This window comes from Sphingopyxis sp., from assembly GCF_050725655.1.
Taxonomy (GTDB): Bacteria; Pseudomonadota; Alphaproteobacteria; order Sphingomonadales; family Sphingomonadaceae; genus Sphingopyxis.
The window spans coordinates 1-55,592 of record NZ_JBOHHT010000004.1 but is presented as its reverse complement, the minus strand read 5'-3'; the positions used below and the strand labels follow the sequence as shown (position 1 = coordinate 55,592).

Sequence of the window (55,592 nt, the reverse complement as noted above, 5' to 3'; positions counted from 1 at the left end):
GGCCTCGCAGTCGGGCGCACCCATGAATTTTTCGCCGCCGATGCGCTCGACGCGACGAGCGCCGCCGCCTTTGCCGCGCTCATCGCGCTGCGTACGCCGGGCAAGGCGCCGCTGATCTGGCTCCGCACGAACGATGCCGGCAAGCGCACCGGCCATATCTATGCACCCGGGATTGCCGAGCTCGGCGGCGACCCCGACCGGCTGCTGCTCGTCGAGACCGCCGATCCCAAGATGCTGCTCGCCTGCGCCAACGATGCGATCCGCTCTGCGGGATCGGCGGCGGTGATCGTCGAAAGCTGGGGGAAATTCCCCTTGCTCGACCTCACTGCGGGGCGGCGCCTCGCGCTCGGCGCGCGCGATGCGGGCACCACGCTGCTGATGCTCCGGCTCAACGCCGCGCCGGCGCCGAGCGTCGCCGAGACGCGCTGGAGTGTCGCCGCCGCCGCCTCGCACGCCCTCGAAGCGAACGCCCCCGGCGCGCCCGCCTTCGACCTCGAATTGCTGCGCTGGCGCGGCGGCTCTGCGCCCGCCCGCTGGCGCCTGGACTGGAACCATGACGAAAAAAGCTTCGGGGACTCGGCGCTATCTGGCGCTCTTCTTCCCCTTCCTGCCCGCCGAGCGATGGCTTCGCACGGCGCCGCGGCCGCCTGACGCCCCGCTCGTCCTCGCCGAGAAGCAACGCGGCGCGATGCGGATTGCGAGCGTCGGTGCGGAGGCGGTCGGGCTGCGCGTCGGCATGCCGCTCGCCGATGCGCGCGCGCAGATTGGCGAACTCGCCGTCGTCCCGCACGATCCGGTCCTCGATCAGGACTGGCTCGACCGGCTCGCGCAGGGCTGCGCGCGCTACTCTCCGCTTGTCGCGCTCGACGCGCCCGACGGGCTGATCCTCGATATCGCGGGCGCCGAACATCTGTACGGCGGCGAGGCGGATCTCGTGAGCGATGTCGAAATGCGCCTGGCGCGGCTCGGCATGACCTTGCGCCACGCGCTCGGCCCCACCGCAAACGCTGCGCGTGCACTCGCGCGCTACCAGACGCGCCCCGCCCCCGACGAGGCGCAGGCGATCCGCCGCCTGCCCGTCGCGGCGCTCGAACTCGAAGCCGAAGCGACGACCGCGCTCGTCCGCGCGGGATTGAAGACGATCGGCGACCTCGCGAGCCGCCCGATGGCGAATATCGCCGCACGCTTCGGCGCCGACGCCGCAATGGCGCTGCGCCGCCTGCTCGGCGATGCCCCCAGCCCGCTCGACCCGCGCATCGCCCCGCCGCCCGTCGTCACCGAACGCCGCTTCGCCGAGCCGCTCGGCAGCACGGCGCACGCAACCAAGATACTCGCCGAACTCGTGGGCGAAGCGATCGAGGAGCTTGGCAAACGCGGCAAGGGCGGGCGCCATTTCCGCGCCACCTTCTTTCGCAGCGATGGCCTCGCGCGCAGCATCGCGATCGAAACCGGGCACCCGACGCGCGACGTGGGCCTCGCCATGCGCCTGTTCGCCGAACGCATGGACAGCCTCGCCGACCCGCTCGACCCCGGTTTCGGCTTCGACATGATCCGCCTTGCCGTGCCGCGGCTCGAAGCGCTCGGCGCGACGCAATTGAATCTCGAGGGCGGCGCGGTCCGCGCTGCGAACGAGGGCGCAGCGATGGACGAGCTCGCCGACCGGCTGACGACGCGCCTCGGCCGCGGCCGGGTTCGGCGGCTCCGCCCCGCCGATACGCATATCCCCGAGCAGGCGCAGCTCGAACTGCCCGCGATCGACGCGCCGGTGCCTTTGCCCTGGCAGGCGCCCGAACCGGGCGAGCCGCCGACGCGCCCCTTCCACCTTTTCGACCCGCCGCAGCCGATCGAGGTGATCGCCGAGGTCCCCGACGGCCCACCACACCATTTCCGCTGGCGCCGCGCGACGCACGCGATCCGCCGTTACGAAGGCCCCGAACGCATCGCCGCCGAATGGTGGCGCCGCCGCGACAATGGCGGGCTGACGCGCGATTATTACCGCGTCGAAGATGCGCAAGGCCGCCGCTTCTGGCTCTTTCGCCACGGCCTCTATGACGAAAAGCCCGACCCGCGCTGGTATATCCACGGAGTCTTCGCATGAGCGACACGCCCTCCCTCGAAACGCCAGCCGAGCCCGGCTTCGCCGAACTGGTCACCGCGACCAACTACAGCTTCCTGCGCGGCGCATCGCATCCCCATGAAATGGTAGCAGAGGCGATCAACCTCGGCATGACCGGCATCGGCATCGCCGACCGCAACAGCGTTGCAGGGGTGGTGCGGGCGCTGACCGGACTGCGGAAGCTACGCGAAGATGCTGCAGAGGAAGGGATCGAGCTACCTCCGCTAAAGCTCGTCGTCGGTGCCCGGCTGGTCTTCGACGACGGCACGCCTGACATCATCGCCTATCCGACCACGCGACATGGGTGGGGCCGACTGACGCGGATGCTGACCATCGGCAATCGACGCACCACAAAGGGCGATTGCGTGATGAAGCTCCAGAATCTGCTGATCCATTGCGAGGATATGGCCCTGATCGCGATGGCGACCGAAAAGGATGAACCGATCCTGCACCGCCTGGCCGAGGTCGCACCGGGCTCGCTATGGCTGGGTGCGACGATGCCAAGAGGCGGCAGCGATCGCCGCCGCCTCTCCCGGCTAAGCGCCTTGGCAGATCGTGTCAGCATTCCGATGCTGGCGACGAACGACGCGCTTTACGCCACACGCAAGCAGCGGCCGCTGCACGATGTCATCACCTGCATTCGCGAGGGCAGCAATCTCAACGATGCCGGCCGCCTGCTGTGCGCCAATGGCGAGCGCCATCTGAAATCGCCGCAGGAAATGCGGCGCCTTTTCCGTACCTGTCCCGAAGCGGTCGACGAAAGCACAAAGATCCTCGATCGCATCGGTTTTTCGCTGCGAGACCTGGAGTATGAATATCCACACGAGCCGGTCCCCGAAGGCTGGGAGCCCCAAAGCTGGCTTGAACATATAGTGATGGAAGCCGCGAACAAGCTTCATCCCGGCGGATTACCCGACCGTTGGCAGGCAGTGCTGAAGGAGGAGCTCTCCCTCATCCGCAAATGCAACTTCGCCTGCTACTTCCTGACTGTCCACGACATTGTGAATCATGCACGCACACGCGACCCGCCCATCCTTTGCCAAGGGCGCGGTTCGGCAGCGAATTCGCTCGTCTGCTATCTGCTCGAGATCACTTCGATCGATCCCATCGCGAACAATCTGCTCTTCACGCGCTTCCTGTCCGAAGAGCGGCGCGAGCCACCCGACATCGACGTCGATTTCGAGCACGAACGGCGCGAGGAGGTGATGCAATATGTCTATCGCCGCTACACGCGGCGGCGCGCGGGCATTGCCGCGACGGTGATTCATTATCGTCCGCGCAGCGCGGTGCGCGAGGTCGGAAAGGCGCTTGGGCTCAGCGAGGACATAACACAGCGGCTAGCCGACACGACCTGGGGCAGCTGGGGCAGCGAGATGCCCATCGAGCGCTTCATCGAAGCGGGCCTCGACCCCCGGCTGGACGATATTGCGCGGCTGCAATGGATCGTCGCGCAGCTGCTCACTTTCCCGCGCCATCTGTCGCAGCATGTCGGTGGTTATGTGCTCACCGAGGACCGCCTCGACGAGACGGTGCCCATCCACAATGCCGCGATGGAAGACCGCACCTTCATCGAATGGGACAAGGACGACATCGACGAACTCGCCTTGATGAAAGTCGATGTGCTCGCGCTCGGGATGCTGACCTGCATCCGTAAATGTTTCGATCTGATGCGGCTGCACGATCTGGGCGATCACGATCTCAAATCGCTCCCGGAAGAAGACAAGGCTGTCTATGACATGCTGTGCGAGGGGGATAGCATCGGGGTTTTCCAGGTCGAGAGCCGTGCGCAGATCAACATGCTGCCGAGGCTGCGCCCGCGTGAGTTCTATGATCTTGTCATTCAGGTCGCGATCGTTCGGCCGGGCCCGATCGAAGGGGACATGGTTCACCCATATCTGAAGCGTCGTGCTGGCGAGGAAGCGGTGGACTATCCTTCTCCTGCGCCGCCGCACGATCCCAAGGAACTTTACAATCTGCTTCGCAGGACATGCGGCGTCCCGCTATTCCAGGAACAGGCGATGAAACTCGCCATTGTTGCCGCTGAATTCACCCCTGATGAAGCCAATGGTCTGCGCCGTGCAATGGCGACCTTTCGCAATGCCGGGACGATCCACCAATATAAGGAGAAGATGATCGGCGGCATGGTTCGCCGCGGCTATGAACCCGACTTCGCCGCGCGCTGCTTCAAACAGATCGAGGGCTTCGGCAGCTATGGCTTTCCCGAAAGCCATGCCCAGTCTTTCGCCAAGCTCGTCTATGTGTCCTCTTGGCTGAAATGCCACCATCCCGCGGTTTTCGCCTGCGGGATCCTCAATTCGCAGCCGATGGGTTTCTACGCCCCCGCGCAGCTCGTTCGCGATGCGCGCGAGCATGGGGTCGAGGTGCGCGAGGTCGATGTGAACGACAGCTTTTGGGACAATAGCCTCGAACGGCGCGACGACGGTAGCCTCGCGCTCAGGCTCGGTTTCAGGCAGGTCGACGGGTTTCGCGAGGAATGGGCGAAAGAGATTGTCGATGCGCGAACCACCCCCTTCGCCTCGGTCGAAGAACTGGCGCGCCGAGCAAACCTGCCGTCGCGCGCGCTGCGCCTGCTCGCCGAGGCCGATGCGTGCCGTTCGATGGGGCTCGAACGGCGGCCGGCGTTATGGGATGCACGGCGCGTCCGGCAGGGTGTGCTGCCGCTGTTCGGCGCGGCCGAGGCGAACGAGCTCGGCGCCGAGGAGGATGCGCAGCTGCCACCGACGCCGATGGTCGAACATGTGCTCACCGATTATCAGACGACGCGGCTGTCGCTGAAAGGCCATCCGATGGCATTCCTGCGGGGCGATTTCGCGCGCGAAGGCGTGCTGGGTGCGGCAGAGGTCGCAGCAGCGAAGAACGGCTCGATCGTCCGGACCGCGGGCGTCGTGCTGATCCGCCAGCGCCCCGGCAAGGGCAATGCGATCTTCATCACGCTCGAGGATGAGGGCGGGATCGTCAACATCCTGCTGTGGGCGCGCCATTTCGAACGCTATCGCCGCGCCGTCATGGCGTCGCGGCTGATGCTCGCCGAGGGCGAGGTGCAGCGGAGCAAGGAAGGCGTGATCCACCTGATGGCGACGCGGATCGTCGACCGGACCGCGATGCTCGATACGCTGGGGAGCGACCGGCGCTTCGACCCCGACGTCTGCCGGGCCGACGAGGTCAGGCATCCGCAGCTACCGCGCGGCTATGCGGCAAAGCATGGCCACCCACGCGACGTCCGCATCCTGCCCAAGTCGCGGGATTTTCATTGAGCGGCATGTTTTCCGGCTAACGCCGGAAGCGCCACCGGCCCGCTCCCCCACCGCGCGAGGCGACGCGCCTTCGCAAAAAGATGATGCCCCGGCTGTGGGGGCCGGGGCATCGGATCAGGCTATCTAAGGGACCAACCGAATATAGCCTGAAATTTGTTCGCGAAGTTTAGCCGCGGAGCAGGTTCATCACGCCCTGCGAGCTCTGGTTCGCCTGGGCGAGCATCGCGGTCGATGCCTGTGCCAGGATGCCGGCGGCGGCGAGGTTCGTCGATTCGACCGAGAAATCGGCGTCTTCGATGCGCGACTTCGCTTCGTCCAGATTGGTGACGCGCGACGTCAAATTATCGACAGCCGAGGTCAGGCGGTTCTGCTGCGCACCGAGATTGGCGCGTTCGCTGGCGACATTATCGATCGCCGTGTCAAGCACTGCCAGCGCAGCCGTGGCCCCGGCCTCCGTAGCGACGGTGATTGCACCGACGCCGGTAAGAGCCGTGCCGGCCGTGCCGAGGTTCGCGATGGTGATGTTCACGACCTCGGTAGCGTTGATGCCGGTCTGGATATTGAAACCGGTTGCGGCGCTGCCATCCAGCAGGGCGTTGCCATTGAACGTGGTCTGACCGACGACGTCGCCGATCTGCGCGACCAGCGCGGTGACTTCCTTCTGCACCAGCACGCGATCGGGATCGCTGAGCGTGCCGGTCGATGCCTGCATCGACAGGTCGCGCATACGGATGAGGATGTCCGAGATGCTGCCGGCGGCGCTGTCGGCGGTCTGGGCCAGCGAAATACCGTCGTTGGCATTGCGGATCGCCTGGGTGAAGCCGCGCGACGCAGCGTTCATGCGGGTCGCAATGGCGAGGCCAGCCGCGTCGTCCTTGGCGCTGTTGATGCGCTTGCCGCTCGACAGGCGTTCCATCGCCTTCGACTGCATTTGGTTGGCAACGCGCGAGTTGTTCTGGGCGCGAAGCGCGCTCACATTGGTGTTGATGACAGTCATCTTTGTTCCTTTCCGGCCTCGATGGCCATTCCCGTGATGTGAGGGCTCGAGGAGCGGTCACGAAAGCAGTAACGGCGGGCGGCGGCGGCGCTTAAGCCCGCCTGTCAAAAAAATGCCGAAATGGCCTGAGAGCCCGAAACAATTCGGGCCAATGAACTGAAAACAAGCCATTAATCTTTTTGGCACGCGCTTTGCATTGTTCTTTGCGTGCGGCACATCGCCGCCATCAGGACGGATGGAAAGCAATGAGCACGATTGACCCGAGCCGGCTGCTGCAGATGCGCAGTTCGATCCTCAATCAGAACCAGGCGTTGCAGCGCGCCGCGGGCCGCGGCGGTATCGGCGGGGCCGAAGGCGGCGCAGGAGGAACCCCCGATTTCGGCGCCGCGATCAACAACGCGCTGCAACAGGTCAACGCGCAGCAGTCGAAGGCGAGCCAGATCACCGAAGCCTATGAACGCGGCGACACGCACGACATCGTCAGCGTGATGATCGAGCGCCAGAAAGCCTCGCTCGGCTTCGAAACCACCCTGCAAGTCCGCAACAAGCTGCTGTCCGCGTACCGCGACATCATGAACATGCCGGTGTAATCCATGGCCGAGACCCAGATCCTTACCCCCGTTGACGACGGTAACGCGAACCGCCTCCCCGCCCCCGTCCTGAGCGGCCGGCTCGCACCGTTGACCCAGTTCATGCGCCAGCCCGCCGTCCAGCGCGCGCTGCCCGCAATCGCAATGACGTCGGCGATCGGCATCGCCGCGCTCGCCTATTTCACGATGCAGACGGCCCCGCAGGCGCAGCTGTTCGCCGGGCTCGACGACACCGACAAGGCGGCGGTCGCCGACGCGCTGCAGACGCAGGGCATCGCGCACAGCATCGACCCGACCACCGGCGCGCTGACGGTCGACGCCGACAAGCTCCATCAGGCGCGCATCGCGCTCGCCGGGCAGGGCCTGCCCAAGGCGGCGCCGAGCGGCGACAGCCTGATCGCGGCGCTGCCCATGGGGTCGAGCCGCGCGATCGAAGGCGAAGCTTTGCGCTCGGCGCGCGAGGCCGACCTGTCGCGCACGATCGAGACGATCGACGCGGTCAAGAGCGCGCGCGTCCATGTCGCCGCCGCCGAACCCAGCCTGTTCGTCCGCGAAGACAAACCCGCCACCGCATCGGTGATGCTGACGCTGCAAAACGGCCGCTCGCTCAGTGACGGTCAGGTGCAGGCGATCCGTTTCCTCGTCGCCTCGTCGATCCCCGGGATGAACGCCGATCAGGTGTCGGTGATCGACCAGCGCGGCGCGCTGCTGTCCGACACCGCATCGGGCAGCGACATGAAGGCGTTCCAGCTGCAGGTGCAGGTCGAAGACCGCTTCCGCCGCGCGCTCGACACCTTGCTCGGCCCGATGCTCGGCGCCGGCAACTATTCCGTCGAGGTCCATGCCGACGTCGACATGTCCGAAAGCCAGGCGACGCGCGAAAGCTTCCCCGAAAACGACCGCGCGCTCACCAGCGAACAGATCACCCGCTCGACCAGCGGCACGAACGCCCCCGCGGTCGGTATCCCCGGCGCGCTGTCGAACCAGCCGCCGCAGGCAACCACCATCACCGCGACCGGTCCGCAAACGGTCCCACCCGGCGCGCCCCCGGCGCCCGGAACCGAGAGCAATGAAAATGCCGCGCGCGCCTATGAAGTCGGCCGCGAGATTTCGGTGACGCACTCGCCGCAAGGCAAGCTGCGCCGCGTCTCGGTCGCCGTCGCATTGAACCAGGGCAAGAAGGCACTGACGCAGGCCGATCTCACCAAGATCGACAATCTGGTGAAGGGCGCGATCGGCTATGACGCAACGCGCGGCGACCTGGTCGCGATCAACCAGCGTCCGTTCGTGCAGGTCGAAGACAGCCCGCCCGCCTTTTATGACCAGGGCTGGTTCCTGCCGCTGGTCAAGCAGGTCGGCGCGATCCTCGCCGCGCTGCTCGCCTTCCTGTTCATCGGCCGCCCGATGATCCGCGCCGCGAAGGAGCGCGCCGCCAAACGCATCGCACAGAATCAGGAACTCGAAGCGTCGCTGCTCGCCGCCACCGACCGCCCGGCGCTCGCCAGCGGTCAGGGCGGCCGCGAAATCACCCTCGAGATGATCGAGCAGGCGCCGAGCTATGAAGCGCGAGCCAACCTCGTCCGCGCCTTCGTCCGTCAGGACTCGGCCCGCGCCGCACTCGTCGTCCGCCATCTGATGCAGGAGGGCGCCCGTGCCTGAGGTTGCTGAATTGGGCAACGCGCCCACCATGCCCGCGATTGAAGGATCGGCCGCCGCCGCGATCCTGCTGATGCTGCTCGACGAAAGCGAAGCCGCAACGATCCTGAAACAGCTCGGCCCCGAAGAAGTCCGCCAGCTGGCGAAAGCGATGTTCGACACCGCCAATGCCAGCGAGCAGCAGATCGGGCAGGCGCTCGACCGCTTCGTGACGCGAAGCCGCGACGTCAGCGCGCTCGCGATCGGCGCCGATACGCGCATCCGCACCGTGATCAACGAAGCCGTCGGCAACGTCCGCGCCGACAATATCCTCGCCGCCGTCGCGCCGCAGCGGAGCGCCGCGTCGCTCGAAATGCTGCGCTGGATGGACGTCGACGCAATCAGCGGGCTGCTCGCCAACGAGCATCCGCAGGTCGGCGCGCTGATCCTCTCGGTGCTTGTCCCCGATGTCGCCGCGCGCGCGATCGAAACGCTCGACGAAGTACTGCAGGCCGATCTGGTGCTGCGCGCCGCGATGCTGACCTCGGTCCCCGCCGCGGCGATCGAGGATCTCGAAGCGGTGCTCGCGAGCGCCAATGTCGATGGCCAGCGCGTCGCCAAGCAGGCGATCGGCGGCCCCAGCGACGTCGCCAAGATCATGAAGAAAATGCCGAAGCAGCTTTCGGAACGCACGCTCCGGTCGCTGAAGAAGCACGACCGCGTGCTCGCCCAGACGATCGAAGAAGAAATGTTCATCTTCGAAAATCTGCGCGACCTCGACAAGAAGAGCCTCAGCAGCGTGCTGCGCTCGGTCGACGCCGCCCAGCTCGCGATCGCGCTCAAGGGTGCCGACGACGAGATGGTCGACATGTGCCTCGCCACGATGTCGCAGCGCGCAGCGGAAACGATCCGTGACGAAATGGCCGAAATGACGATGGTCAAGCGCGCCGACGTCGACGATGCGCAAAAGAGCGTGATGCAGACCGTCCGCCAGATGGCGGCAGCCGGCGAAATCATGATCGCAGGCGGCGGCGACGACTATGTCTGATCGCGCCACCGAAGCAGGCTTTTCGCCCGTCACCCTCGCAGACGCGATGGCGCGCAGCAGCGGCTTTCGCCCGATGTCCTTCGCGCCCGCGACCTACGCGGCGCAGGCGACCGAGCAGGAAAGCCTCGACGACCTGGACCTTGACGATCCGTTCGCGCTCGGCCTCGCCGAAGGCCAACGCCTCGCCGAAGCCGCCTTCGTCGCCGAGCGTCACCAGCTGCTCGCACTGCTCGCCGGTTCCGAAGCGTTGCAGGACGAGCCGAGCGAAGAACTCGCGCAGCTGATCGCCGAGACCGTCGAACGGCTGGTGCGCCAGATCGTCGCCGCCGCGCCGATCGACGCCGCATGGCTGCAGGCGCAGGCCGAAACCGCCGCCGCGATGGTCGCCGACGCCGACAAGGCGCGCACCTTGTGGGTCCATCCCGACGATGCCGTGCTGCTCGCCGATTCCCCGCTGACGCTGGCGATCGAGAGCGATCCTGCGATGGTGCGCGGCACCGTCCGCCTCGAAACATCGACCGGCTGGATCGAACATGGCCGCGCCGTCTATCTCGACGAACTGCGCACCGCGCTGGGCACCGGAGAGGCCGCATGACGCGCCGCCTTGCCATGAGCGCGCAGCAGCTGCTCGACCCCGTCGACCTGACGAACGCATCGCCGCGCCGCATCGGCACGCTTGTTTCGCACGAGGGCATCATGCTCGAAGTGTCGGGTTTCCCGCAGCCGCTCGGCAGCAATGTCCGCATCCGTTCGGCGAACAATGATTATGTCTATGGCGAAGTCGTCGGCTTTCGCGGTCACCGCAGCCTTGTCCTGCCCTTCGACACCAACATGCCGCTCGTCACCGGCGCGCCGGTCGAGCCGCATGGTGCCAGCTCGATGGTCGCGGTCGGCAAGACGTTGCTCGGCCGCATCATGGACGCGCAGGGCAACCCGCTCGACGGCCGCCCGGCGATCAAGTCGCAATTCCAGTGGCCGCTCGCCGGCCGCAAGGTCAATCCGCTGCGCCGCGGCCGCGTCACCCGCCCGCTCAACATGGGCGTTCGCGCAATCAACGGCCTGCTCACCGTCGGCGAAGGCCAGCGCGTCGCGATTATCGCGGGTTCGGGCGTCGGCAAATCGGTGCTGATGGGTCAGATGATCGCGGGCACCGAATGCGACGTCATCGTCGTCGGCCTGATCGGCGAGCGCAGCCGCGAGGTCAGCGATTTCGTCGAAACCAAGCTGCCCCCCGAAGTGCGCAAGAAGTCGGTCGTCGTCGCGGTTCCCGCCGACCATCCGCCGCTGCTTCGCCTGCGCGCCGCGATGCGCGCCACCGCGATCGCCGAAGCCTTTCGCGCCGAGGGCAAGAAGGTATTGCTGTTGATCGACAGCCTGACCCGCGTCGCGCATGCACAGCGCGAGATCGGGCTGACGCTGGGCGAACCGCCGACGATGAAGGGCTATCCGCCTTCGGTCTTCGCGCTCATTCCTTCGCTGTGCGAACGCGCCGGCATCGACCGCCTGACCGGCGGCTCGATCACCGCGCTTTACACCGTGCTCGCCGATGGCGGCGACATCGACGATCCCGTCGTCGACAGCGCGCGCGCGATCGTCGACGGCCATATCATCCTGTCGCGCCAGCTCGCCGAACAGGGCGTCTATCCCGCGATCGACGTCGCGCGGTCGCTGTCGCGCACGATGGTCGATTCGGTCGATCCCGAGCATGCCGCCGCCGCCGCGCGCTTCCGCCAGCTCTGGTCGGTCTATGAAGAGAATCGCGATCTGATGCTGATGGGCGCGTACGTCGCCGGCGCCGATCCGGTGCTCGACACCGCCATCGCGCGCCACGCCGACCAGATCGCCTTCGTGTCTCAGCCCGCCAAGGCGCAGGTCGATTTTCAAAATTCCCGCCAAACCCTGATTGAAGGATATTCCGCATGAACGCCCGCACCGCACGCCGCAAACGCATCATCCGCGTGCGCTCCGTCGAACATCAGATGGCGGAAGCCAATCTGGCACGCGCCAATGGCGAACTCGCGAACCTCGTCGAACTGGCGAAGCGGCTCGAAACGCTGCGCGTCGACCTGGCGATGGCCAAGGGCGCCGTCGCCGGCCGCGCGCTCAACTCGATCGGCGAGCTCGCGATGCGGCTCGACATCGCGCAGGAAAGCCTGACCGCACCGCTGAGCAACGCCAGCCAGCGCCGCGACCAGATGGGCGCGCTGGCGCAGAGCGCGATGGTCAAGGAAGAATCGGCGGTCCGCCTGTACGAACGCAGCCGCAAGTCGGCCGAAGTCGAACAGGAACGCCGCGAAGACGCCAACCGCCCGCACCGCCCGCGCGCCGGCATGCGCCTGCGCCTGATCGAAGGCGGCGCGTCATGATGAGCGCGCCCTCCCTCCCCACGGCGCAGGTCGCGATGCCCGCGGGCTTCGCGACCTTCCTTGCCAACATCGGCCAGCTCTCGGTCGATGGCGGCGAAGGCTCGAGCTTCGACCAGCTGCTCGCCGCCGCGCCAGTGGCCGCCGCGCCGGTGGCTGCCGCGCCGGTGGCTGCCGCGCCGGTTGCAGCTGCTGCCGCGACGACGATCAAGATCGAACAGGCGCTGCCCGCCCCAGCCATCACGCCGACCGCCGATGCCCTGCCCGTCGAAACCGATGCGGCCGTCAAAGCCCCGGTCGTGAAGGCGGAGCCCATCGAAGCCGCCGCCGCGGTGCTCGCCGCGAACCTGCTGATCGCGCTGAACGGCGCTGTCCCCGGCAACGCGCCGGCGACCGGCAAGCCAGTGCCCGCCGAAACCGGAAGCGACGCCGAAACCGGGGGTGCGGAGACAAGCGAAACCGCCACGGCAGCGCCAACCGTCCCGGCCGCCGACTTGGCGGCGGTCGTCGCCGTGATCGTTCCGGCCGCGGCGAAGCCCGCCAAACCGGTCGAAGCCGCTGCGGCTCCAGCCGACAACAGCGCGCCAGCGGCTCCCGTCGCTGCCCGCGCGCGCGATGCCGCGATGCCGATGCCGATCTTCGCTGGCATCGAACCACAGTCGGCCAAGCCCGTCGAAGCCGCCCCGTCGATGACGATCCTCTTTGCGCAACCCGCCACACAGGGCGCGGCGATGCTCGCCGATGCCGCCGCCCCGGTGCCGCTCGCCGAACGCGTGCTCGACATGGACAGCGACGGCGCGTGGATCGACCAGCTCGCGCGCGACATCGCCGCGACCAAATCGGACAGCGGCGACATCAGCTTTCGCCTGATGCCGCGCCACCTCGGCCGCCTCGACGTCGCGATGCAGATGGGCGACGAAGGCATGTCGCTGAAGATGGATACGCATCACGAAGCGACCGCGACGATCGTTACCGCCGCGCAGGGCCGTCTGGTCGAGGACCTCCGCCAGCAGGGCGTGCGCGTCGCCGGCGCCGAAGTAACCTGCACGCCGGGTGAGGCCGGACGCCAGTCGCAGAGCCAAGGCCAGGGTCAGGGCCGCACCGCCGCGCCCGATCCGTCGCATCTCATCGAAACCGCCACCGAACGCGCCGAGCCGCGCGACGAAGACCGCGCCGCCGACCGCCGCGGCCGCTTCGCCTGACCAGAAAGGGTCCCATCATGGCCAAGGATATTGTCGAAGGCGCCCCCAAGAAGAAGGGCAAGTTCAAGAAGCTGCTGTTCATCGGCATCGCCGCGATCGCGCTGATCGGCGCGGGCGCGGGCGCGGGCATCTATTTCGGCGCGCTGTCGGCGCACGAGGCGAAGCCCGAGGATCATTTCCCCAAGCTCGTCCTGCGCAGCGAAGGCGAGCCCGAGCCGGCCGCAGAGAGCGAAGACAAGGAAGCGCCGCCGAAGGTCGGCACGGTGTCGGTCCCGAACGACAAGTTCAAGGTCGACCCCAAGAAATATGAGATCACCTACTACCCGATCGCCGACAGCTTCACGACGAACCTCGCCGACGGGTCGGGGTTCCTGCAGGTCGGTATCAGCCTTTCGACCTTCTACGACGGCAAGGTTATCAACAATATCAAACGGCAGGCCGTGCCAATTCGTTCGGTCGTGCTAATGGTGCTCGCCGAACAGGATCCGGCGTTGCTCTCCACATCACAGGGAAAACAGCGGCTGCAGCGTCAGCTGACGGCCGCGATCAATGATGTGCTGCGCGACAAGGAAGGTTTCGGGGGTGTCGACAATGTTTATTTCACGAGCCTGGTGATTCAGTGACCACCAGTACCAAAACCGTCAAAGCCGTGAAGGCACCGGCCGCACCTGCACCCGCAGTTGCGGCCGCGCCCGCGGATACGAAGGAATCGCTGCTGCTGCGCAAGGCGGCCGACGGCTATGCCTTCCCCGCGCTCGAGGGCGTGGCGAACCAGTTTGCGCGCAGCTTGCGCGACCTGATCCGCGCGCTCGGCGCGCCCGCGGTTCAGGTCGAACGCGCGGGCGCCGAACAGGTGAGCTTCGCCGAGTGGAGCGCATCGGCCGCCCCGGCGATCTTCTGGCGCTATCATGCACCGCCGCTCAAGGGTCCGGTGCTGCTCGCGGGTTCGCGCTCGCTGCTGCTCCAGCTCGTCGACATCTTCTACGGCGGCCGCGGTCAGCTCGCCGCCGAGCGCGAGGAACTGACCGACGCTGAGGATCGTTTCGCCGCCCGCCTCGGCCGCGACATCGGGATGCAGCTTGCCGCCGCATGGCGCGGCAAGCTCGCGATCGAACCCGAACTCGATTGCGTCACCGCCGATCCCGCCAAGCTCGCCGCGGTGCGCGCCGACGATGAATTGTTCGTCCAGCGCTTTACGCTGCGCGGCGCCCCGTTCGAGGGGCGGACGATCATGTGCGCCTATCCGGTCGCCGCGCTGCGCGGGATCGCCGGCGACGAACTGCTTCCCGACATGCAGGGCAATGGCGGCGGCGACCCGGTCTGGGCCAGTGCGCTCGACAAGGCGCTGCGCGACGTGCGCATGCCCGTCCGCTCGGTGCTCGCACGCCAAGAAATCAGCCTCGTCAAGCTGCTCGCGCTCGAAGTCGGCGACATCATTCCGCTGACCATGCCGCGCCATGTGCCGGTGACCGTCGCCGGACGCAGCTTCGCGCTCGGCAGCATCGGCGAGGCCAATGGCAACGCCGCGATCATGATAGACCATATCGAAAAAGGACCCGACAATGACTGACATCAGCGACGCCCCGAAGGTCGCGCGCGCCGACCGGCGCGACAAGAGCATCGCCGCCGCGCCCAATTTCGACCTGCTCGCCGGCGTTTCGCTGCGCGTGTCGGTCGAGGTCGGATCGACCTCGATGACGCTCTCCGAACTGCTCGCGATCGACGAAGGCAGCGTGATCGAGCTCGATCGCGCCGCGACCGACCTGCTCGACATTTATGCGAACGGCACGCTGATCGCGAAGGGCGAGATCGTCAGCATCGACGGCCGCTATGGCATCCAGGTCGCCGAAGTTGTCGCGCCGGCGCGCGGGCTCGAAGGTTTCGAACGGAGAGCCTGATGTTCGAATATATTCTCCGCCTGCTCATCCTGCTGCCGCTCGTCGGCGGCATGGCGTGGGGCAGCCTGTGGCTGTGGAAGCGCGTTCAGATGGGCGTCCCGCTCGTCGGGGGTACCGCCAAGACGCGCGCCGTCGAAATGATCGACGTGCTGCCGCTCGGCCCCGGATCGAAGCTCGCAGTGGTCGAATTCGCGGGACAACGTGTCCTGATTGCGGTTTCGCGCAACGGCATCACGCGGATCGCCGACGACAGCCAGGGCGATTTCCATGCGGACTGATCGCCGCTTCTGGCTGCGCGCTGCGGCGCTCGCCGGCGGTGCCGCGCTGCTCTGCGCCGCACCCGCCGCCTATGCGCAGGCCGCCGACGGGCTGAGCCGCGCGGTTGGCGAGATCGGCGGCGACGGCCGGCCCTTGAGCCTGTCGCTCCAGATCCTCGTCTTGATGAGCCTGTTGACGGTGCTGCCGTCGCTGCTCCTGATGATGACCAGCTTCACGCGCATCATCATCGTGCTGTCGATCCTGCGCCACGCGCTCGGGCTGCAACAGACGCCGCCGAACCAGGTGCTCGTCGGCCTCAGCCTGTTCCTGTCGCTGTTCGTGATGCAGCCGGTGATCAGCGAAGTGAGCCGCGTCGCGATCGCCCCCTATGGCCAGGAACAGATCGACATTGGCGAGGCGGTGTCGCGCTCGGGCGTCGCGCTGCATGGCTTCATGATGAAGCAGACGCGCAAGACCGACCTGATGATGTTCGCCAAGATCGCCAAGGCGCCGACCTATGCGAGCCCGAAGGACGTGCCCTTTTCGATCCTGCTGCCCGCTTTTGTAACCAGCGAACTCAAGACCGCGTTCCAGATCGGCTTCCTGATCTTCCTGCCCTTCCTCGTCATCGACCTGATCGTCGCCTCGGCGCTGATGTCCTTGGGTATGATGATGTTGTCGCCGACGATCATATCGATGCCGTTCAAGCTCTTGCTCTTCGTCCTCGTCGACGGCTGGGCGCTGACGATGGGATCGCTCGCTTCCTCATTTGTAAGTTAGCGGAATGGAAGCCGATTATTTCATCGGGGTCGCGCAACAATCGCTGTGGATCCTTGCGCTCGCGTCGGCGCCGCTGCTGCTGCCGGTGCTCGTCATCGGCGTGCTGCTCGGCATGGTCCAGGCCGCGACCTCGATCAACGAACAGACGCTGACCTTTGTGCCCAAGCTGATCGTCGCCGCGATCTGCCTCGCGATCTTCGGCGGCAGCATCCTCGTGCTGCTCACCGATTTCACCCGCGAAATCTTCGCGCAGATCCCGGCGTTGGTGCGCTAGGCGCACAATGAATCCCGCCGACATCCCGAATATCGAGGCGATGCTCCAGCTGTGGATGCTGGGCATGATCCGTCCCGGCGCCGCGTTCATCGCCGCGCCGGTGTTCGGCGCGACGAGCGTGCCGGTGCAGCTTCGCCTCGTCATCGCGCTCGCGGTCGGGGTGCCCGCGGTCGCGGCATCGGGCATGGCATTGCCGCCCGAGGGGATCGTCTCGGTTCCGGGGCTTTTCCTCATCATCGGCGAGGTCGTGATCGGCCTCGCGATCGGCTTTGTCCTCCAGATGGGCATCGCCGCCGCCTTGCTCGCGGGCGAGGCGATCAGCAACGCGATGGGCCTCGGCTTCGCGTCGATGGTCGATCCCCTGAGCGGCGCATCGAGCTCGGCGATCGGCCAGTTCCTGTCGATGCTCGCGACGGCGCTCTTTCTTGCCGCCGACGGCCATCTCGTGCTGATCGACATCATCGTCGACAGTTACAGCGCGCTTCCGCCCGGCAACGCCTTTCCGTCCTGGGACGCGATCGGCGGGCTGATCCGTTTCGGCAGCCTGATGTTCGCGGCGGGCCTCACCATCGCGATGCCGGTCGGCTTCGTGCTGATCCTCGTCCAGATCATCATGGGTGTCATCGGCCGCTCGGCGCCGGCGCTCAACCTGTTCGCGGTCGGCATTCCCGCGACCCTGCTCGCCGGGATCGTGCTGCTCGGCGTCGCGACGCCCGCGATGGCCGAGGCGATCGCACGCATCCTGTCCGACGCGCTCGACGCCGCGCGCATGGTCGCGGGGATCTGAGCCATGGCGGGCACGACCGAGAAGGACCAGAAAACCGAACAGCCGACGGCGAAGAAGCTGTCGGACTCGGCGCGCGAAGGCGATGTGCTGATGTCGCGTGAACTCGCGACGGCGCTGATGATGCTCGCCGCCGCAGGCTGGATGGTCGCCGCGGGCGGCTGGTTCGTCCAGTCGGCGGGCGACCTCCTCCGCCGCGGATTGACACTGACCGCCGCCGACGTCGCCGATTTCGCGCCCGCCGAGGCGCTGATGCGCAACGGCGCCGAAATCTTGCTGCCGCTCGCGAGCCTGTTCGCGCTCGCGCTGGGCGCCGCGGTCGCCGGTCCTGCGATGCTCGGTTCGTTCGGCTGGCGCGGCAAGGCGCTTCACTTCAAGGGCAACCGGATGAGCCCGATGGCCGGGCTCAAGCGCATGTTCGGAATGCAAGGCGTCACCGAGCTCGGCAAGGCGCTCGCCAAGGTGCTGCTGCTCGGCACCATCGGTTACTGGCTCGTCCTGAAGACCCTGCCGGCGATCATGACGATGGCGTCGACCGATCTGATCGCCGCGATAGGATTGGCCGGAAAGGCAATCGGCCATGCGATGCTGACGCTCGTCGGCGGGCTTGTCGTCATCGCGCTGATCGACGTGCCGGTGCAATGGTTCCAGCGCAACAAGCGGCTGATGATGAGCAAGCAGGAAGTGAAAGAGGAAATGCGCCAGTCCGACGGTGCGCCCGAACTCAAGCAGGCGCAGCGCCAGCGCGCGCACGACATATTGAGCGGTTCGGCGCGCAAGGCGGTGTCCGACGCGACCGTGGTCCTGACCAACCCGACGCATTTCTCGGTCGCGTTGCGTTATCGTCCGGGGGTCGATGCGGCGCCGGTCGTGGTCGCGCGCGGGCGCGGCGATGTCGCGCTGTCGATCCGCGAGCTTGCACGTGGTGCCAATGTCCCGCTCCTCGAATATCCGGCGCTCACGCGTGCCATCTATTTCACCGCGCGCGCCGGGCGCGTAATCCCCGAGGAATTGTTCGTTGCGGTCGCAACGGTGCTCGCCTTCGTCTTTCAGCTCGAACGCGCGGCCGCCGAAGGCACCGTGCCTCCCTCGGTCGACGTGCCGTCCTCGCATCGTTTCGATCCTGACGGACGCCGTCAGGCTTAAACTTGTCCGCGCGCCGCCGTTAAGGGGTTCGAAGGATATTTTGCCATGGTCAGTTCAATCGCCAACAGCCTCGGCTTCGGATCGGGCCTCGACGTCAAACAGCTCGTCACCGACCTGTCGAATGCGTCGCGCGACCCGAAGATTGCGCGCATGGCCTCGCTCACCCAGGCGAACCAGACGCGGATCAGCGCGCTGGGGCAGGCGCGGTCAAACCTCGACGGCTTTGCCAACTCGCTGGGCCAGATGGTCAGCGACGGCACCTTGCGCAGCACGCCGACCGTCTCCGACGAAAGCGTGCTCGGCGCCACCAGCCGCGCCGGCCTGTCGGCCGACAGCTTTGCCGCGACCGTCGTCGTGAACCAGCTCGCGCGCGCGCAGACCAATTATTCGGGCGTCGTCGCCGACCGTACCGCCGCGATCGGCGCGGGCACGATGACGCTGACCGTCGGCGGCGTCGCCAAGACGATCACCATCGGCGCGACGAACAACAGCCTCGACGGGCTGGCCAATGCGATCAACGCGAGCGGCGCCGGCGTGACCGCGTCGATCATCGCCGACGAGGGCGGGCACCGTCTGATCGTCAAAGGTCCGACGGGCGAGGTCGGCGCCTTCACCCTCGCCGCCGACGCCGGTGCCGACCCGGGCCTTGCCGCCTTTTCCACCAGTGGCGGCATGACTGTGGGCCAGACCGCCGCCAACGCCGAATTCACCATCGACGGCGTGGCATTCAGCCGCGCGAGCAACATCGTCGACGATGTGATCCCGGGCATGTCGCTCACGCTGAAAAAGGCGGCGCCCGGACAAGGCGTCGACATCGGCGCGAGCCGCCCGCTCGACATGATCAAGCAGACCGTCGGTGATTTTGTCTCGGTCTATAACCAGCTCAAGAAAAGCCTTGTCGCGGCCTCCAGCATGTCGGGCGCGACGACCTCGCTCCGCGAGATCGAACGCGAACTTTCCAGCCTGGTCAACAAGGTGCTTTCGAGCCACGGCAGCATCAACAAGCTGTCCGACATCGGGATCTCGTCGACGAGGGACGGCCTGCTTTCGGTCGACAACGCCAAGCTCGACAAGGTGCTCGCCAGCGATGCCGGCGCGGTCGAGGCGCTGTTCAATCCGCGGCGCGATGCGACGCACACCGAGACGACCGATCCCGGAATCGCCTTTGCGCTCGACGCGATCCGCGACAAGGCGGTCGGCGCCAATGGCGCGATCGATCGCGTGTCGAAATCGCTCGACGCGAAAAAGGGAAATCTCGCCGATCAGCTCGAGAAGATCGAGGAGCGCGAGAGTGTCTATAAGACGCGGCTCGAGAAGCAATATGGCACGCTCGAAGCCAAGCTCGCGGCGTTCAAGGCGACGCAGACCTATCTCGAACAGCAAATCAAACTCTGGACGAACCAGGGTAACGACTAGGGACCGCCGCCGTGAACGCTACCGCCTCGACCGTCCGGGCGACCGGGCTTTATCGCCGATTGCAGCACGAAAGCCGCGCCGCCGCAGCCGACCCCGTCGAACTCGTCACCATGCTCTACGACGAGCTGGAGACCGCTGTCGGCGTGCTGGGGGCGATGATCCGGCAGGGGCAGCGCGTTTCGGCGACCGAGCCCGCACACCGCGCGCGCGCGATCCTGATCGGCCTCGACGCGGGGCTCGACCGCGACAAGGGCGGCGATGTCGCGACGGCGCTGTCGCGCGTCTATCGCAGCATGCGCCGCAAGCTCGACGATGCCGTGGCAGCGAATAGCGCCGAGGGGCTCTCCGAACTGCTCGAAGGTATTTTGACGATCAGCGCCGCCTGGCGCCAGCTTCGCTGACCAAATCTTTCCAACCCGAGAAACTACGACGGCCCGTCCCTCGAATGAGGAGCGGGCCGTCGCCGTTTGAAATGAGCCCGCTGGTTACCCGGCCGCCCATGGTGGGGACGGGCGGCCGGGTGGTGCGGGAGCGGACCAGAGCTCCCTTTTTCAGCGGGTGCTGAAACTTGTATCGCGGCCGGGTCAGGCGGCCTGCTGATGAACCCCGTATTTGCGCATCTTTTCGATCAGCGTCGTGCGCTTCAGCGTCAGCAGGCGCGCCGCTTCGGAAATGATGCCGTCGGCGAGGTCGAGCGCGACGTAAATCTGTTCGAGTTCGATCGTTTCGATCTCGCGCTTGAGGTCGATCGGGCGGCCCGGCGCCGGCGTCTTGGCCTGCGGCGTCGCCGAAGCGAACGGGATCGCAGCGAATTCTTCCGCGCTGGCCGACACCGCGACGGGGCTGCCGGGGACAGCCCGTCGCGGTGCTAGCGCTGCGGTGGGGTTCAAAAGCATGGCGACATCGTCGAGACCGAGCGTCTCGCCGCCATGGAGAACGCTGGCGCGCTCCACAAAATTGCGCAGTTCACGGACATTGCCCGGCCATGCATGCTGCATCAGCAGCGTCATCGCCGAATCGTCGAAACGGCATTTGGCGTCGGCGGGCATCTGGCGCTGGAAATGGCGGATGAGCGCCGGAATGTCCTCGACGCGGTTGGCAAGGCTGGGGACCTGGAGCACAACCACGCCGAGCCGGAAGAACAGGTCTTCGCGGAATTTGCCATCGGCGATCGCGGCGCCGAGATCCTGGTGGGTAGCCGAAATGACGCGGACGTCGACGGCCTTCACGTCGCTGCTGCCGACGCGGACGATCGTCCGGTCTTCGAGCACGCGGAGCAGTTTGACCTGCATGTCGAAACGCATGTCACCGATTTCGTCGAGGAAGAGCGTGCCGCCCTCGGTCGCTTCGAAATGGCCGATGCGGCGGGCATGGGCGCCGGTGAAGCTGCCCTTTTCATGCCCGAAGAGTTCGGATTCGATAAGCTCGCCGGGGATCGCGCCGCAGTTGATCGCGGAGAAAGCCTTGCCGGCACGGGCGCCTTCGTCGTGGATCGCACGGGCAACGAGTTCCTTGCCCGAGCCCGACGGGCCGCAGAGCATCACCGAGGCGTTCGAGCGCGCCACGCGGCGGATCATCTCGCGCAGCCGGCAAGTCGCCGCGCTCGTGCCGATGATCAGCGCTTCGAGCGCCGTATTGTTGTTCTGCCCCACAGTCATTTCAATCTCCACCGCACCGCCCGCTCGGTGCCCCCTTCGATGGATTCAGGAATTGACGAAATTGGTAAACGAAAGCTTATCGAGCGTTAGCTAACTCATTCAAAACAAAGAGATATTGCCAGATTGGAAGTAATTAGCGCGCAATCGCGTTAACTATCTCCAATATGCTGCCAAACTGGCACTAATTGTCTTCCGTCTAACGCCAGCCGAGCGTGATCGAGATGCGGCGGTTGCGCGGATCGAATCGGTCGGAGGGGACATAGGGCTCGCGATCAGCGACCCCTTCGATTCGCGAAAAGCGGTCCGAGGCAATGCCGCGAAACTCCAGATAGTGACGCGTGACCTCCGCCCGGTCGACCGACAAGCGCCAGTTGTTGGTGCCAGCCTTCGCAGACCAGGGCGCCGCGTCGGTGTGACCGCGCACCATCACCTGGTTCGACACTGCGGCGACCGGTTTCGCGATCTCGCGGAACAGCCGCGCGCCATCGGGGGTCAACTGGCTGGTGCCCATCACGAACATCGACAGATTCGCATCGTCGATAACGTCGATGCGCAGCCCCTCGAGCGTTTCGGTAAAGCGCAGGTTCGGCGCAAGGCGCTTGAGCTCGCCCTTTGCCTGCAATTGATCCATCAGCGTCTGGGCGAGCTTCCTGAACTGCTGTTTGTCGCTCGCGCGCTCGCGCCCCGACGCTTCGCGCGGTCCGCCCGCTGCATCGCGCGGAATCGTCATTGCGCGCGTGCCCGTCTGCGCCGCGCCATGTGGGTATTTGTCCGCCGCGACCAGCGAGTCGCCACCGAACAGGCCCGTCGACCCGGCGGTCTCGGTCTTTGTCTGGACGATCGTCGGCGCGAAATAGTCGGCGAGCGCCTTGCGCTGCGCCTCGTTCGTCGCGCCGAGCAGCCACATCAACAGAAAGAAGGCCATCATCGCGGTGACGAAGTCGGCATAGGCGACCTTCCACGCGCCGCCATGATGGCCGCCGTGCACCTGCTGGATCACCTTCTTGACGATGATCGGCCGCGGCATGTTCGGACGCGCGGCCATCAGCGGCCCCGCATCCCGTCGAACACCTCGGCAAAGCTCGGCTGGTTATGATGGTCGACGCCCGAACGCGCCGCCTCGATGACCAGCGGCTGCGGATGGCCGTGGAGCGAGGCGATGATCAGCTGCTTGACCGTGTGATAGATGGCGGCGTCGCTTTCGATCACCGCTTTGGCGCGCGTCGCGAACGGGCCGACAAGACCATAAGCGAGGAGTACGCCGAGAAAGGTGCCGACGAGCGCCGAGCCGATCATGCCGCCGAGGATCGCCGGCGGCTTGTCGATCGAGCCCATCGTCTTCACGACGCCGAGCACCGCGGCGACGATACCGAGCGCGGGAAGCGCGTCGGCGAGACTCTGCAGACCTTCGGCGGGCTTCATCGAATGATGATGGTGGCTTTTCAGCGCATTATCCATCACCTCTTCGACCGCGTGCGGATCGAGCGTCCCCGACGACACGACGACGAGGCGCAGCGTGTCGCAGATCAGGTGGACGAGCGTATCGTCCTTCAAAAGCTTGGGATATTGCTGAAAGATCGTCGAGTTTTTCGGATCCTCGATGTGCGGCTCGACGGCGACCGGTCCTTCGGTGCGCATCATCTTCATCATCGTCGAGACGAGCAAGATGCAGTCGAGATAATCCTGCTTCTTGTACTTCGGTCCCTTGAACACCTTGGCGAGACCGCCGCCGAGCGCCTTCAGGTCGGCGCCCGAATTGCCGATAATCAACGAGCCGAGTGCCGCCCCGCCGATGATCAGCATCTCGTGCGGCAGCGCATGCATGACCGGACCCAGATTGCCCCCGGTCAGCGCGAAGCCTCCGAACACCAGCAGGATCAGTACGATAATGCCGACAACGGGAAACATGTGCGAGCAACTCCATTCGGGACCCGGCTGTCGAAGCCGGCCCCCCGCAAATTCAGGGACGTCTTGATGATTAACGGCAGCAGCGCCGCAAGATTGAGGGGCGTCAGTTCAAAATATCGAACAAGGTCTGCCGGTTAATCTTGGCAAAGGCGGCCTGCGCGGCCTGGAGCGTCAGATCCATGGCCTTCAGGTCGGCGATCGCGATGTCGAGGTCGGTGTCCTCGACCGTCGAGCGTTCGTCCTTGAACGTGATCCCGCGCAATGCGAGCCCGTCGCCGATGCGTTCGAGCCGTCCGCCCGACAGGCCGATTTCGGCATGTTTGTCGGCGACATGGCTGATCGCGGCGGCAAGCGCCGTGACCGATGCGCCCATCGCCGCCTTGTCGCCCGCCGCAACCGCGGCGGCCGCGTCGCGAATGCCCGTCGACAGGCTGTTTCCGCCAATGACAAAAACATCGGCCGCCGACGGAACGGGCGCGAAGCTAAGATCCGAATCGAAACGCATCACGCGCGCGGTGCCGGTCGCGAACACGGGCTCACCGTTCGAATCGCGCGTCGCGGCAAGCGCGTCGAGCTCGTCGGCGATCGTGCCGAGCTCGGCAGCGATCGTGGCCCGGTCGGCGGGGTTCGTCGTGTCGCTCGACGCCGCGAGCGTCAGCTCGCGCGCGCGCGTCATCAGGCTACTTACCGACTTCATGACACCATCGGCCTGCGACACCAGCGCGTCGGCCGAATTTACGTTGGCCGACCAGGCGGTCATGCTCGCCTGCGTCGTGCCGATCGTCGCAATCCGCCTTGCCGCGACGGGATCGTCGGACATCCGGAGCAATTTCTTTCCGCCCGAAATCTGGATTTGCGTCCGCTCGAGCGCGTCGGCGAGTTTCTGTTGGCGCGCGATTTCACGCGTCATGCGGTTGCCCACGGCGTTGATCATGATCCTGACCCTTCCTTAGAGCGAGCTGAGCAATGTTTGCATGGTTTCGCGCGCGACCTGGATCGTGCGCGCGGCCGCTCCATAGGCTTGCTGGAAGCGCAGCAGCTCGGCGGCTTCGGTGTCGAGATCGACCTGGCTCACCCCATCGCGCGCGGCGGCCGACGCGTCGGCGCGCGTCGCGGCGGCGGCATCCTGCGCGCGCGCCGACGCCACGGCCTGAGCCTGGGTAGCCAGATGGCCCGACCAGCGCGCTTCGGGATCGTTCGCCCCGCGCATCGCGCCGAGCGCGAGCATATTGCCGTTGCTGCCCGACGCGTTCGCCGCCGCCACCTGATCGGGGGTCAGCGGCGCGGCGGTCAGCGTTGCGGCGCTGGTGCCGGTGAACAAGGGCTGGCCCGGATTGCCATTGGCATCGGTGCCCGCCTGCTGCGCGGCGTTGAGCTGGCTTGCGAACTGCGTCGCCATCGTGTCGAGCGCGGCGCGCTGATCGGCGACATGGTTCGCGCCCTCGGCCAGCCCGGCGAGCGAGCCGGTCGAGATCGCGAGCGGCGAACCGCCGACGCTATACGACAGGCGTCCGTCGGGTGCGGCGGTGACCGAGATCGGATTCACCACACCGCCGCCCACGAGCAGGTCGCCCGATCCCGCCGCGCGCAGCGTCACCGCGCCATTATTGTCGAAGGTCGGGCTGACGCCGGCCTGCGACGACAATTTGTCGAGCAGCCGGTCGCGCTCGTCGAGCAAACTCGCCTCGTTGGTCGAGCCCGGCCGCGCCTTGCGCAGACCGACGTTGATCTGTTCGAGCGCATTCAGATTGCTGTTGAACTGGTCGACCGAACTCGCCGCGGCGCCCTCGATCCCATCGCCCATCTTGTCGAGCTGGCCAGCGGCGGTGCGAAAACCCGACGCGACATCGTCGACCGATTGCAGGAACTGCGCGCGCAGCGTCCGGTTCGACGGATCGGCGGTGAGCTGGTCGGCGGTCGTGTAAAGCTTGGTGAGCGCAGTCTTGATGCCGTTGGTCTCATCGCTCAACGCATCCTCGGTCTTGCCGAGCCAGTTCAGTTTCGTCGCCGAATGTTCGGCGCCGCCCGAGGTGATGCGCGAATCCTCGATCAGCCAGCCGTCGACCGAACGGTCGATGCCGCGAATGTCGACGCCGCCGGGATTGGTATTGCCGCGATAAAAGATCGAATTGCCGCCGCCGACGGCTTCCATCATTTCGAGCCGGCGCCGCGCATATCCGGGGGTCTGTGCGTTGGCGATATTGTCGCCAATCGTCGAGAGCGCGCGCGAATAGGCTTTAAGCCCGCTATAACCGATGCCGAGCAGGTCGCTCATTGTACGCCTCCCTTATGCCCGCCGAGCTGGCCGCGGAACTGCCGCTCGACCATGTCGGCGATCCCGAACTGGCGCATCGCGGCGAGGCTGTCGGCGGTGCGCGCGTCGGCCATTTCGCGGAAATTGTCGGTCGCGCTCGATCCGAGAATATCGTCGCCAAGCTTGGCCTGCCGCATCGACGCCATCAGCTGGCGCAGGATCACGGCTTCGAATGCCTCGGCCGCCTTGCGCAGCCCGCCATCGCCGCCGCCAGCCGCAGCGGGCGTCGGAGCGGCGCGAACAGAAGAAATAGGGCTCGTCATATGATCACCAGTTCCGCAGTGAGCGCGCCGGCCTGGCTCAGCGCTTCGAGGATGGCGACGAGGTCGCCCGGGGGAACGCCCATGCGATTGATCGCATCGACGAGTTCGGAAAGCGACGCGGTCGGCTTGACCAGCATCACCGGACGATAGTCCTGCTCGACGCTGATCTCGCTCGATTCTTCGACCGCGGTCTGGCCGCGGCTGAACGGCGCGGGCTGCACGACCATCGGCGATTCCTTGATCGAGACGGTGAGCTTGCCCTGCGTCACCGCGGCGGTGCCGACGCGGACCGCGCCGTTGATGACGACGGTGCCGGTTCGGGCATTGACGATAACCCTGGCCGGAGGCTCGGCGCGCTGAACGCCCAGATTCTCGATCTGCGAGATCAGCCGGATGCGTTCGTCGCCGCCGCCGCCCGCGCGAATGGCGATGCTGGCGCCGTCGAGCATCGACGCCGAGCCGGGCAGCGCGGCATTGATCGCATCGGTGACGCGCTTCGCATTCGTCGCATCGAACTGGTGGAGATTGAAGGTCAGCTGGCTGGTCGTGGTAAAGCCGGTGTCGACCGCGCGCTCGACCGTCGCGCCGCCCGCGATGCGGCCGCTCGAAGGCACATTGACCGTCAGCTTCGATCCGTCGGCGGCATCGACACCGAGGCCGCCGATGACAAGATTACCCTGCACCATCGCATAAATCTGTCCGTCGGCGCCATAAAGCGGCGCGAGCACCAGCGTACCACCGCGCAGGCTTTTCGACTTGCCGATCGCCGACACGGTGACGTCGAGGCGCTGGCCGGGTTTGGCGAACGGCGGCAGTTCGGCGGTGATCATCACCGCCGCCGCATTTTTCAGCGCCGGATTGACCCCGGGCGGCAGCGTCAGGCCAAAACGCGACACCGCGCCCTTCATGCCCAGCGTCGAATAGTCGAGGCTGTCGTCGCCGGTGCCCGCGAGGCCGACGACGATGCCGTAGCCGGTGAGCTGGTTGGCGCGCAGGCCCTGGAACTGGCCCATGTCCTTGATGCGCTCGGCCTGCGCCGGCGCCGCAAAGGCGAAGCTGGCGAGCAGGAGCAGGGTAAGGGTGAACAGGGACGGACGCTGGGTCACTTTATATTCCTCTTCAGAACGGGCTGATGATCGAGAAGAAACGTTGCAGCCAGCCTTGCTTGCTGGCGCGGGCGATCTCGCCCTTGCCGACGTAACGGATGTTCGCGTCGGCGACGCGGGTCGACAGGACGCGGTTGTCGGGGCTGATGTCGATCGCGCGAATGATCCCCGAAATCTGGACGCGTTCGTCGCCGCGATTGAGCGTGAGCAGCTTTTCGCCGCGCACCAGCATCGTGCCGTTGGGATAGATGGCGGCGATCGTCACGCTGACTTCGCCCGACAAGGCATTCGACTGCGACGCGTCGCCCTTGCCCTTGAACTGCTGGCCTCCCCCCATCGCTATATCGCTGGGGTTGAACAGCGACAGCGGGCCGGTGGTCGGCGGCGTCAGGCTGATATTGCCGTCGCGCTGCGTGCCCGCGGCGTTGCTTTTGGTCGCGGCGGTACGCTCGACAAGCTGGATGGTGACGATATCGCCGACCTGTCCCGCGCGGCCGCCCGACGTGAGCGCCACATAGCTGCCCTGAAAGATCGAGCCATTGCCCGGCAACGGCCCCGGAAAGACCGGCGCCGTCGGCGCAAAGATTTCGGGCGGCTGCTTGTCCTTCGCGAGCGCCGAAGCGGGCACAAGCGCAAGAACGAGCAGAACCGCGTTAGAGAGTCTGTGAGGCATTTTTCATCATTTCGTCGGTGGCCGAGATCATCTTGGAATTGACCTCATAGGCGCGCTGCGTCTCGATCATGTCGACAAGCTCCTCGACGACATTGACGTTCGAGCCTTCGAGCATCCCGCCGCGCAGGGTGCCGCGGCCTTCCTCGCCAGCGCCGCCGACCAGCGGTGCGCCCGAGCCCTGCGTTTCGACGAGCATATTGCCCCCGATCGCCTGCAGTCCGGCCGGATTGGCGAAGCGCGCGATCTCGATCCGGCCGAGTTCGAGCGCCGTGCCATCTGCGCCCGTTGCCGACACGGTGCCGTCGGTGCCGATCGACACATTGCTCGCATCCTCGGGAATCTGGATCGCGGGGCTCAGCGGCTTGCCGTCCGAGGTCACGATCGTCCCGTCGGGGGCGCGGCCGAAATTGCCCGCGCGGGTATAGCCGGTGCGCCCGTCGGGCATCTCGATCTGGAAATAGCCGGCGCCGTCGATCGCGACGTCGAGGCCGTTGCCCGTCGTCTGGAAACTGCCCTGCGTGTCCATGCGTGCGGTGCCGTTGAGCGCCACGCCGGTGCCAAGGTTGAGCCCGGTCGCATAGCGATTCTCCGCCGTCGACGGGGCGCCCGCCTGCGTCATCAACTGATAGCTCAGCGTCTCGAAGCTCGCGCGGTCGCGCTTGAAGCCCGTCGTGTTGACGTTGGCGAGGTTGTTGGCGATCACCTGCATCCGGAAGCCTTGGGCATCCAGACCGGTCCGCGCGACGTGCAAGGCACCGATACTCATTTCATAATCTCCTTAACGGGGAAGCTGCATCAGATTGGCGGTCGCGCTGTCCATGTCGCGCACGTCGCTGATCATCTTCAATTGGGTGTCCCAGCTGCGGCTCGCCTCGATCATCTCGACGAGCGCGGCGGTTGCGGTGACGTTCGATCCTTCGATCGAGCGGGTCAGAAGCCGCGCTTCGGGATCGTCGGGCAGGATGCCGCCCCCCTTGACGCGGAACAGGCCGTCGAGCCCCTTGGCGATGTCCGACCCCGTCGGGGTCGCGAGCCGCAGCCGGTCGACCTCCTGCGGATTTTCGGGATCGCCGCCCTGCGGCACGATCCACACGCGGCCTTCCTGGTCGATCGTGATCGCGTCGGCAGGCGGGATCGTCACCGGCCCCTGGCCGCCCTGCACGGGATTGCCGTCGCCGGTGGTGAGCAGCCCGCTCGGCGAAATCTGCAAATCGCCGCGCCGCGTATAGGCTTCTTCGCCATTCTTCGCCTGCACCACAAGCAGCGCATCGCCCTGCATCGCGATGTCGAGGTCGCGGCCCGTCTGGGTGACGGTGCCCGCCTTCATATCGGCACCGAGCACCTCTTCGGACGACATGGCGCGCGCATCGAGCCCGTCGCCGTCGAGCCACAGCGCCTGCGCGCTCGCCATATCGGCGCGGAAGCCCGGCGTCTGGGCGTTCGCCAGATTGTTGGCGATCGCCGTCTGCCGGGACATGCTGCCCCGCATCGCGGCAAGGCTGGTGTAGATAAGGCGGTCCATCGAAATTCTCCCGGCAGGCGGCGGTCAGCGGTATGTCAGCGCATGCCGATGATCGTCTGGGTCAGCTGCGACGCGCCCTCGATCGCCTTGGCATTCGCCTGGAAATTGCGCTGCGCCGCCATCAGCATCACCAGTTCCTCGGTGATATCGACGTTCGACCGTTCGAGCGCGCCCGAGCGGACCGCGCCCATCGGGCCGTTGGTCGCGGCGTCGATCGTCGGCGGGCCGCTTTCGCCCGTCGACTGCCAGTGGGCATCGCCGGTCGGACGGAGGCCCGACATCGTCGGGAAAGTCGCCATCGCAACCTTGCCGAGCTTCTGGTCTTCACCGTTCGCAAAGGTCGCAGTGACGAGGCCGTCGAGGCCGATCGTGACGTTGACGAGACCCGAGGTCGGATCGGTCGGCGCCGCCGTGGGCAGGCGGAGGTCGAACGCGCCGGCGAGCGTGTTGTTGGTTACATTGTCGTTCGCGTCGATCGGCAGCAGCTGCAGCTTCGCACCCGTCGAGTCGATGACATAGCGGTCGGGGGTCGGTTCGAACGAGCCGTTGCGCGTATAGGAGATGGCTTCGCGCGGCGGTTCGCCCTTTACGATGAACATGCCTTCGCCGACGACCGCGAGGTCGAGCGTCTTTTCGCTCGCTTCATACGACCCTTGCGTGAACTGCTGGGTGATGCCGTTAAGGCGCGTGCCCTGGCCCGCGATCATCTTTGTCGACTGCGTCGGCGACGAGGCGAAGATGTCGCCGAACTGCGCCTTGCTGCGCTTGAAGCCGATCGCGCCGGCGTTGGCGATATTGTTCGAGATGACCGACATGTCGGTCTGCGCGCCCTTGAGGCCCGAAAGCGAAGTATAGAATGACATGGACTGATCCTTCCTGAAAGATGGGGAGCTTAGGTGGTGGGCGGCGTCGGCGCGGGCGCCGGCGTTGCCGCCTTGATGTCTTTGAGCAGCTGGGTCTGCGCCGTGAGCTGTTCCGAAATCTTGGAGAGCACCGTGTTCGTCTCGCTGATCCCGGCGAGACTCGAGAATTGCGCCATCTGTGCAACCATCTGCTGGTTATCGACCGGGTTGAACGGATCCTGCTGCGACAGCTGCGCCGTCATCAGGCGCATGAAGTCGCTCTGATCCATCTGCTTGCCGCCCTTGGGCTGGAACACGGGTGGATTGTTGTTGGTGATGCTGTTGACGCTCATTTTACTGTCCCATCCTGAGGGTTTCGTTGATCAGGCCCTTTGCGGTTTCGAGGACCTGGACGTTGTTTTGATACTGGCGGGCGGTCTCGACCATCTCGACCAGCTCGGCGGCGCTATCGACCGCGGCTTCCCAGACGTTGCCGTCTGCATCGGCGAGCGGGTTCGACGGATCGTGCCGCTTCGACGGCTCCATTTTCGAGGTCGTGACCTGGTCGATCTGGACCGTCGCGCGGCCATGATCGTCCATCACGGTGCGAAACACCGGCTTCAGCGAACGGAAGGCACCGGCCTCGCTGCCCGCGACCGTTCCCGCGTTGGCGAGGTTCGATGCGGTGGTATTGAGCCGGACGAGCTGCGCCGACATCGCGCGGCCGCTGATGTCGAAGACCGAGAAATTGCCGTTCATCGTCATTCGCCCTTGATCGCGCGGGTCAGCGTGTTGATGCGCCCGCTGAGGAACGACAGGCTCGAGCGATAGGCGAGCGCGTTTTCGGCATAGGCGGTCTGCTCGGTCGCCATTTCGACGGTATTGCCGTCGAGCGATGCCTGGACGGGGACGCGATAGCTGATCGCGCCTTCGGTCGAGCCGCCCCGCTGCGCAAGGTCGAGCGCCTTGGCGAAATCGATATCACGCGCCTTGTAACCCGGCGTCGCGGAGTTCGCGATGTTCGACGCGAGCATCATCATGCGCTGGCTGCGCAGCTGGAGCGCCGTCGCGTGCAGGCCAAAGAGTTTCTCGGATGCCATCATCAACTTCCTTTCGCCGGGGTCCGGGCCGGATTGGGCACGGACGCGCGGAAAAACACCAAGGCAAGATGCAATGGCCGTGCCAAACCATAATTCCCTATATTTTTCAGTATTTTATGTAAGTTTCGCAGATGCCGCACACGAAGCTCGTCAAAAAACTGACGACGCGGCGCACAGCCCCGCAAAACCGCGCATCAAACCGCGACTGGCACGCTTCCTGCAAATTAACGGGCGACCATTTTGGACCAAAGGAGATGGACCTTGTCCCGTAACACTCTCACGCGCCTCGTCGCATGCGCTGCCGCCGTTTCGCTCGCTGCGCCGATCGCGGCACAGGCGCAGCAAGGCAATGAGGATTGGCAGACGATCGACGTGCTGACCGACATGGTCGCCAATGCCATGGGGCGGAACGCGACCCCGGTCGATCGCCGCATCAAGCTGGCGCGCTGCCCCGAACAGGCGTCGGTGACCGCGCTCGACGCCCAGACGCTCGCGGTTCGCTGCGCCTCGCTCGGCTGGCGTCTGCGCGTGCCCCTCAGCGCTCCTGCGTCCGCCCCTGCCGGTGCGTCGCAGGTCGCGGCCAGCTTCGCGCGCCCCGCGGCAAGTGCGCCCGCCATTCGCCGCGGCGACAATGTCCGCGTGACGATCGAGACCGAAACCTATTCGATCAGCTATGCCGCCGTCGCGACGCAGGACGGCCGCGTCGGCGAGACGATTGCCCTACGTGGTGCCGACGCCAAATCGACGCTCAGCGCCACCGTCACCGGAGCTGGCCGCGCGCGCCTCGACGACTGATTTCACCCTCGCTTACCCATACACTGGCCCGGGCTGTCGGCTTTCCGACGGCGCCGGGCCCTTCTTTTGTTTTTTTTGCGACCGGTCGCCTTAATCGCCCGGAACCGCGTCCGTTAAAGCCTTCGTGAACCGCGTCGTCACTTTTCTGACGGCACCGGATGGAGGCTTTTATGTCGGGTGACAGCAAGATCGGACCAGTCGGCGGCATCGGCCGTGCCGGCCCGCTGCGCAGGGTCGCCAGCGAAGCGGCGACGGCGATGCGCGCTCCGGCACAGCTTCAACCGGCGCAGGACAATTTGCCGACGGCGCAACTGAACCGCCTTGCGACTAGCCTCGCCGACCAGGCACCGCCGGTCGACATCGCGCGCGTCGCATCGCTGCGCACCGCGATCGCGAACGGCAGCTATGGCGTGCATCCCGCGATCATCGCCAGCGCGATGCTCGATTTTCACGGCGGAGCCGAATGATGCAGGCGCAGATGGACGAAATTGAATCGCGACTTGAAATATTGGTCGGCGCACTCGACGGGCATGACGCCGGCGCGATCATCGCGGCGACCGAAAACCTCGCGACCGCCGTGATCCTGTTTCGCGGCGCGAACATTCCCGCGGGCAGCGAACATCGCGCCCGCGCGCTGATCGGCAAGACGCTCGGCCAGCTCGAAGCCGCCGCGATGCGCGTCAATATCTTGAAGAACTGGACGCGTCAGAGGATTGACAAGAGCCACGAAATCCGTGGCACCCGTCCGCGCGGAGCGGCTTTAAGCTACTGATAACCACATAATTTTCAGCCGTTTCTGCGAAATGGCACGATGATTGCTTTTGGTCTGCTGAACAAGCGGAACCAACAGCCATGAACGCAATTAACAATCCCCAGGGTTCGACCCGCATCGCCGCTCCCGTGATGGATGCGGTGCAGAATGCGTCGGCGCGCTCGGGGATCGATTTCGATTATCTGGTCGACGTCGCGCGCGTCGAAAGCGGCTATAATCCGACCGCCAAAGCGGCGACTTCGTCGGCGCGCGGGCTGTATCAGTTCACCAAGCAAACCTGGCTCGCGACGCTCGACCGCCATGGCGCGAACCACGGCCTCGCCTGGGCCGCCGACGCCATCGGCCGCGACGCGTCGGGGCGGCTGACGGTCGCCGATCCCGTGGTCCGCCAGCAGATTTTGGATCTGCGCGACGACCCCACGGCCTCTTCGAACATGGCCGCCGCGCTGACAGGCGACAACCGCGACTATATCGAAAGCCGGATCGGCCGCAGCGCCGAGCCCGTCGACCTCTATCTCGCGCATTTCCTCGGGAGTGGCGGCGCCGCCAAATTCCTGACGGCGCTCGAAACCAATCCTGACCAGCCCGGCGCATCGATGATGCCCGAGGCCGCGGCCGCGAACCGTTCGGTCTTCTACGCCCCCGACGGAAGCATGCGCAGCCTCGCCGAGATCCGCGAACGCTTTCGCGTGAAGCTCGAGGACGGCGGCAAGATCGAAAATATGAAGCCCTTCGCCCCTTCGGGCTGGCACGCGCAGGCGAGCAGTTCGAGCGGCCTGGGCAGCGCAGGCGGCGGGCGCCCGCCATTACAGATGATGGATATTCAACCTATGCCCAAGACACTCTCGATGGGCTTTGCCGCCGATGCCTATCGGCGGCTCGCGTCGCTTTCGGGAGGCGCGGCATGACCGCCGATTTCAGCCTGGGCAACATCGGACGTATGGCAGGCGCCGCGGCGCTGCCCGTCGGGATGCTGATCCTCGTCGGGTTGATGGTGATCCCGGTCTCGCCGTTGATCCTCGACATCAGTTTTGTCGCCAATATCATGATCAGCCTCGCGATCCTGATGGTCGCGCTGTCGGCCGCAAAGCCGCTCGACTTTTCGTCCTTCCCGACCGTCCTGCTCCTTGCGACCTTGTTCCGGCTGGCGCTCAACGTCGCCTCGACGCGCGTCGTGCTGGTCCACGGGCACGAAGGCACCGCCGCCGCAGGCCATGTCATCGAAGCGTTCGGACAGGTGCTGATCGGCGGCGATTATGTCGTCGGCCTGTTCGTCTTCTTCGTCCTGATGATCATCAACATGGTCGTCATCACCAAGGGTGCAGGGCGCGTGTCCGAAGTGTCGGCGCGCTTCACCCTCGACGCCCTGCCGGGCAAGCAGATGGCAATCGACGCCGATCTCAACGCCGGGCTGCTCAGCCCCGAAGAAGCGAAGGCACGCCGCGTCGAAGTCGCGACCGAGGCCGATTTCTACGGCTCGATGGACGGCGCCTCGAAATTCGTGAAGGGCGACGCGATCGCGGGCCTGCTGATCCTGTTCGTCAACATCGTTGGCGGGCTGATCCTCGGCATTTTCAGTCACGGCCTCAGCTTTTCGGAAGCCGGCAGCAATTATGTCACGCTCGCGATCGGCGACGCACTGGTTGCGCAGATCCCGGCACTGCTGCTCTCGATCGCCGCTGCCGCAATCGTCACCCGCGTCGCGTCGCCGTTCGACCTCAGCGGCCAGATCAGCAGCCAGTTCGCCGCGCCATCGGTCTGGATGGCTGTCGGCGCCATCCTGTTCATCCTGGGGCTGGTCCCGTCGATGCCGCAGATGCTGATCCTGCCCGCCGCGGCTTTGTCCTTCGGTATGGGCTGGCAGCTGCGTCGCAGCGCCGCCGCGGTCGCCGACCTGCCCGAGCCCGCCGCGCCCGCGCCCGACCCGTCGCTTATCGAATGGGCCGACGTCAGCGACGCGAGCGCATGCCAGCTCGAGATCGGCTATGCCCTCGTCACCCTCGTCGACGAACGCAAGGGTTCGCCGCTGATGACCCGCATCACCGGCATCCGCCGCCAATTGTCGAAAGAACTCGGCTTCGTCGTGCCGCCGGTGAAAGTCAGCGACGACCTGTCGCTTCCCGGCAACGTCTATCGCATCTCGGTCGCCGGGGTGATCGTCGGCGAGGACGAGGTCTTCCCCCACGAAATGCTCGCACTCGATTCGGGCGACCTCGTCACCAAGGTCATCGGCCGCCCGTGCAAGGACCCGACCTTCGGCCTCGACGCATTGTGGATTCCGAAGGCGATGCAGAATGACGCGATCGCTGCGGGCTATACCGTCGTCGATCCGGCAACCGTCGTCGCGACGCACCTCAACAACAGCATCGTCGGCGCCGCCGCCGAGCTGTTCGGCATCGACGATGCGCAGGCGCTGATCGAGAATCTCAAGACCCATTATCCGCAGCTCGCGCAAAATCTCTCGCCGCAGGGCTATTCGCTGCCGCGCGTCGCGAGCCTGTGCAAATCCTTGCTCATCGAGCGCGTGCCGCTGCGCGATTTCCGCAAGATCGCCGAGGCGATGGTGGCGCTGTCGCCGCAGCAGCTCGGCGAGATCGACCTGATCGAAGCGGTGCGCCAGCGCATCGGCGCGCTGATCGTCCAGACGATCGTGCCGAGCCGGATGCCGCTGCCCGTCGTCACCTTCAGCCCCGAGGTCGAGGTGTTGCTCAACCAGGCGGTGCGCGCCAACCCCGCCGCCGAATGGCCGTTCGAGCATGGCATGGCGATGACGATCATCGAACAGGTCGGCCAGGCGGTCGAACCGTTGCTCTTGCAGACGCGCAGCTTCGCGCTCGTCGCCTCGCCGATTTGCCGTTCCGCCCTTTCGCGGCTGGTGCGCGCCACTTTCCCCGACGTCGCCGTCATCTCCTACCTCGAGATCCCGGCGACCAAGCAGACCGAAATCGTCGCGACGATCGGCGCCGAAGTGCCCCGCCTCGCGTCCGGGCCCGAGGCCCACATGGAGGACCAATCGCATGAGAATTGAGGCCGCCGAGCAATTTGCCGGGACCGCCGGCCGCGCGCCGCGCGCACGCGGCTACGGTGAAAGCGTCGAGGCGCTGGTCCAGGAATATTCGCCGCTGGTCCGCAAGATCGCGTGGCAGGTGTTTTCACGCGTGTCGCGGACGAGCGAGCTCGACGACCTGATCCAGACCGGGCTGATCGCGCTGATCGAGGCGAGCCGCAATTATGAAGAGCGCGGTTTCGCCTTTGCCACCTATGCGACGACGCGCATTCGCGGCGCGATGATCGACCAGCTGCGCCGCGAGGCCGATGTCGGCCGTTCGGCGATGGTCGCGGCGAAGCGCATCCACGCGATGCGAGCGGCGCTCGAACAGCAGTTGATGCGTGCGCCGACAACGGCCGAAATGGCGGTCGCTTTCGACATGTCGGCGGAGGATTATTTCGCGCTCGAACGCAATGCGACGCATGGCCGGTCTACCTCGCTCGACGAATTGACCGACATCGGCGCCTTCCTTGCCGCCGATGGCGACGCCGGCGCCGACGAACGGTGCGAACAGGAGGATCTGATGGGCGCGCTGCGCCAGTGCGTCGGCCGCCTGTCGCAGCGCGAGCAGATGGTGCTCCAGCTCTATTTCTTCGAAGAGCTCAACCTGCACGAAATCGGCCTGACCCTTGACGTCAGCGCCGCGCGCATTTGCCAGATCAAGCGCGAGGCGATGATCAAGGTCGATCGCATGATGAAGGAAATGACCGAGTAAATGGGGTGACCGGGTACGGTGCGCGCGACCAGTCGCCCCCGCACCCGATCGAGGGAAATCAGGCTGCCAGCGTCTGCCCACCCTGCCAGGCGGCGCCGATCTTCTCGAAATAGGTAGCCATGCGCTCGGTCCCGATATCGGTCAGCCGGACGATCGTGCGGCGCCGGTCGCGCTCGTCGATCGAGCGGTGCAACAGCCCGAGCCGTTCGAGCGCCGCGATCATGCGCAGCCCCGACGACAGCGGAACGCCCGCCCCGGTCGCAAGATCGCTGGCACTGAGCACGCGGCCGTGTGCGCCCGCGAGCATCAGATCGAGCATCATGTCCCAGGTCGGACCCGACATTTCGGCGGTGCCGAAATGGCTGCGGCGGATGCGCCGGACCTGGATGCTGAACGACAGTTGGTCGAGCAACTCGCCGTTCGACGACGTATCGCTGCGCGCCGTGCCGATGGTGCGCAGCGACGCATCCGGCGATTCCTCGCCGCGACTCGCCAGCAGTTCATGGATCTGGTCGACCCGCGATTTCAGCTCGGCAATTTCTTGATTCGAAAATTGCTGCATGTGACGACGCCCCTGGGGAGCCACATATCAGGCCGTAACGTTTTCCCGCCGGCTGGATGACCCCGATGCATAGATGATCAGCAACAGGATCGGGTACGATATATAGACTGAGAGGAGCGAATAGGGTCGCGCCAATATCTCCGAGAACATGTACTTCTGGATATGGCCGAAAATGGCGATCAGCTGCCATCCGGTAATCCAGTAGGGCCAGAAACTCTGCGTGCGCATGGCAATGAACCAGAAGCTCAGCAGAACGAACATGTCTATGATGAAGATATTCAGTTCAATATCGGTCCAGGTCGGAAAAGGCGTCAGGGCACTGGTGAGGACCGAGGCGATCAATGCTGTATAAGCCGCCCAACGTTCCAGTGGCCCGCCGCGTCGGATCGCGACGGCCACCGTGATGAGCAAGACAACATAATACATCGCCACGGACCACATTGTGGCTGTCAACCTTTCTTGCGGTTCAACCGGCCTTCGCGAACGTCGGCGCGCCGGCGCCCGAACGATCGTTGCTGCCTTCGTCGACCAGCTTCGCGGCGGCGGGCTTGACACCCGCGCCGAACATCCGCGTTCCGAGGCCGACTTCCTTCTGCGTCACGGTCAGCGCCAGATGCGCATCGGTCAGAAGCTGGCGAACGTCGCCGGCGGCAGCGAGCGCATGCGCGACCTTCGCCATCGCTTCCTGGCCGACGATCGCCGACATGTTGGTTTCGCGGCGCGCGGTGGGCAGCGTCGCGGCGAGCTGGGCGATGCGGATCATCGCTTCGTCGATGGCGTCTTCGGCCAGGTGCAGGTCGGAAGCGATCTTCTTCGCCGCAGAAACTCGTTGATTCAGCATCATCTTTTTCCTTGAAAAAGAATGCTACCGGTTCCCCCCCGCAGCATTCGTTCGAACATCAGGTCAGAACACGACCAAGTCCGACAAGGATCGAATAGAGGGCGGAGAAGGCCAATATTGTCGCAAATGCGATCAAAATCGGCCAGATTATCCTTTCCATCAACCCATGCCGGTTGGCCGGCTGGGACGCGGTAGGAAATGGCGAACCTATATCGAAAAATCGCCGAAACGAACTGCGCCCCACATCCGCATCGGGGGGCGGAGATACCTCGCCAAGGTCGATCAATTGATATGTCAAAGGCTGATAAGGGGTAACATGATCGAAGACACCGTTAACAGCAAGGATGCGCGCAGCCTCTATCCTGTTAGAAACATTAAGTTTCTTTAATACGCGGCGCACGCGTTCGTCGACGGTGTGCGGAGAGACGTTCATCAGCCGCGCAATCTGCTTGGAATTTTTGTGCTCGTAAACGTGCCGCAGCGTTTCAATCTGCGCGGCAGACAGCAGGCTTATGTAATTGTCGGGGTCGCCTTGCACGGGGCTGGAATAGAGCATCACGAGTCGAAATCAAGGTCAGCTAACAGCTAATTTCGTGCGTGGCCCCTTATGGGGCATGGTTTGGGCGGGCGTATCGCACCAATCATTAACGCGCAATATCGGGCAGGCGGCTATCAACTCTCCTTGAGCGTGCGATAACGCAGGATCGATTTTTCGATATGTCGGCGCGCGGCGCGGCGTGCGGCAACCGGATCGCCCGCCTCGATCGCGACGACGATCGCCTCATGGTCGCGGTTGATCGTATGCGCATAGCGTTGATGCTGGACCGGATCGTCGCCCTGCAGATAGAGGCGCCGCGACGGGACGAGACGCACGCCGAGAAACTGGGTGAAGCGCAGGAAATAGGGGTTGCCCGTCGCGCTTGCGATCGCCGCATGAAAGGCGGCATCGGCGGCGACCGAGGCGTCGACGTCACTGCTTTCCTCCATCGCGTCGAGCGTGCGGCGTAGCGCGGCGAGATCCTTATCGGTACGGCGCCGCGCGGCCAGGTCGGCCATCTCGGCCTCGAACCCCACGCGCATTTCGAGCAGTTTGAGCACATCGTCGATCTCGCCGATTTCCTCGGCAGTGACCTGGAACGCGCGATATTGCGCGCCGTCGGGAACATAGGCGCCCGACCCGCGCCGTGACACCAGCAGACCACGCGCGGCGAGGCGCGAATAAGCTTCGCGCACGACGGTGCGGCTGACGCCGAACGTCTCTGTGATCTCTTTTTCGGTCGGGAAACGCGATCCGACGGGCATTCCGCCCGTTTCGATCTGTTCCTCGAAGCGCTGGACCAGATCGTCCGCCAGCGACGCCGCCTTGGTTACCGCCATGGATGCTGCGTTATCATCGCGCCGCTAAACTGGCTAGGGCCGGAAATCGGGTCGCTGCGCGTCGACATAGCTATTCCAGTCGCCCTGCGCCGCAAAGTCGCTGCCACGATCCCACGCCGCGCCGCCGTAGTAGACAAAGGGCTGCCCCGGCCGGACGCGCACCAGAATCAGATAATTGTCGGTATCCTCGGCAAAGCCCGCAAAGGCGGCCGGATCGACAATCACCGCCGCCGCCATGCGTCCCTTGCTGCCATCGCCTTCGCCATCGGCCGGCCCCCACCAGCTCAGCCGAGCGGCGGCATCATCCTTACGAACCTCGCCCAGCTTGTTCCCGTTTATCGGCCGTTTCGAAATGCCGATGCCGACAATCAATTCAGCATCGCTGCTCGACGCGATGGTCGAGGTCATCCGGGTGAAATTCGTGCCCGCAGGCAGTGTGAAGCGGCGCGTCTCGCGCACGGTGCGCAGCGTATCGACCGGCCAAGGCTCGTAATCGACGGTGAAGTCGGCGACATCGGGGCCGGATTGCAGGATGCGCGGCCGTACATAGTTGCGCGAGGTCCACAGCTTGTTGTCGTGCCAGATACCGAGCCCGCCGGTGCCGCGCCCCGTCCCGACATTGTAGAAGTCGATCCCGTCGCCATGGTCGGCATGCTGGTCGCCGGTGCGCAGTTGGCGGTCCATGAAGGGCCAGCGCACGCGCTTGCCCCACGCGTCGATCCCCGACGAGGAGGGCGGCTCGGCCGCCTCGAGCGCGCGGCCATAGATGCGTTGCGCGATCCGGTCGTTTTCCCAGAGCAGGTCGTCGAAGCGATAATCGGCGATCACCACCGCCGCGCGCGCTTTTTTCTCCTCCGCCGTGGCGGGCTGGAACGGTTTGTGCTCCTGCGCGCCTGCCGGCGCGGCGAGCAACGCAAGTGCGAGGAAGGTCAAACGCATCACCAACTCCAAATCGTCCCGTCCTCGAGCCGGTTTACCGGCAGATACGCGCGGGCATAGGGGAATGTTTCGGCAAGCGCCTCGTCGATATCGACGCCGAGGCCGGGCGCATCGCCCGGATGGAGCATGCCGTCGGCGAAACGATAGGCGTGCGGGAAGACCGCGTCGGTCTCGACGGTGTGGCGCATATATTCCTGGATCCCGAAATTGGGGATCGAAAGCCCAAGGTGCAGCGCCGCCGCCATCGTCACCGGCGACAGGTCGGTCGCGCCGTGGCAGCCGGTGCGGATTTGGTGGAGATCAGCGAGCGAAGCGATTTGCCGCATATGGGTGATGCCGCCAGCGTGGAGCACGGTCGCGCGGATATAGTCGATCAGCCGGTTCTCGATCAGCGCCTTGCAATCCCAGATCGATGAGAAGATTTCGCCGACCGCGAGCGGGGTTGTCGTATGCTGGCGGATCAGGCGGAACGCCTCCTGATCCTCGGCCGGGGTCGCGTCCTCGATCCAGAAGGGGCGCCAGGGCTCGAGATCCTTGCCAAGCCGCGCCGCCTCGATCGGGGTCAGCCGGTGATGGACGTCGTGAAGCAGGTGAACGTCCCAGCCCAGCGCTTCGCGCGCCGCCGTGAACAATTCGGGGACGATGCGCATATATTTCGCCGTCGACCAGACATTCTCGGTCGGCAGGTCATTGTCGGCGGGTTCGTAGAAATAGCGGTCCTTGCTGACGCCATAGGTCGACGCCATTCCGGGCACGCCGCATTGCAGGCGGATCGCCTTATACCCCTGCCGCTGGTAATCGAGCGCCGCTTCGATCGTGTCCTCGATCGTCGCGCCATTGGCATGGCCATAGACCATGCAACCCTCGCGCGCGGCGCCGCCGAGCAGCTGATAGACCGGCAGCCCTGCGATCTTGCCCTTGATATCCCACAGCGCCATGTCGACCGCGGCGATCGCCGCCATCGTCACCGGGCCGCGCCGCCAATACGCGCCCTTATAAAGATATTGCCAGATATCCTCGATGCGGTGCGCGTCGCGCCCGATCAAACAGGGGACGACATGCTCCGACAGATAGGCCGCGACGGCGAGCTCGCGGCCATTGAGCGTCGCATCGCCGACGCCGGTCGTCCCGTCGTCGCACTCGATCTTGAGCGTCGTGAAATTGCGGCCCGGTGCGGTCAATATCACCCGGGCTGACACGATCTTCGGCATTCCATCCCCTCATCGCCGTATGGGCTAGTTGTGTGACAACCTTATTGACACTCGATCCAAAAGGAAAGACATATGTCACCGGTGTCAAAGCGAAAAGCCGGAGCGGTTCATATAGGGAGCCGGCTCACAGGGGAGAGGGTGAAGTGATGCGAAGCGCCTGGCGCGCCTTGGCCGTGGCAAGCCTGTCCGCGGCTATGCTGTTTTCGGGCCCGGCATCTGTTGCCGCCGACACGGCGGGCACGGCGCATCCCGATATGTGGCCCGCATTGACCGCTCCCGTCGTCGCCCCGGCGATCGAGACGCGAATCGATGCGCTAATCGCGGCGATGTCGCTCGAACAGAAGGTCGGCCAGATCATCCAGGGCGATATCGGCAGCACGACCCCCGGCGATGTCGCGCAATATCACCTCGGCTCGATCCTCAACGGCGGCAGCTCGTCGCCCGGGGGCGACGAATTCGGCCCGGCCTCGGCTTGGGTCGCGGCGGCCGACGCCTATTATGACGCGTCGATGCGCGCGAACGGCGACCTGCCGCGCATCCCGGTGATATGGGGGTCGGACGCGGTCCACGGCCATAATAATATCGTCGGCGCGACGCTGTTTCCGCACAATATCGGCCTCGGCGCAGCGCGGAACCCCGCGCTGATGGAACGGATCGGACAGGTTACCGCGATCGAGATGCGCGTCACCGGGCTCGACTGGACCTTCGCGCCGACGATCGCGGTCGCGCACGACGACCGTTGGGGGCGGACCTATGAAAGCTTTGGCGAGGACCCGGCGATCGCGACGGGCTATGCCGCCGCGCTCGTCCACGGCATCCAGGGTCGCCGCGGCGACACGGACTGGCTCAAGGGCCCGCATATCATCGCCACCGCCAAACATTTTCTCGCCGACGGGGGGACGGCCGGCGGCCGCGACCGCGGCGAGGCCAAGATTTCCGAAGCCGAGCTGATCCGTGTTCATGCGCCCGCCTATGTCGCCGCGCTCCAGGCCGATGTGCAAAGCGTGATGGCGAGCTTTTCGGGATGGAATGACGTCAAGATGCACGGCAACGCCAGCCTGCTCACCGGCGTGCTCAAGCGGCGCTGGGGATTCGACGGGCTCGTCGTCGGCGACTGGGACGGGCATGCGAAGGTGCCGGGCTGCTCGCCCATCGACTGCCCGGCGTCGATCGCCGCGGGGCTCGACATGTATATGGGACCGGCGAGTTGGAAGGGTCTCTATGCCTCGACGCTCGCTGCGGCGCGGTCGGGCACGCTGCCGATGGCACGACTCAACGATGCGGTACGCCGCATCTTGCGCGTCAAGCTGCGCGCCGGCCTGTTCGAGGCGGGCAAGCCGTCGACGCGACCTTATGCCGGCCGCTATGAATTGCTCGGCGCGCCCGAGCATCGCGCGGTTGCGCGAGCCGCGGTGCGCGAATCGCTCGTCCTGTTCAAAAATGATGGCGTGCTGCCGCTCAGGGCCGGTGCGCACATTCTCGTCGCGGGCGACGGCGCCGACAATGTCGCGAAGCAATCGGGCGGCTGGACGCTGACCTGGCAAGGAACGGGCACCAGGCCCGAACATTTCCCCGGTGCCACCTCGATCTTCGCGGGCGTGCGCGACGCGGTGAAGGCCGGTGGCGGCACGGCAGAGCTTTCGGCCGAAGGGCGTTTCGCGGCCAAACCCGACGCGGCGATCGTTGTGTTCGGCGAAGACCCCTATGCCGAATTCCAGGGCGATCGCGCCGACCTTTATTTCGACGATACGCGCGGCAGTCTCGACATCATGAAGCGGCTGACCGCTGCTGGCATTCCGGTGGTCGCGGTCTTCCTTTCGGGCCGTCCGCTGTGGGTCAATCGCCACATCAACGCCGCTGACGCTTTCGTCGCCGCCTGGCTGCCGGGGTCCGAAGGCGGCGGGGTCGCTGACGTACTGTTCGGCAAGGTCGACTTCAAGGGCAAGCTGCCCTTCTCCTGGCCCGCCGACGCCAAGGGCGCGCCGCTCAATATTGGCGATGCCGAATACAAGCCGCTCTACCGCTTCGGTTTCGGCCTGACGCTGGCCGACCGCTCGCCCGCCCCACCGCTTTCCGAAGACCCGGGGATCGTAGTCGAACAGCCGCGTGCCGGCCCGATCTTCGCGCGCGGGCGCGCTGTGGGCACACGCCAGCTGCAGATCGACGGCGCGAACGACAGTCCGCAAGCGATCAGCGGCGCCGCCGACAATGGCGCGATCGCGGTGCGTCCCGTCGACCGCGACGCGCAGGAGGATGCACGCGAAATCAGCTGGTCGGGCAAGGCGCGCGGGACGTTGATCGTCGCCAACGCGCGCGCCGCCGACCTGTCGGGCGCGGGGCCGCTCGCGCTCGACCTTGAAGTCGATCAGGCGCCGGCCGCACCCGCGATGCTCGAACTGCGCTGCGGCTCCAGTTGCACCGCGCGGCTCGACATCGGCCCGCGCCTCGCCGTGATCGCGGGTCAGGGCTGGCAGACGCTCACGATCCCGCTCGCCTGCCTTGCCGGTGCGCAGCTCGACCATGTCACCGCGCCCTTCGCGCTGTCATCGAGCGCGCCGATGCGGCTCACCCTCACTTCGATCGCCCTCACGCCCGTAAGGGAAACGTCATGCCGCTGAGCCTCTTTGCCCTGATGATGACCGCCCCCGCCGCCGCGGTAGCGCCCGCCGAACCGACGATGCCGCAACCCGCGGCTATCCTCGCGCAGACGCGCCGCGTCGCCGACTGGCAGCTCGCGAACCGCACCAACTGGGCGACGATGCCCGCCGCGCGCAAGAGCGTGCAGGAAGTGCACGACTGGCAACAGGCGACCTTCTGGGTCGCGCTGACCGAGCTGGCGAGCCGCGACAAAAAATATGCGCAGCCCCTGCTCGACCTCGGCCGCGCCGAGAAATGGCAGCTCGGCGACCTCGCCTATCACGCCGACGACCAGCTGATCGGGCAGACGTGGTTGTGGGCGGCGCGCAATGGTGCGGGCAAGGGCGTGATCGTGCCGACGAAAGCCTATTTCGACAATGTCCTCGCTAATCGCCCGACGATCAGCCTCGAATTCATTCCCGTCGCGCCGGGCAAGGGCACGTCGAAATGCACCGACCGCTGGTGCTGGTGCGACGCTTTGTTCATGGCGCCGCCAACCTTGCTGCGGCTGTCGAAGGCGACCGGCGACAAGCGCTATGCCGATTTCGCGCACGAGGAATTCAAGGCGACGACCGACTATCTCTTCGACCCATCGGAAAATCTCTATTTCCGCGACAGCCGCTTTTTCGACATGCGCGACGCCAAGGGGCGCAAGCTGTTCTGGAGCCGCGGCAACGGCTGGGTGATGGGCGGCCTCGTGCGGATGCTGCAGGTGATGGACAAGAAGGATCCGAAGCGGCCCATCTACGAGAAATTGTTCAAGGATATGTCGGCGAAGCTCGTCACGCTGCAAAAGGCCGACGGCTATTGGCCCGCCTCGCTGCTCGACCAGGATTCGGGCACCCCACCCGAATCGAGCGGCACCGCCTTCTTCACCTATGCCTTTGCGTGGGGCGTCGACAACGGCCTGCTCGACCGCAAGGTCTACGAACCGGCAGCCGTCCGCGGCTGGGCAGCGTTGCAAGGTGCGGTGCAGCCCGACGGCATGCTTGGCTGGGTGCAGCAGGTCGGCGACCGGCCCGACAGCGTCGCGGCAGAGGAGACGCAATTCTATGGCTCGGGCGCGTTCCTGCTCGCCGGCACGGCCATGTACGACCTGTCGTTGAAGCGCCGGAAGCCCTGAAATTCGAGGGCAAAGCCGGTTTTTCCGACCAATGCGCAGGGCGATTGACTTCGCAGTATGAGTTGTATTACATTTTGCACTGACACCGGTATCAATTTTTTTGTCGAAAAATGACACCGGTAGCAAATATGGATCGTCGGCATCGAGACCGGCGAAACAGGGAGAGGGAATAATGAAACTACGTCCGGTCATGATGACCCGCGCGGCGCTGCTCGCGTCGGCGACACTCGTTGCTGCCACCCCCGCGTGGGCACAGGAAGCCCCCGCCGAAATCGAGAGCGAACAGGCGGCGGTGGTCGATGGCGGTGACGAAATCCTCGTCACCGGCACCCGCGCGACGCAGCGCAGCTCGATCGAATTCAAGCGCGCCGCCGACGTCGTCGTCGACGGCCTCGTCAGCGACGAAATCGGCGCGACCCCCGACAATTCGGTCGGCGACACGCTCGAACGCATCGTCGGCGTCTCGGCCGACCGCTTCAAGGGCAACGCCAATGAGCTGTCGGTGCGCGGCCTTGGTCCGACCTTGAGCTTCTCGACCTTCAACGGGCGCGAGGTGTCGACCGCCGGCCTCGACCGTTCGGTCGCCTTCCAGCAATTCCCGTCCGAACTCGTCAACGGTGTGCTCGTCTATAAAACCCAGCGCGCCGACTTCCTCGAGGGCGGCGTCGGCGGGGTGATCGAACTCAAGTCGATGAAACCGCTCGATTATGGCAAGCGCCGCATCCAGTTCGAAGTGCGCGGCGATTTCCAGCCGCAGGACAATGACGTCTATCAGCACGACGGGCTCGGCTATCGTGCGAACTTCTCCTACACCGACCAGTTCGAAACCGGGCTCGGCGATATCGGCGTGTCGATCGGTTACCAGCGGCAAGACACGACCGCGCCCGAGGATTATTACAACGCCAACGCGACGTTCCAGCTCTGCAACACCTCGGCGAACAATCCCTTTCAGCTGACCGGTAGCGCCGCGGCGCAGATTGCGGCGGGCGCCAGCCAGAACTGTACCTTCGCGACCGGCCCGCGCTCGGTTGCGCCGAGCGCGGGCGCGCCTCCCGTGGTAGTCGGCGAAACGCGTGGCCCTGCCTATTTCGCCAATACGTCGCGCAGCTTCCGCACCCAGACGACGTCCGAGGTTCGCGACGGGCTGATCGGCGCGATCCAGTGGCGCCCGTCGCCCGATTTCGAAATCGCGCTCGACGGCCAATATTCGAAGCGCAACAGCCTCGAGGACCGCAACGTCCTTGGCATCACCGAAGGGTTGCGCGGCGTCCAGCCGCTGATCATCGGCAACGGCAGCAACGGCTTTTCGTCTGGCGCGCTGATGAGCTATCGCGGCAATTCGAACCTCGAAAACCAGCTCGAAACGCGGCGGCGCGTCGAAGAATATCTCGGCGGCGGCTTGAGTCTGATCTGGTCGCCCGACCGCTGGAACGTCGCCTTCGATGCCTCCTATTCGAACAGCCACCGGACCGAGACGCAGAAGCAGACGCGCATGCGCTCGTCGCGCCGCGTCGGCTATACGCTGACCTATGAGGGCGACGACGTCGTGCCGGTGGTTGCGTTCGACAATTTCGACATCACCGACCCCAATCTGTTCCTCGCGAACGCGGCCAACTCGGTCTATGCCCGGCGTCGCTTCGTCACCGACCGCACCGACCGGATCTGGGCCGCGCGGCTCGACATCGAACGCGAGCTCGACGGCATCATCACCAGCGTGAAATTCGGTGGCCGGGTCTCCGACCACAATCGCACCAACGACAATGCGCGCAACAACGACCTCAATACCCTGGCCACCATCAACGGCCAGACGCCGGCGCAGCTGATTACGCAAGCGAACCAGCAGTGCCGCGTCCCCTTCACCACCTCCTCCTATATGAAGGGCATGGGGACAAATGTCACACGTTGGGCGACGTTCGACAACGACTGCCTGTTCCGGACTTTCACGGGCAGCGACGATGCACTGCCCTATCCCGAGGACGGCCGCGACCCCAGCGACATCGACGTCACCGAACGCATCTACGCCGCCTATGCGATGGCGAATTTCGAATCCGAAGCGGGCAACGTGCCGTTCAGCGGCAATGTCGGGCTGCGCTGGATCAAGACCGACATTATGTCGATCGGTTTCCGCCAGCCCTATCGCATCACCGTCGATTCGATCGGCGACACCTATTCGATCGGCGTCGACCCGACCCGCCCGCTCGAAACGAACCGCGTGAAAGGCAGCTATAATTATTTCCTGCCATCGGCGAACATCGCCTTCGACCTGTCGCAAGAGGTCAAGCTGCGTCTCGCCGCCTATCGCGCCATCGCGCGCTCGGGGATCGAAAGCTTTGGCGCGGGGGTGAGCCTCAACCCGACGACCGCGGCCACGGGGGTCGACAACATCATCTTCAACGCGACGACGGGCAACCCGAACCTCAAGCCGCTGCGCGCGTGGAACCTCGACGCCAGCCTCGAGCTTTACGCCTCGCAGGACACGCTGATCTCGGTCGCGGGCTATTATAAATGGGCGAAAGGCACCGTGATCAGCGCCGAGGAGCCGATTCCCACCGACGTTACCATCACGACGATCCGCGATGGCGGCGTACCGGTGACCGAAACCGTCACCATCGCTCCGGTGGCCCCGACGAACGACGCTGAAACGCGTCATCTCTATGGGATCGAGGCGACCGCGAGCCATGCTTTCACCTGGCTTCCCGACCCGCTCGACGGTTTCGGCATCCAGGGCTCGGTCAACCGCGCCTTCGCCAATTTCGAATATCCCGACACCTCGCCGATCGCCGACTATGTCGATCCCGCGAACCTGATCGGGTTGTCGAAATGGACCGCGAGCGGATCGGTGTGGTTCGAGAAATGGGGCCTCTCGCTCCGCGCGAACCTCCGCTACCGCTCGGGCTATTACAAGCCGAACGGCGGCACCAACCGCGAGATCCGCGGCGGCACCTATCTCAACCTGTCGGCGCAGTACGACCTCACCAAGAACGTCCAGCTCAAGCTCCAGGCGCTCAACGTCACGAACACACAGGATATCATGTACAAGGGCGGATACGACAGCATCGCCGAGGTGTCGCGCAGCGGCCCGCAATATTTCTTCGGTTTCCGGGTCCGCCTGTGAAGCCAGCGACTTTAGCCCGACTCCCTTGGGCTATACTGGCCGCCGCCGCGTTACTTCCGTCCGCGGCGGCGGCTTTTTCCCCGGCGCCCGCCTGCGGCGCGAGCGAGGGTTATTCGGCATCGTTCGACGGTCGCCGTACCTTCACCCTGCGCCCCGACGATCTCGAAGCGATCAAGGCGGCGCTGCCCACCGATCCGGCGATCGGCGACGCCTACCGCGAGCTGATCGCGCGCGCCGACAAGGTGCTCGCGGCTAAGCCCGCGTCGGTGATGGACAAGCGCAGCATCCCCGTGTCGGGCGACCGCCACGATTATGTCAGCCTCGCGCGCTATTGGTGGCCGAACCCCGCCAATCCGAAGGGCGCCTATGTGCGGCGCGACGGCGACACCAATCCCGATATCGAAAGCAACCGCTTCGACCGCTTGGCCTTAAGCCGCATGGCGCGCGAGGCCGACACGCTCGCGCTCGCTTATTATTACAGCGACGATCGCAAATATGCCGAAGGCGCCGCGCGTGTCATCCGCACCTGGTTCCTCGACCCGGCGACGGCAATGAATCCGAACATGAACTTTGCGCAGGCGGTGCCGGGCGTGTCGAACGGCCGCCCCGAAGGCGTGCTCGACGGCGCAAACTTCATTGCGGTGATCGACGCCGTGGGCCTGGTCGCGCCGTCGGGCGCATTGACGCCGCCCGAGACGACCGCACTCGAAGGCTGGTTTTCGCGCTACCTCAACTGGATGCTGAAGAGCCCGAACGGCAAGGCCGAGGGCAAGGCGTCGAACAACCACGGTCTGTGGTACGACGCGCAGGTCGCGCGCTTCGCGCTGTTTGCGCGCAAGGCCGAGATCGCGCGAAAGATCGTCGCGGCCTTCCCCAAAGCGCGGATCGCGCAGCAGATCGACGCATCGGGTGCGCTCCCCGCGGAACTCGGCCGCACGCGCAGCTTCCATTATTCGCTCTATGCGCTGGCCGCCGCCTGCACCGTCGCCGACAGCGCGGCGTGCCTTGGCGTCGACCTCTATCGCGCCGAGGAAGAGGGCCGCTCGCTCCGCAAGGCGACAGATTATGTCGCCGCCTATCGCGGCCGCGCCGCCGATTGGCGGTATAAGGAGCAGGGCTGGCCCGCCGACACGCTGGGCGAACTGCTCGTGCGCGCCGACAGCGCCTGGGGACCCGGCGCTTATCCGCACAACGCAAGCGGCGACCTGTTGCTGCGCTATCGTATCCCCTAAGGATCGGACGATGATCGCGCGCCGCTCCCTGCTGATCGCCGCCTTGCTGGCCGCCCCGGCCGCATGGGCGAAGCCGCCGAAGGCACTCGACATCCGCGCGATCGAGCGCCGCCGGCTTCTTCCACAGGCCAAAATGCTGCTCGCCGCGCCGCCGCGCACCCTCGCCGCGATCCCCGCGCCGCGCAGTCCGGCGGGCCGCCACGACTATTATTCAGAAGGCGATTATTGGTGGCCCGACCCGGCGAACCCCGGGGGTTCCTATGTGCGCCGCGACGGCCGCTCGAACCCCGACAAATTCGACGGCCACCGCGATGCGCTGATCGCCTTTGGCCGCACCGTCCCCGCGCTTGGAACGCTGTGGGACCTCACCGGCGAGGCGCGCTTTGCGGGCGCCGCTATGCGCCACCTTGCCGCCTGGTTTGTCGATCCGAAGACGCGGATGAACCCCAATCTCAGCCACGCGCAGGCGATCATCGGCCTGAACAGCGGCCGCGCGATCGGCGTGATCGACACGCTGCAGATCGTCGAGGTCGCACGCGTCGCCGCATTGTTCGCGCGGCACGATGCGCCGGGCTATGCCGTGATCCGCGCGGGGGTCGATGGCTGGTTCGCCGACTATCTGACCTGGCTGACCACCTCACCCTTCGGCACCACCGAACGCGACGAGAAGAACAACCATGGCACCTGCTGGCTGCTGCAAGCGGCGTCCTTTGCAGCGCTGCTCGGCCGCGACGACGTCCTTGTCGATGCCCGCACCCGGCTCCAAACCGTGATCATCCCGACGCAGATCGAACCCGATGGCCGCCAGCCGCTCGAACTCGCGCGCACCAAACCCTATGCCTATTCGCTCTTCAACCTCGACGTGCTTGCCGCCTCGGCGTGGCTGCTTGGGGGCGGCGAACTGATCGACTGGAAGACGCCCGACGGCCGTTCGATCGGCGGCGCGATCGCGTGGATGGCGCCCTATATCGCCGACAAAGCGAAATGGCCGCTGCCCCCCGACATCGAATATTGGGACGGCTTTCCGGTGCGCCAGCCGAGCCTGCTTTTCGGCGGCATGGCGCAGAAACGCAGCGACTGGCTGGACCTCTGGCAGCGCCTCAATCCCGACCCCGCGATCGGCGAAGTCGTACGCAACTTCCCCGTGCGCCAGCCCTTGCTCTGGCTCTAGTTGCGGCCCCCGACCAGCCCGCGCGCGATCACCTGCGCCTGAATTTCGGCCGCCCCTTCGAAGATATTGAGGATGCGCGCGTCGCACAAAACCCGGCTGATCTCATATTCGAGCGCATAGCCGTTGCCGCCGTGGATCTGCAGGCTCGCGTCGGCGTTCGACCAGGCCGCGCGCGCGGCGAGCAGTTTCGCCATGCCGGCCTCGATATCGCAGCGCTTGCCGCTGTCTTTCGCGCGCGCCGCCGCATAGCTCAGCTCGCGCGCGGTAACGAAATCCACGAGGCTCATCGCCAGCTTGTCGGCGACGCGCGGGAAGTGGACGATCGCCTTGCCGAACTGCTTACGGTTCAGCGCGTAGTCAAGCCCGAGTTCGAGCGCGCGCCGCGCCACCCCGACCGCTCGCGCCGCGGTCTGGATGCGCGCGCCTTCGAAAGTGCGCATGAGCTGCTTGAACCCCTGCCCTTCTTCGTCGCCGAGCAGCGCACCGGCTGGCGCCGACATCGCGTCGAACTGCAGTGCATATTCGCGCATTCCGCGATAGCCGAGCACCTTGATCTCGCTCCCGCTCATGCCTGGGGCGGGGAAGGGATCGGTCTCGGTCCCCCGCGGCTTAGGCACGAGCAGCATCGATAGCCCCGCATAGTCCTTCGCGTCGGGAAGCGTGCGCGCGAGCAACGTCATCAGGTCCGACCGCGCAGCGTGGGTGATCCAATTTTTGGCGCCGTCGATCACCCACTCGCCGTTGGCATTCTGACGCGCACGCGTCTGGAGCGATCCCAAATCCGATCCGACATCGGGTTCGGTGAACACCGCGGTCGGCAGTATCTCGCCGCTCGCAATCCGTGGCAGCCACTCGGCCTTTTGCGCGTCGGTGCCGCCCATCGCAATCAGCTCGCCCGCAATCTCCGACCGTGTACCGAGCGATCCCGCACCGATCCAGCCGCGCGACAATTCCTCGGTGACGATACACATCACCAGCTTTGAAAGGCCAAGCCCGCCGAACGCCTCGGGGATGCACACGCCGAACGTGCCGAGTCCGGCCATCGCCTGCACCGTGGCATCGGCGATCAGGTCGTTCGCGAGGTGCCATCCGTGCGCGTGCGGGACGATCTCGGCATCGGTAAAGCGGCGATACTGGTCGCGGATCGAATCGAGATCGGCATCGTGCAACGTCTCGCTTGGCCAATGGCCATCGGCGAGCGCAGACGCGACGTCGGCGCGCGTCGCGGCATGATCGGCATCGAGCAGATCGGCGCAGGCATCGGAGAGCGCCCGCGCCGCCGCGCCAAGCCCAAGGTCGGCCGGGCGGAAAATCTCGTTCTGTCCCATCGGCAACCCGCCGACGAGCTGGCCGATCCCCTCGGCGAACGCGAGTGTGGCGATCCTCGCATCGAGGGGGTTCGAGTACTGGCCGGACTCGCACCATATGAGCGCCGCCTCCAGCGCCGCTACCGTAGTGGCGACCCACGCAAAGCCGTGCGCCGCACGCTGCTCGCGGTCGATCGGCGCATGCGCCAGCCGTTCGGCAAGCGCCGCCTCAGCCGCGGCGCGATATGCCTGGGCCGCCGCCAGCACCTCCCGCAAATCGGCCATGTTCAAGCGGCGCGCTCGAAGATCGCGGCGATGCCCTGCCCGCCGCCGATGCACATTGTCTCGAGCCCGTAACGGCCGTCGCGGCGCACCAGTTCGCGCGTGAGGTTCGCGAGGATGCGGCCACCGGTCGCGCCGATCGGATGGCCGAGCGAGATGCCCGACCCGTTGACGTTCAGAATCTCGCCCCGGCTGTCGTCGTCCGACCAGCCCCAGCCCTTGAGCACCGCGAGCACCTGCGGCGCGAAGGCTTCGTTGAGTTCGACGAGGTCGATGTCGCCCCAGCCGAGTCCGTTCCGCGCAAACAGCCGCTCGACCGCGGGCACCGGCCCGATGCCCATCCGGCTGGGGTCGCAGCCCGCCGCCGCCGAGCTGTGATACCAGGCGATCGGTTCGAGCCCGAGTTCGTCGAGCTTGTCCTCGGCGACGACAAGGCATGCCGCCGCGGCGTCATTCTGCTGGCTCGCATTGCCCGCGGTGACGACCCCGCCTTCGAGCGGGCGCAGCTTGTCGAGCGTGTCCAGCGTCGCGTCGGCGCGGTAACCCTCGTCGTGCGCGAAGATCACCGGGTCGCCCTTTTTCTGCTTCACCGACACCGGCACCAGCTCGTCATCGAACAGCCCGTTCGCCCATGCCGCCGCCGCGCGCTGGTGGCTGCGCACCGCATAGGCGTCGCACGCCTCGCGGCTGATGTCATAGTCCTTCGCCAGGTTTTCAGCGGTCTCGATCATCCCCGAAATGACGCCGAAGCGCTCGACCGGCTGCGACATCACCCGCCCGCGCGTCAGCCGATCGTGCAGCGTGAGGTTGCCGGCGCGAACCCCTTTACGGATGTCGGTGCTGTAATGCTCGACGTTCGACATCGATTCGACCCCGCCCGCGACGACGACGTCGGACATGCCCGTCTGGACCATCATCGCGGCGTTGATCACCGCCTGCAGCCCCGACCCGCAGCGACGGTCGAGCTGGTAGCCCGGCACTTCGAGCGGCAGCCCCGCGGCGAGCCATGACCAGCGGCCGATGCTCGGTGCCTCGCCGTTGCCATAGCCTTGCGAAAACACGACATCGTCGACGCGCGACGGATCGATCTTTGTGCGCTCGACCAGTGCCTTCAGGATCACCGCACCCAATTCGCCCGCGGTCAGCGAGGACAGGCTGCCGCCGAATTTGCCGACGGCGGTGCGGATCGGGGCGACAATGGCGGCGCGGCGCAGGGTCATCTCTTCATTTCTCCATGGTCAGGCGATACCGACGATACCGGCATCGATCAGGCGCGCAATCTCGCCGTTCGAAAGCGACAGGCGCTCGCTCAATATTTCTTCGCTATGCTGCCCGTTGCGTGGCGCCGGGCGCGGCGGCTGGCGTTCCTGCTGCGGCAATGTCGCAAAGGCGCCCGCGGCGGGATAGACGAAACCGCTAGGATTGTCGGCTTGCCCGAAGATCGGATTGTCGCCGACCAGCGCCGGGTCCTGCACCGCGTCGTGCATCGTACGGTAGGGCGAATGGACGATGCCGCCCGCGTCGAACGCGGCGGCGAGGTCGGCGTGATCGCGGTTCGCAATGGCCGCCTCGAACAGCGGATAGAGCGCATCGCGATGCGTGAAACGCAGCCCGTCATCGGTAGCGAAGGACACACCGCGCGCCGCCTCGATCGCCGCGATCGCATCGTCGAGCCCCAGCGCAGCGATCAGATTGGCCCATTGGCGCGGGGTGACGACAACAATCATCGTCCGCTGGCCGTCGGCGGTGACGAAGTCGCGCCCGAACAGGCCGTAGACGGCGTTGCCGAGGCGCGGGCGGTTCGCACCGTTATAAAGCATTTCGGCGACCCCGCCGAGATTGGCGACGGTGCCGATTGCTACATCGGACAGCGGCAGACGCACCTCGCCGCCCTCGCCGGTCACGGTGCGGCGCTGGATCGCCGCGAGCAGCGCAAAGGCGGCATAGGCACCCGTGAGCAGATCCCACGCCGGCAGCACATGATTGACCGGCTCGGGTCCGGCGCCCGTCAGCATCGGATAACCGACGCTGTTGTTCACCGTATAGTCGAGCGCGGGCGATCCGTCGGCCCAGCCCATCACGCGTATGGTGATCAGATCGGGCCGCCCTTCGGCCAGCACTTCATGCGACAAAAAGCCGCCCACCGGAAAGTTGGTGACGAACTGCCCCGTCGCGCGCACCAGCGCCTGCAGAAGTTCGCGCCCCTCGGGCCGCGCAAGGTCGAGCGCGACCGACTTTTTGGCGCGGTTCAGATTTTCCCAATAGAGCGAATCATTGGCGTCGGTCACCGGCCAGCGACGGAAGTCGGGGCCGCCCCCGATCTGGTCGACGCGGACCACCTCGGCGCCCATTTGCGCGCAGTAAAGCCCGGCGGTCGGAGAGGCGACAAAGGACGAAGCTTCGATCACCGACAGGCCGGCCAGCAGGTCGTACATCCGGCGCCCATCTCCCACGAAATCCCCGGCCTGAACCGCCGGTTGAAGCGATCTGGCGCACCCGAGAGGATTCGAACCCCTGGCCTCTGCCTTCGGAGCGGGTACTAACAGGCTACGCAATTCAACGCTAGAGCCTGTATTTCTACCATAAGCTACTAATATTGCACCGGAAAGGTGAAAATCCATCCTGCCGGTGCTAACCTGGGCCCTACCAAGAACATGCCCCCTGTTGCTTACGCACTGCTTTCGCGGAAGCACGATGGTTTGGAGAGGCTGAAGCTCATGGGCCGGATCACAAAGCGCCTTGTAGAGGCGGCTATCGCGGAGGCGAAGGACTATTTCATCTGGGACGAGGAATTGCCCGGTTTTGGCATCCGGATATTCGCCTCCGGCAAACGAAGCTACATCATTCAGTATCGCATCCAAGGACGGTCGCGGCGCATGACGATCGGCTCGCATGGTATATGGACGCCCGAAATGGCGCGCCGCGAGGCGCGCATTCAACTCGGACGCGTTGCTCAAGGTGACGATCCGGCCGAAGAGCGACAGATCAACAGGCAAGCTGATAACGGTCAAAGAGCTTTGCGCCTTGCATGCGTTACGCAAGACTTCCGATCGAGGTCGAATCCCCCGAGGAATTCGGGTACGGAAATATCCGCAACAATCTGGCCGAAAGTTCGATTTCGGACCGCAAGCTGTCCGATCTCGGGCTGACCGTGCCCGACCTGACGCTACTCTATACCGAGCATCGCGGCAGCACATCGCTGCGGGCGCTGATCGCGCGCGATGGCGCGGGCCTGACTGCCGACGATGTGCTCGTCACCACGGGTGCGGCGGGCGCGCTGTTCATCATCGCGACCG

The 55,592-nt window shown here is 65.6% G+C and carries 57 protein-coding genes and 1 pseudogene (1 of these 58 running past the window's edge); 33 read left to right on the top strand and 25 right to left on the bottom strand.

Features of this window, described 5'->3' with window-relative positions:
• The 3 genes in view from ACREBX_RS00635 to ACREBX_RS00625 are tightly spaced (each overlapping or abutting the next) and all read left to right on the top strand, a layout consistent with a single transcriptional unit that may run on beyond the window.
• Window positions 1-651 carry the 3' portion of an ImuA family protein gene (locus ACREBX_RS00635; RefSeq protein WP_431559815.1) on the top strand. 141 nt of this gene lie to the left of the window's left edge, so only the last 651 of its 792 coding nucleotides appear in the window; its start codon lies beyond the left edge, outside the window; it ends in the stop codon at window positions 649-651.
• Window positions 554-2,098, top strand: a complete 1,545-nt coding sequence (locus tag ACREBX_RS00630) for a Y-family DNA polymerase (protein WP_431559814.1) — start codon at window positions 554-556, stop codon at window positions 2,096-2,098. The genes ACREBX_RS00635 and ACREBX_RS00630 overlap by 98 nt, the downstream gene beginning before the upstream one ends.
• Complete coding sequence (locus ACREBX_RS00625) at window positions 2,095-5,391, top strand: error-prone DNA polymerase (RefSeq protein WP_431559813.1); 3,297 nt, start codon at window positions 2,095-2,097, stop codon at window positions 5,389-5,391. Before ACREBX_RS00630 ends, ACREBX_RS00625 begins: the two co-directional genes overlap by 4 nt.
• A 166-nt stretch (window positions 5,392-5,557) precedes the next feature.
• Here the strand turns inward: ACREBX_RS00625 and ACREBX_RS00620 are convergent, their stop codons facing one another.
• Entirely contained in the window at window positions 5,558-6,388 is an 831-nt protein-coding gene (locus ACREBX_RS00620; RefSeq protein WP_431559812.1) for a flagellin, read from the bottom strand.
• A gap of 245 nt (window positions 6,389-6,633) precedes the next feature.
• Here ACREBX_RS00620 and fliE point away from each other — a divergent pair, with 245 nt between their 5' ends.
• From fliE to fliS, 17 genes are read left to right on the top strand one after another with little or no spacing between them, the layout of a single operon-like run.
• A complete protein-coding gene (fliE, locus tag ACREBX_RS00615) occupies window positions 6,634-6,978 on the top strand; it encodes a flagellar hook-basal body complex protein FliE (protein ID WP_431559811.1) in 345 nt (114 codons plus the stop codon).
• Window positions 6,979-6,981: 3 nt separating this feature from the next.
• Entirely contained in the window at window positions 6,982-8,637 is a 1,656-nt protein-coding gene (gene fliF / locus ACREBX_RS00610; RefSeq protein WP_431559810.1) for a flagellar basal-body MS-ring/collar protein FliF, read from the top strand.
• A complete protein-coding gene (gene fliG / locus ACREBX_RS00605) occupies window positions 8,630-9,661 on the top strand; it encodes a flagellar motor switch protein FliG (RefSeq protein ID WP_431559809.1) in 1,032 nt (343 codons plus the stop codon). Before fliF ends, fliG begins: the two co-directional genes overlap by 8 nt.
• A complete protein-coding gene (locus ACREBX_RS00600) occupies window positions 9,654-10,256 on the top strand; it encodes a FliH/SctL family protein (protein WP_431559808.1) in 603 nt (200 codons plus the stop codon). Before fliG ends, ACREBX_RS00600 begins: the two co-directional genes overlap by 8 nt.
• A complete protein-coding gene (locus ACREBX_RS00595; protein WP_431559807.1) occupies window positions 10,253-11,584 on the top strand; it encodes a FliI/YscN family ATPase in 1,332 nt (443 codons plus the stop codon). The genes ACREBX_RS00600 and ACREBX_RS00595 overlap by 4 nt, the downstream gene beginning before the upstream one ends.
• A complete protein-coding gene (locus ACREBX_RS00590; RefSeq protein ID WP_192647629.1) occupies window positions 11,581-12,027 on the top strand; it encodes a hypothetical protein in 447 nt (148 codons plus the stop codon). Before ACREBX_RS00595 ends, ACREBX_RS00590 begins: the two co-directional genes overlap by 4 nt.
• Window positions 12,024-13,226 (top strand): flagellar hook-length control protein FliK, encoded by a 1,203-nt coding sequence (locus ACREBX_RS00585; protein ID WP_431559806.1) that lies wholly within the window; start codon window positions 12,024-12,026, stop codon window positions 13,224-13,226. Before ACREBX_RS00590 ends, ACREBX_RS00585 begins: the two co-directional genes overlap by 4 nt.
• Before the next feature lie 17 nt (window positions 13,227-13,243).
• Window positions 13,244-13,849 carry a flagellar basal body-associated FliL family protein gene (locus tag ACREBX_RS00580; protein ID WP_431559805.1) on the top strand — a complete coding sequence of 202 codons (606 nt, stop codon included), beginning with the start codon at window positions 13,244-13,246 and terminating at the stop codon, window positions 13,847-13,849.
• The gene (locus tag ACREBX_RS00575) at window positions 13,846-14,796 is read left to right on the top strand and encodes a flagellar motor switch protein FliM (protein ID WP_431559804.1); all 951 of its coding nucleotides are present in this window, start codon (window positions 13,846-13,848) and stop codon (window positions 14,794-14,796) included. The genes ACREBX_RS00580 and ACREBX_RS00575 overlap by 4 nt, the downstream gene beginning before the upstream one ends.
• On the top strand, window positions 14,789-15,124 hold the full coding sequence (gene fliN, locus ACREBX_RS00570) for a flagellar motor switch protein FliN (RefSeq protein WP_039577700.1): 336 nt from the start codon (window positions 14,789-14,791) through the stop codon (window positions 15,122-15,124). The genes ACREBX_RS00575 and fliN overlap by 8 nt, the downstream gene beginning before the upstream one ends.
• Window positions 15,124-15,402: a flagellar biosynthetic protein FliO gene (locus ACREBX_RS00565; RefSeq protein ID WP_431559803.1), complete on the top strand. Its 279-nt coding sequence runs from the start codon at window positions 15,124-15,126 to the stop codon at window positions 15,400-15,402. The genes fliN and ACREBX_RS00565 overlap by 1 nt, the downstream gene beginning before the upstream one ends.
• Window positions 15,392-16,162 (top strand): flagellar type III secretion system pore protein FliP, encoded by a 771-nt coding sequence (gene fliP / locus ACREBX_RS00560; RefSeq protein WP_431559802.1) that lies wholly within the window; start codon window positions 15,392-15,394, stop codon window positions 16,160-16,162. The genes ACREBX_RS00565 and fliP overlap by 11 nt, the downstream gene beginning before the upstream one ends.
• A 4-nt stretch (window positions 16,163-16,166) precedes the next feature.
• Window positions 16,167-16,436 (top strand): flagellar biosynthetic protein FliQ, encoded by a 270-nt coding sequence (locus tag ACREBX_RS00555; protein WP_037512577.1) that lies wholly within the window; start codon window positions 16,167-16,169, stop codon window positions 16,434-16,436.
• Window positions 16,437-16,443: 7 nt separating this feature from the next.
• A complete protein-coding gene (gene fliR, locus ACREBX_RS00550) occupies window positions 16,444-17,223 on the top strand; it encodes a flagellar biosynthetic protein FliR (protein ID WP_431559801.1) in 780 nt (259 codons plus the stop codon).
• Window positions 17,224-17,226: 3 nt separating this feature from the next.
• Window positions 17,227-18,366, top strand: coding sequence for a flagellar type III secretion system protein FlhB (gene flhB / locus ACREBX_RS00545; protein WP_431559800.1), 1,140 nt, complete (start codon window positions 17,227-17,229; stop codon window positions 18,364-18,366).
• 45 nt (window positions 18,367-18,411) lie between these two features.
• Entirely contained in the window at window positions 18,412-19,782 is a 1,371-nt protein-coding gene (gene fliD / locus ACREBX_RS00540; protein WP_431559799.1) for a flagellar filament capping protein FliD, read from the top strand.
• Between the two features lie 11 nt (window positions 19,783-19,793).
• The gene (fliS, locus tag ACREBX_RS00535) at window positions 19,794-20,183 is read left to right on the top strand and encodes a flagellar export chaperone FliS (RefSeq protein ID WP_431559798.1); all 390 of its coding nucleotides are present in this window, start codon (window positions 19,794-19,796) and stop codon (window positions 20,181-20,183) included.
• A 183-nt stretch (window positions 20,184-20,366) separates the two neighbouring features.
• Here fliS and ACREBX_RS00530 read toward each other — a convergent pair whose 3' ends face one another.
• From ACREBX_RS00530 to ACREBX_RS00465, 14 genes are all read right to left on the bottom strand, one after another.
• Window positions 20,367-21,440: a sigma-54 interaction domain-containing protein gene (locus ACREBX_RS00530; protein WP_431559797.1), complete on the bottom strand. Its 1,074-nt coding sequence runs from the start codon at window positions 21,438-21,440 to the stop codon at window positions 20,367-20,369.
• Window positions 21,441-21,636: 196 nt separating this feature from the next.
• Entirely contained in the window at window positions 21,637-22,485 is an 849-nt protein-coding gene (locus ACREBX_RS00525; RefSeq protein WP_431559796.1) for a flagellar motor protein MotB, read from the bottom strand.
• On the bottom strand, window positions 22,485-23,348 hold the full coding sequence (gene motA / locus ACREBX_RS00520) for a flagellar motor stator protein MotA (protein ID WP_431559795.1): 864 nt from the start codon (window positions 23,346-23,348) through the stop codon (window positions 22,485-22,487). Before motA ends, ACREBX_RS00525 begins: the two co-directional genes overlap by 1 nt.
• A gap of 103 nt (window positions 23,349-23,451) precedes the next feature.
• Window positions 23,452-24,282: a flagellin gene (locus ACREBX_RS00515; protein WP_431559794.1), complete on the bottom strand. Its 831-nt coding sequence runs from the start codon at window positions 24,280-24,282 to the stop codon at window positions 23,452-23,454.
• A 15-nt stretch (window positions 24,283-24,297) separates the two neighbouring features.
• Window positions 24,298-25,623 (bottom strand): flagellar hook-associated protein FlgK, encoded by a 1,326-nt coding sequence (gene flgK, locus ACREBX_RS00510; protein ID WP_431559793.1) that lies wholly within the window; start codon window positions 25,621-25,623, stop codon window positions 24,298-24,300.
• A complete protein-coding gene (locus ACREBX_RS00505; protein ID WP_431559792.1) occupies window positions 25,620-25,925 on the bottom strand; it encodes a rod-binding protein in 306 nt (101 codons plus the stop codon). The genes flgK and ACREBX_RS00505 overlap by 4 nt, the downstream gene beginning before the upstream one ends.
• A complete protein-coding gene (locus tag ACREBX_RS00500) occupies window positions 25,922-27,031 on the bottom strand; it encodes a flagellar basal body P-ring protein FlgI (protein WP_431559791.1) in 1,110 nt (369 codons plus the stop codon). The genes ACREBX_RS00505 and ACREBX_RS00500 overlap by 4 nt, the downstream gene beginning before the upstream one ends.
• Window positions 27,032-27,044: 13 nt before the next feature.
• Window positions 27,045-27,704 (bottom strand): flagellar basal body L-ring protein FlgH, encoded by a 660-nt coding sequence (locus ACREBX_RS00495; RefSeq protein ID WP_431559790.1) that lies wholly within the window; start codon window positions 27,702-27,704, stop codon window positions 27,045-27,047.
• Complete coding sequence (flgG, locus tag ACREBX_RS00490) at window positions 27,685-28,470, bottom strand: flagellar basal-body rod protein FlgG (RefSeq protein ID WP_431559789.1); 786 nt, start codon at window positions 28,468-28,470, stop codon at window positions 27,685-27,687. The genes ACREBX_RS00495 and flgG overlap by 20 nt, the downstream gene beginning before the upstream one ends.
• A 12-nt stretch (window positions 28,471-28,482) precedes the next feature.
• Window positions 28,483-29,226: a flagellar basal-body rod protein FlgF gene (gene flgF, locus ACREBX_RS00485; protein WP_431559788.1), complete on the bottom strand. Its 744-nt coding sequence runs from the start codon at window positions 29,224-29,226 to the stop codon at window positions 28,483-28,485.
• A 35-nt stretch (window positions 29,227-29,261) separates the two neighbouring features.
• Window positions 29,262-30,089, bottom strand: a complete 828-nt coding sequence (locus ACREBX_RS00480; protein WP_431559787.1) for a flagellar hook-basal body complex protein — start codon at window positions 30,087-30,089, stop codon at window positions 29,262-29,264.
• A 29-nt stretch (window positions 30,090-30,118) separates the two neighbouring features.
• Window positions 30,119-30,421: a flagellar hook assembly protein FlgD gene (locus ACREBX_RS00475; RefSeq protein ID WP_431559786.1), complete on the bottom strand. Its 303-nt coding sequence runs from the start codon at window positions 30,419-30,421 to the stop codon at window positions 30,119-30,121.
• A gap of 1 nt (window position 30,422) precedes the next feature.
• Entirely contained in the window at window positions 30,423-30,833 is a 411-nt protein-coding gene (flgC, locus tag ACREBX_RS00470; protein ID WP_431559785.1) for a flagellar basal body rod protein FlgC, read from the bottom strand.
• Entirely contained in the window at window positions 30,830-31,168 is a 339-nt protein-coding gene (locus tag ACREBX_RS00465; protein WP_431559829.1) for a flagellar basal body rod protein FlgB, read from the bottom strand. The genes flgC and ACREBX_RS00465 overlap by 4 nt, the downstream gene beginning before the upstream one ends.
• A gap of 261 nt (window positions 31,169-31,429) precedes the next feature.
• On the opposite strand from ACREBX_RS00465, the gene ACREBX_RS00460 reads away from it, so the two are divergent.
• The 6 genes from ACREBX_RS00460 to ACREBX_RS00435 all read left to right on the top strand — a co-directional run bounded on the left by ACREBX_RS00460 (window position 31,430) and on the right by ACREBX_RS00435 (window position 36,499).
• Window positions 31,430-31,963, top strand: coding sequence for a flagella basal body P-ring formation protein FlgA (locus ACREBX_RS00460; protein WP_431559784.1), 534 nt, complete (start codon window positions 31,430-31,432; stop codon window positions 31,961-31,963).
• Window positions 31,964-32,133: 170 nt separating this feature from the next.
• Window positions 32,134-32,430, top strand: a complete 297-nt coding sequence (gene flgM / locus ACREBX_RS00455; protein WP_431559783.1) for a flagellar biosynthesis anti-sigma factor FlgM — start codon at window positions 32,134-32,136, stop codon at window positions 32,428-32,430.
• Window positions 32,427-32,735 carry a hypothetical protein gene (locus tag ACREBX_RS00450; protein WP_431559782.1) on the top strand — a complete coding sequence of 103 codons (309 nt, stop codon included), beginning with the start codon at window positions 32,427-32,429 and terminating at the stop codon, window positions 32,733-32,735. The genes flgM and ACREBX_RS00450 overlap by 4 nt, the downstream gene beginning before the upstream one ends.
• Window positions 32,736-32,815: 80 nt before the next feature.
• The gene (locus ACREBX_RS00445; protein WP_431559781.1) at window positions 32,816-33,643 is read left to right on the top strand and encodes a transglycosylase SLT domain-containing protein; all 828 of its coding nucleotides are present in this window, start codon (window positions 32,816-32,818) and stop codon (window positions 33,641-33,643) included.
• Entirely contained in the window at window positions 33,640-35,763 is a 2,124-nt protein-coding gene (gene flhA, locus ACREBX_RS00440; RefSeq protein WP_431559780.1) for a flagellar biosynthesis protein FlhA, read from the top strand. The genes ACREBX_RS00445 and flhA overlap by 4 nt, the downstream gene beginning before the upstream one ends.
• Window positions 35,753-36,499 carry a sigma-70 family RNA polymerase sigma factor gene (locus tag ACREBX_RS00435; RefSeq protein WP_431559779.1) on the top strand — a complete coding sequence of 249 codons (747 nt, stop codon included), beginning with the start codon at window positions 35,753-35,755 and terminating at the stop codon, window positions 36,497-36,499. The genes flhA and ACREBX_RS00435 overlap by 11 nt, the downstream gene beginning before the upstream one ends.
• A gap of 58 nt (window positions 36,500-36,557) precedes the next feature.
• Here the strand turns inward: ACREBX_RS00435 and ACREBX_RS00430 are convergent, their stop codons facing one another.
• The 7 genes from ACREBX_RS00430 to manD all read right to left on the bottom strand — a co-directional run bounded on the left by ACREBX_RS00430 (window position 36,558) and on the right by manD (window position 41,429).
• Window positions 36,558-37,061: a MarR family winged helix-turn-helix transcriptional regulator gene (locus ACREBX_RS00430; RefSeq protein WP_431559778.1), complete on the bottom strand. Its 504-nt coding sequence runs from the start codon at window positions 37,059-37,061 to the stop codon at window positions 36,558-36,560.
• A gap of 27 nt (window positions 37,062-37,088) precedes the next feature.
• Entirely contained in the window at window positions 37,089-37,487 is a 399-nt protein-coding gene (locus ACREBX_RS00425; protein ID WP_431559828.1) for a hypothetical protein, read from the bottom strand.
• A gap of 40 nt (window positions 37,488-37,527) precedes the next feature.
• A complete protein-coding gene (locus ACREBX_RS00420) occupies window positions 37,528-37,905 on the bottom strand; it encodes a hypothetical protein (protein ID WP_431559777.1) in 378 nt (125 codons plus the stop codon).
• 55 nt (window positions 37,906-37,960) lie between these two features.
• Complete coding sequence (locus tag ACREBX_RS00415; RefSeq protein WP_431559827.1) at window positions 37,961-38,458, bottom strand: response regulator transcription factor; 498 nt, start codon at window positions 38,456-38,458, stop codon at window positions 37,961-37,963.
• 116 nt (window positions 38,459-38,574) lie between these two features.
• Window positions 38,575-39,279 (bottom strand): FadR/GntR family transcriptional regulator, encoded by a 705-nt coding sequence (locus ACREBX_RS00410; protein WP_431559776.1) that lies wholly within the window; start codon window positions 39,277-39,279, stop codon window positions 38,575-38,577.
• Window positions 39,280-39,312: 33 nt separating this feature from the next.
• Window positions 39,313-40,218: a DUF4861 family protein gene (locus ACREBX_RS00405; RefSeq protein ID WP_431559775.1), complete on the bottom strand. Its 906-nt coding sequence runs from the start codon at window positions 40,216-40,218 to the stop codon at window positions 39,313-39,315.
• Window positions 40,218-41,429, bottom strand: coding sequence for a D-mannonate dehydratase ManD (gene manD / locus ACREBX_RS00400; protein WP_431559774.1), 1,212 nt, complete (start codon window positions 41,427-41,429; stop codon window positions 40,218-40,220). Before manD ends, ACREBX_RS00405 begins: the two co-directional genes overlap by 1 nt.
• A gap of 173 nt (window positions 41,430-41,602) precedes the next feature.
• Between manD and ACREBX_RS00395 the strand changes: the two genes are divergently transcribed.
• The 5 genes from ACREBX_RS00395 (at window position 41,603) to ACREBX_RS00375 (ending at window position 50,707) form a co-directional block, all read left to right on the top strand.
• A complete protein-coding gene (locus tag ACREBX_RS00395; protein WP_431559773.1) occupies window positions 41,603-44,047 on the top strand; it encodes a glycoside hydrolase family 3 protein in 2,445 nt (814 codons plus the stop codon).
• On the top strand, window positions 44,038-45,189 hold the full coding sequence (locus ACREBX_RS00390; RefSeq protein ID WP_431559772.1) for a glycoside hydrolase family 88/105 protein: 1,152 nt from the start codon (window positions 44,038-44,040) through the stop codon (window positions 45,187-45,189). The genes ACREBX_RS00395 and ACREBX_RS00390 overlap by 10 nt, the downstream gene beginning before the upstream one ends.
• A 172-nt stretch (window positions 45,190-45,361) precedes the next feature.
• Window positions 45,362-48,304 carry a TonB-dependent receptor gene (locus ACREBX_RS00385; RefSeq protein WP_431559771.1) on the top strand — a complete coding sequence of 981 codons (2,943 nt, stop codon included), beginning with the start codon at window positions 45,362-45,364 and terminating at the stop codon, window positions 48,302-48,304.
• On the top strand, window positions 48,301-49,536 hold the full coding sequence (locus tag ACREBX_RS00380; protein WP_431559770.1) for an alginate lyase family protein: 1,236 nt from the start codon (window positions 48,301-48,303) through the stop codon (window positions 49,534-49,536). Before ACREBX_RS00385 ends, ACREBX_RS00380 begins: the two co-directional genes overlap by 4 nt.
• A 10-nt stretch (window positions 49,537-49,546) precedes the next feature.
• Window positions 49,547-50,707 carry an alginate lyase family protein gene (locus ACREBX_RS00375; protein WP_431559769.1) on the top strand — a complete coding sequence of 387 codons (1,161 nt, stop codon included), beginning with the start codon at window positions 49,547-49,549 and terminating at the stop codon, window positions 50,705-50,707.
• Here ACREBX_RS00375 and ACREBX_RS00370 read toward each other — a convergent pair.
• Genes ACREBX_RS00370 through ACREBX_RS00360 form a run of 3 tightly spaced genes read right to left on the bottom strand, consistent with a single transcriptional unit; the run spans window position 50,704 to window position 54,731 of the window.
• Complete coding sequence (locus ACREBX_RS00370) at window positions 50,704-52,299, bottom strand: acyl-CoA dehydrogenase family protein (RefSeq protein WP_431559768.1); 1,596 nt, start codon at window positions 52,297-52,299, stop codon at window positions 50,704-50,706. The genes ACREBX_RS00375 and ACREBX_RS00370 overlap by 4 nt on opposite strands.
• 2 nt (window positions 52,300-52,301) lie before the next feature.
• Entirely contained in the window at window positions 52,302-53,516 is a 1,215-nt protein-coding gene (locus ACREBX_RS00365) for an acetyl-CoA C-acetyltransferase (RefSeq protein WP_431559767.1), read from the bottom strand.
• An 18-nt stretch (window positions 53,517-53,534) separates the two neighbouring features.
• A complete protein-coding gene (locus ACREBX_RS00360; protein ID WP_431559766.1) occupies window positions 53,535-54,731 on the bottom strand; it encodes a CoA transferase in 1,197 nt (398 codons plus the stop codon).
• A 219-nt stretch (window positions 54,732-54,950) separates the two neighbouring features.
• Here ACREBX_RS00360 and ACREBX_RS00355 point away from each other — a divergent pair.
• Window positions 54,951-55,220 (top strand): annotated as a pseudogene (locus tag ACREBX_RS00355) (Arm DNA-binding domain-containing protein); the annotation flags it as partial.
• A 104-nt stretch (window positions 55,221-55,324) separates the two neighbouring features.
• Window positions 55,325-55,592: hypothetical protein (locus ACREBX_RS00350; RefSeq protein WP_431559830.1), on the top strand; the 268-nt coding region annotated here is incomplete at its 3' end.

What these genes read in the sequence shown, in the direction of transcription:
- ACREBX_RS00415 (WP_431559827.1), bottom strand. Translation starts at nt 38,458, where the DNA reads ATGCTCTATTCCAGCCCCGTGCAAGGCGACCCCGACAATTACATAAGC.
- motA (WP_431559795.1), bottom strand. Translation starts at nt 23,348, where the DNA reads ATGTTTCCCGTTGTCGGCATTATCGTACTGATCCTGCTGGTGTTCGGA.
- ACREBX_RS00475 (WP_431559786.1), bottom strand. Translation starts at nt 30,421, where the DNA reads ATGAGCGTCAACAGCATCACCAACAACAATCCACCCGTGTTCCAGCCC.
- flgM (WP_431559783.1), top strand. Translation starts at nt 32,134, where the DNA reads ATGTCGGGTGACAGCAAGATCGGACCAGTCGGCGGCATCGGCCGTGCC.
- flhA (WP_431559780.1), top strand. Translation starts at nt 33,640, where the DNA reads ATGACCGCCGATTTCAGCCTGGGCAACATCGGACGTATGGCAGGCGCC.
- ACREBX_RS00465 (WP_431559829.1), bottom strand. Translation starts at nt 31,168, where the DNA reads ATGGCATCCGAGAAACTCTTTGGCCTGCACGCGACGGCGCTCCAGCTG.
- ACREBX_RS00515 (WP_431559794.1), bottom strand. Translation starts at nt 24,282, where the DNA reads ATGATCAACGCCGTGGGCAACCGCATGACGCGTGAAATCGCGCGCCAA.
- ACREBX_RS00405 (WP_431559775.1), bottom strand. Translation starts at nt 40,218, where the DNA reads ATGCGTTTGACCTTCCTCGCACTTGCGTTGCTCGCCGCGCCGGCAGGC.
- ACREBX_RS00590 (WP_192647629.1), top strand. Translation starts at nt 11,581, where the DNA reads ATGAACGCCCGCACCGCACGCCGCAAACGCATCATCCGCGTGCGCTCC.
- fliP (WP_431559802.1), top strand. Translation starts at nt 15,392, where the DNA reads ATGCGGACTGATCGCCGCTTCTGGCTGCGCGCTGCGGCGCTCGCCGGC.
- ACREBX_RS00565 (WP_431559803.1), top strand. Translation starts at nt 15,124, where the DNA reads ATGTTCGAATATATTCTCCGCCTGCTCATCCTGCTGCCGCTCGTCGGC.
- ACREBX_RS00425 (WP_431559828.1), bottom strand. Translation starts at nt 37,487, where the DNA reads ATGTATTATGTTGTCTTGCTCATCACGGTGGCCGTCGCGATCCGACGC.
- flgK (WP_431559793.1), bottom strand. Translation starts at nt 25,623, where the DNA reads ATGAGCGACCTGCTCGGCATCGGTTATAGCGGGCTTAAAGCCTATTCG.
- ACREBX_RS00580 (WP_431559805.1), top strand. Translation starts at nt 13,244, where the DNA reads ATGGCCAAGGATATTGTCGAAGGCGCCCCCAAGAAGAAGGGCAAGTTC.
- flgC (WP_431559785.1), bottom strand. Translation starts at nt 30,833, where the DNA reads ATGACGATGAACGGCAATTTCTCGGTCTTCGACATCAGCGGCCGCGCG.
- ACREBX_RS00430 (WP_431559778.1), bottom strand. Translation starts at nt 37,061, where the DNA reads ATGCAGCAATTTTCGAATCAAGAAATTGCCGAGCTGAAATCGCGGGTC.
- ACREBX_RS00365 (WP_431559767.1), bottom strand. Translation starts at nt 53,516, where the DNA reads ATGACCCTGCGCCGCGCCGCCATTGTCGCCCCGATCCGCACCGCCGTC.
- flgG (WP_431559789.1), bottom strand. Translation starts at nt 28,470, where the DNA reads ATGAGTATCGGTGCCTTGCACGTCGCGCGGACCGGTCTGGATGCCCAA.
- fliR (WP_431559801.1), top strand. Translation starts at nt 16,444, where the DNA reads ATGAATCCCGCCGACATCCCGAATATCGAGGCGATGCTCCAGCTGTGG.
- ACREBX_RS00420 (WP_431559777.1), bottom strand. Translation starts at nt 37,905, where the DNA reads ATGATGCTGAATCAACGAGTTTCTGCGGCGAAGAAGATCGCTTCCGAC.
- ACREBX_RS00495 (WP_431559790.1), bottom strand. Translation starts at nt 27,704, where the DNA reads ATGCCTCACAGACTCTCTAACGCGGTTCTGCTCGTTCTTGCGCTTGTG.
- ACREBX_RS00530 (WP_431559797.1), bottom strand. Translation starts at nt 21,440, where the DNA reads ATGACTGTGGGGCAGAACAACAATACGGCGCTCGAAGCGCTGATCATC.
- fliD (WP_431559799.1), top strand. Translation starts at nt 18,412, where the DNA reads ATGGTCAGTTCAATCGCCAACAGCCTCGGCTTCGGATCGGGCCTCGAC.
- ACREBX_RS00595 (WP_431559807.1), top strand. Translation starts at nt 10,253, where the DNA reads ATGACGCGCCGCCTTGCCATGAGCGCGCAGCAGCTGCTCGACCCCGTC.
- ACREBX_RS00480 (WP_431559787.1), bottom strand. Translation starts at nt 30,089, where the DNA reads ATGTCATTCTATACTTCGCTTTCGGGCCTCAAGGGCGCGCAGACCGAC.
- fliN (WP_039577700.1), top strand. Translation starts at nt 14,789, where the DNA reads ATGACTGACATCAGCGACGCCCCGAAGGTCGCGCGCGCCGACCGGCGC.
- ACREBX_RS00360 (WP_431559766.1), bottom strand. Translation starts at nt 54,731, where the DNA reads ATGTACGACCTGCTGGCCGGCCTGTCGGTGATCGAAGCTTCGTCCTTT.
- ACREBX_RS00630 (WP_431559814.1), top strand. Translation starts at nt 554, where the DNA reads ATGACGAAAAAAGCTTCGGGGACTCGGCGCTATCTGGCGCTCTTCTTC.
- ACREBX_RS00410 (WP_431559776.1), bottom strand. Translation starts at nt 39,279, where the DNA reads ATGGCGGTAACCAAGGCGGCGTCGCTGGCGGACGATCTGGTCCAGCGC.
- ACREBX_RS00600 (WP_431559808.1), top strand. Translation starts at nt 9,654, where the DNA reads ATGTCTGATCGCGCCACCGAAGCAGGCTTTTCGCCCGTCACCCTCGCA.
- flhB (WP_431559800.1), top strand. Translation starts at nt 17,227, where the DNA reads ATGGCGGGCACGACCGAGAAGGACCAGAAAACCGAACAGCCGACGGCG.
- ACREBX_RS00375 (WP_431559769.1), top strand. Translation starts at nt 49,547, where the DNA reads ATGATCGCGCGCCGCTCCCTGCTGATCGCCGCCTTGCTGGCCGCCCCG.
- ACREBX_RS00620 (WP_431559812.1), bottom strand. Translation starts at nt 6,388, where the DNA reads ATGACTGTCATCAACACCAATGTGAGCGCGCTTCGCGCCCAGAACAAC.
- ACREBX_RS00625 (WP_431559813.1), top strand. Translation starts at nt 2,095, where the DNA reads ATGAGCGACACGCCCTCCCTCGAAACGCCAGCCGAGCCCGGCTTCGCC.
- ACREBX_RS00505 (WP_431559792.1), bottom strand. Translation starts at nt 25,925, where the DNA reads ATGACGAGCCCTATTTCTTCTGTTCGCGCCGCTCCGACGCCCGCTGCG.
- ACREBX_RS00525 (WP_431559796.1), bottom strand. Translation starts at nt 22,485, where the DNA reads ATGGCCGCGCGTCCGAACATGCCGCGGCCGATCATCGTCAAGAAGGTG.
- ACREBX_RS00450 (WP_431559782.1), top strand. Translation starts at nt 32,427, where the DNA reads ATGATGCAGGCGCAGATGGACGAAATTGAATCGCGACTTGAAATATTG.
- ACREBX_RS00385 (WP_431559771.1), top strand. Translation starts at nt 45,362, where the DNA reads ATGAAACTACGTCCGGTCATGATGACCCGCGCGGCGCTGCTCGCGTCG.
- manD (WP_431559774.1), bottom strand. Translation starts at nt 41,429, where the DNA reads ATGCCGAAGATCGTGTCAGCCCGGGTGATATTGACCGCACCGGGCCGC.
- fliF (WP_431559810.1), top strand. Translation starts at nt 6,982, where the DNA reads ATGGCCGAGACCCAGATCCTTACCCCCGTTGACGACGGTAACGCGAAC.
- ACREBX_RS00390 (WP_431559772.1), top strand. Translation starts at nt 44,038, where the DNA reads ATGCCGCTGAGCCTCTTTGCCCTGATGATGACCGCCCCCGCCGCCGCG.
- ACREBX_RS00555 (WP_037512577.1), top strand. Translation starts at nt 16,167, where the DNA reads ATGGAAGCCGATTATTTCATCGGGGTCGCGCAACAATCGCTGTGGATC.
- ACREBX_RS00370 (WP_431559768.1), bottom strand. Translation starts at nt 52,299, where the DNA reads ATGGCCGATTTGCGGGAGGTGCTGGCGGCGGCCCAGGCATATCGCGCC.
- ACREBX_RS00445 (WP_431559781.1), top strand. Translation starts at nt 32,816, where the DNA reads ATGAACGCAATTAACAATCCCCAGGGTTCGACCCGCATCGCCGCTCCC.
- ACREBX_RS00585 (WP_431559806.1), top strand. Translation starts at nt 12,024, where the DNA reads ATGATGAGCGCGCCCTCCCTCCCCACGGCGCAGGTCGCGATGCCCGCG.
- flgF (WP_431559788.1), bottom strand. Translation starts at nt 29,226, where the DNA reads ATGGACCGCCTTATCTACACCAGCCTTGCCGCGATGCGGGGCAGCATG.
- ACREBX_RS00435 (WP_431559779.1), top strand. Translation starts at nt 35,753, where the DNA reads ATGAGAATTGAGGCCGCCGAGCAATTTGCCGGGACCGCCGGCCGCGCG.
- fliE (WP_431559811.1), top strand. Translation starts at nt 6,634, where the DNA reads ATGAGCACGATTGACCCGAGCCGGCTGCTGCAGATGCGCAGTTCGATC.